This window comes from Xanthomonas sp. WHRI 8393, assembly GCF_040203315.1.
GTDB lineage: Bacteria > Pseudomonadota > Gammaproteobacteria > Xanthomonadales > Xanthomonadaceae > Xanthomonas > Xanthomonas arboricola.
Genome location: NZ_JBEGGL010000003.1, coordinates 1 through 57,671, shown reverse-complemented (window position 1 = coordinate 57,671; position 57,671 = coordinate 1). Strand labels below are relative to the sequence as shown.

Annotated in this window: 48 protein-coding genes and 1 other RNA gene (1 of these 49 running past the window's edge); 22 read left to right on the top strand and 27 right to left on the bottom strand. The window is 66.6% G+C overall.

Translation table 11 applies throughout. The features are described from left to right. Together cysI and ABQ137_RS10780 are read left to right on the top strand one after the other, a co-directional pair. Positions 1 to 1,180: the 3' portion of an assimilatory sulfite reductase (NADPH) hemoprotein subunit gene (cysI, locus tag ABQ137_RS10785; RefSeq protein ID WP_349782424.1), read on the top strand. The gene continues 542 nt to the left of window position 1, outside the view; only the last 1,180 of its 1,722 coding nucleotides appear in the window; the start codon falls outside the window, past its left edge; its stop codon occupies positions 1,178 to 1,180. Further along, positions 1,177 to 1,902 (top strand): phosphoadenylyl-sulfate reductase, encoded by a 726-nt coding sequence (locus tag ABQ137_RS10780; protein WP_065050325.1) that lies wholly within the window; start codon positions 1,177 to 1,179, stop codon positions 1,900 to 1,902. The genes cysI and ABQ137_RS10780 overlap by 4 nt, the downstream gene beginning before the upstream one ends. Before the next feature lie 128 nt (positions 1,903 to 2,030). Here ABQ137_RS10780 and ABQ137_RS10775 read toward each other — a convergent pair whose 3' ends face one another. The 3 genes from ABQ137_RS10775 to ABQ137_RS10765 all read right to left on the bottom strand — a co-directional run bounded on the left by ABQ137_RS10775 (position 2,031) and on the right by ABQ137_RS10765 (position 6,220). Continuing rightward, a complete protein-coding gene (locus tag ABQ137_RS10775; protein ID WP_349782422.1) occupies positions 2,031 to 3,587 on the bottom strand; it encodes a PepSY-associated TM helix domain-containing protein in 1,557 nt (518 codons plus the stop codon). Then, positions 3,587 to 5,590 carry a TonB-dependent receptor gene (locus ABQ137_RS10770; RefSeq protein ID WP_349782959.1) on the bottom strand — a complete coding sequence of 668 codons (2,004 nt, stop codon included), beginning with the start codon at positions 5,588 to 5,590 and terminating at the stop codon, positions 3,587 to 3,589. Before ABQ137_RS10770 ends, ABQ137_RS10775 begins: the two co-directional genes overlap by 1 nt. 195 nt (positions 5,591 to 5,785) lie before the next feature. Continuing rightward, on the bottom strand, positions 5,786 to 6,220 hold the full coding sequence (locus ABQ137_RS10765) for a DUF2946 family protein (RefSeq protein WP_349782420.1): 435 nt from the start codon (positions 6,218 to 6,220) through the stop codon (positions 5,786 to 5,788). A 302-nt stretch (positions 6,221 to 6,522) separates the two neighbouring features. On the opposite strand from ABQ137_RS10765, the gene ABQ137_RS10760 reads away from it, so the two are divergent. Further along, a complete protein-coding gene (locus ABQ137_RS10760) occupies positions 6,523 to 7,719 on the top strand; it encodes a GAF domain-containing sensor histidine kinase (protein WP_024938175.1) in 1,197 nt (398 codons plus the stop codon). A 535-nt stretch (positions 7,720 to 8,254) separates the two neighbouring features. On the opposite strand, the gene ABQ137_RS10755 is transcribed toward ABQ137_RS10760, so the two are convergent. Then, positions 8,255 to 8,536 carry a hypothetical protein gene (locus ABQ137_RS10755; protein ID WP_349782417.1) on the bottom strand — a complete coding sequence of 94 codons (282 nt, stop codon included), beginning with the start codon at positions 8,534 to 8,536 and terminating at the stop codon, positions 8,255 to 8,257. Between the two features lie 278 nt (positions 8,537 to 8,814). Then, on the bottom strand, positions 8,815 to 9,798 hold the full coding sequence (locus ABQ137_RS10750; RefSeq protein WP_047129221.1) for a LysR family transcriptional regulator: 984 nt from the start codon (positions 9,796 to 9,798) through the stop codon (positions 8,815 to 8,817). A gap of 163 nt (positions 9,799 to 9,961) precedes the next feature. Here ABQ137_RS10750 and cobA point away from each other — a divergent pair, with 163 nt between their 5' ends. The 4 genes from cobA (at position 9,962) to ABQ137_RS10730 (ending at position 13,628) form a co-directional block, all read left to right on the top strand. After that, a complete protein-coding gene (cobA, locus tag ABQ137_RS10745) occupies positions 9,962 to 11,167 on the top strand; it encodes a uroporphyrinogen-III C-methyltransferase (protein ID WP_349782415.1) in 1,206 nt (401 codons plus the stop codon). 16 nt (positions 11,168 to 11,183) lie between these two features. Beyond that, positions 11,184 to 12,143, top strand: a complete 960-nt coding sequence (gene cysK, locus ABQ137_RS10740) for a cysteine synthase A (protein ID WP_016902280.1) — start codon at positions 11,184 to 11,186, stop codon at positions 12,141 to 12,143. A 240-nt stretch (positions 12,144 to 12,383) separates the two neighbouring features. Next, complete coding sequence (locus ABQ137_RS10735; protein ID WP_184608657.1) at positions 12,384 to 12,890, top strand: methyltransferase family protein; 507 nt, start codon at positions 12,384 to 12,386, stop codon at positions 12,888 to 12,890. A gap of 198 nt (positions 12,891 to 13,088) precedes the next feature. Next, positions 13,089 to 13,628 carry an O-acetyl-ADP-ribose deacetylase gene (locus ABQ137_RS10730; RefSeq protein WP_024938170.1) on the top strand — a complete coding sequence of 180 codons (540 nt, stop codon included), beginning with the start codon at positions 13,089 to 13,091 and terminating at the stop codon, positions 13,626 to 13,628. 162 nt (positions 13,629 to 13,790) lie between these two features. Here ABQ137_RS10730 and ABQ137_RS10725 read toward each other — a convergent pair whose 3' ends face one another. The 7 genes from ABQ137_RS10725 to gap form a co-directional block, all read right to left on the bottom strand. Then, positions 13,791 to 14,795, bottom strand: coding sequence for a class I fructose-bisphosphate aldolase (locus ABQ137_RS10725; RefSeq protein WP_016902277.1), 1,005 nt, complete (start codon positions 14,793 to 14,795; stop codon positions 13,791 to 13,793). 288 nt (positions 14,796 to 15,083) lie between these two features. Next, positions 15,084 to 16,550, bottom strand: a complete 1,467-nt coding sequence (pyk, locus tag ABQ137_RS10720; RefSeq protein WP_024938169.1) for a pyruvate kinase — start codon at positions 16,548 to 16,550, stop codon at positions 15,084 to 15,086. A 343-nt stretch (positions 16,551 to 16,893) separates the two neighbouring features. Then, the gene (locus ABQ137_RS10715) at positions 16,894 to 17,541 is read right to left on the bottom strand and encodes an HAD family hydrolase (RefSeq protein WP_054592162.1); all 648 of its coding nucleotides are present in this window, start codon (positions 17,539 to 17,541) and stop codon (positions 16,894 to 16,896) included. Next, positions 17,538 to 18,713: a phosphoglycerate kinase gene (locus ABQ137_RS10710; RefSeq protein WP_184608655.1), complete on the bottom strand. Its 1,176-nt coding sequence runs from the start codon at positions 18,711 to 18,713 to the stop codon at positions 17,538 to 17,540. Before ABQ137_RS10710 ends, ABQ137_RS10715 begins: the two co-directional genes overlap by 4 nt. A 315-nt stretch (positions 18,714 to 19,028) precedes the next feature. Then, the gene (locus ABQ137_RS10705; RefSeq protein WP_184608653.1) at positions 19,029 to 20,387 is read right to left on the bottom strand and encodes a DUF3999 domain-containing protein; all 1,359 of its coding nucleotides are present in this window, start codon (positions 20,385 to 20,387) and stop codon (positions 19,029 to 19,031) included. After that, positions 20,384 to 23,146 (bottom strand): DUF2339 domain-containing protein, encoded by a 2,763-nt coding sequence (locus tag ABQ137_RS10700; protein ID WP_503021217.1) that lies wholly within the window; start codon positions 23,144 to 23,146, stop codon positions 20,384 to 20,386. The genes ABQ137_RS10705 and ABQ137_RS10700 overlap by 4 nt, the downstream gene beginning before the upstream one ends. A gap of 419 nt (positions 23,147 to 23,565) precedes the next feature. Continuing rightward, positions 23,566 to 24,567: a type I glyceraldehyde-3-phosphate dehydrogenase gene (gene gap / locus ABQ137_RS10695; protein WP_024938165.1), complete on the bottom strand. Its 1,002-nt coding sequence runs from the start codon at positions 24,565 to 24,567 to the stop codon at positions 23,566 to 23,568. A 503-nt stretch (positions 24,568 to 25,070) separates the two neighbouring features. Here gap and ABQ137_RS10690 point away from each other — a divergent pair. From ABQ137_RS10690 to ABQ137_RS10650, 9 genes are all read left to right on the top strand, one after another. Then, positions 25,071 to 25,583 carry an SgcJ/EcaC family oxidoreductase gene (locus ABQ137_RS10690; protein WP_102251397.1) on the top strand — a complete coding sequence of 171 codons (513 nt, stop codon included), beginning with the start codon at positions 25,071 to 25,073 and terminating at the stop codon, positions 25,581 to 25,583. A gap of 287 nt (positions 25,584 to 25,870) precedes the next feature. Continuing rightward, positions 25,871 to 26,494, top strand: coding sequence for an OmpW/AlkL family protein (locus ABQ137_RS10685; protein WP_046344068.1), 624 nt, complete (start codon positions 25,871 to 25,873; stop codon positions 26,492 to 26,494). A 119-nt stretch (positions 26,495 to 26,613) separates the two neighbouring features. After that, on the top strand, positions 26,614 to 27,228 hold the full coding sequence (locus ABQ137_RS10680; protein WP_024938162.1) for an OmpW/AlkL family protein: 615 nt from the start codon (positions 26,614 to 26,616) through the stop codon (positions 27,226 to 27,228). Between the two features lie 89 nt (positions 27,229 to 27,317). Continuing rightward, entirely contained in the window at positions 27,318 to 28,133 is an 816-nt protein-coding gene (locus ABQ137_RS10675; protein ID WP_349782410.1) for a S1/P1 nuclease, read from the top strand. 13 nt (positions 28,134 to 28,146) lie between these two features. Then, positions 28,147 to 28,971, top strand: a complete 825-nt coding sequence (locus ABQ137_RS10670; protein WP_349782408.1) for an MBL fold metallo-hydrolase — start codon at positions 28,147 to 28,149, stop codon at positions 28,969 to 28,971. Positions 28,972 to 29,046: 75 nt separating this feature from the next. Then, entirely contained in the window at positions 29,047 to 29,823 is a 777-nt protein-coding gene (gene modA / locus ABQ137_RS10665; protein WP_349782406.1) for a molybdate ABC transporter substrate-binding protein, read from the top strand. A 15-nt stretch (positions 29,824 to 29,838) separates the two neighbouring features. Further along, positions 29,839 to 30,525, top strand: a complete 687-nt coding sequence (gene modB, locus ABQ137_RS10660; RefSeq protein ID WP_349782957.1) for a molybdate ABC transporter permease subunit — start codon at positions 29,839 to 29,841, stop codon at positions 30,523 to 30,525. Continuing rightward, positions 30,525 to 31,139, top strand: a complete 615-nt coding sequence (modC, locus tag ABQ137_RS10655) for a molybdenum ABC transporter ATP-binding protein (protein ID WP_016902262.1) — start codon at positions 30,525 to 30,527, stop codon at positions 31,137 to 31,139. Before modB ends, modC begins: the two co-directional genes overlap by 1 nt. Before the next feature lie 46 nt (positions 31,140 to 31,185). Next, positions 31,186 to 31,743 (top strand): flavin reductase family protein, encoded by a 558-nt coding sequence (locus ABQ137_RS10650; protein ID WP_349782404.1) that lies wholly within the window; start codon positions 31,186 to 31,188, stop codon positions 31,741 to 31,743. 18 nt (positions 31,744 to 31,761) lie between these two features. Here ABQ137_RS10650 and ABQ137_RS10645 read toward each other — a convergent pair whose 3' ends face one another. The 11 genes from ABQ137_RS10645 to ABQ137_RS10595 all read right to left on the bottom strand — a co-directional run bounded on the left by ABQ137_RS10645 (position 31,762) and on the right by ABQ137_RS10595 (position 40,646). Continuing rightward, positions 31,762 to 32,355 (bottom strand): hypothetical protein, encoded by a 594-nt coding sequence (locus ABQ137_RS10645; protein WP_503021213.1) that lies wholly within the window; start codon positions 32,353 to 32,355, stop codon positions 31,762 to 31,764. Beyond that, a non-coding RNA gene (locus ABQ137_RS10640) (sX9 sRNA) lies at positions 32,344 to 32,419 on the bottom strand. The genes ABQ137_RS10645 and ABQ137_RS10640 overlap by 12 nt, the downstream gene beginning before the upstream one ends. 70 nt (positions 32,420 to 32,489) lie before the next feature. Next, positions 32,490 to 33,788: a TonB family protein gene (locus ABQ137_RS10635; protein ID WP_349782402.1), complete on the bottom strand. Its 1,299-nt coding sequence runs from the start codon at positions 33,786 to 33,788 to the stop codon at positions 32,490 to 32,492. After that, complete coding sequence (locus ABQ137_RS10630; RefSeq protein ID WP_349782400.1) at positions 33,778 to 34,146, bottom strand: BlaI/MecI/CopY family transcriptional regulator; 369 nt, start codon at positions 34,144 to 34,146, stop codon at positions 33,778 to 33,780. Before ABQ137_RS10630 ends, ABQ137_RS10635 begins: the two co-directional genes overlap by 11 nt. Positions 34,147 to 34,246: 100 nt before the next feature. Then, the gene (locus tag ABQ137_RS10625; protein ID WP_024938154.1) at positions 34,247 to 35,608 is read right to left on the bottom strand and encodes an ATP-binding protein; all 1,362 of its coding nucleotides are present in this window, start codon (positions 35,606 to 35,608) and stop codon (positions 34,247 to 34,249) included. Between the two features lie 17 nt (positions 35,609 to 35,625). After that, complete coding sequence (locus ABQ137_RS10620; RefSeq protein WP_046344078.1) at positions 35,626 to 36,327, bottom strand: response regulator transcription factor; 702 nt, start codon at positions 36,325 to 36,327, stop codon at positions 35,626 to 35,628. Between the two features lie 22 nt (positions 36,328 to 36,349). Next, positions 36,350 to 37,012, bottom strand: a complete 663-nt coding sequence (locus tag ABQ137_RS10615) for a tetratricopeptide repeat protein (protein WP_349782397.1) — start codon at positions 37,010 to 37,012, stop codon at positions 36,350 to 36,352. After that, complete coding sequence (locus ABQ137_RS10610) at positions 36,993 to 37,832, bottom strand: SDR family oxidoreductase (RefSeq protein WP_054592151.1); 840 nt, start codon at positions 37,830 to 37,832, stop codon at positions 36,993 to 36,995. Before ABQ137_RS10610 ends, ABQ137_RS10615 begins: the two co-directional genes overlap by 20 nt. After that, positions 37,832 to 38,506: an iron-containing redox enzyme family protein gene (locus ABQ137_RS10605; protein WP_054592150.1), complete on the bottom strand. Its 675-nt coding sequence runs from the start codon at positions 38,504 to 38,506 to the stop codon at positions 37,832 to 37,834. Before ABQ137_RS10605 ends, ABQ137_RS10610 begins: the two co-directional genes overlap by 1 nt. Next, entirely contained in the window at positions 38,503 to 40,002 is a 1,500-nt protein-coding gene (locus ABQ137_RS10600; protein WP_349782395.1) for an AMP-binding protein, read from the bottom strand. Before ABQ137_RS10600 ends, ABQ137_RS10605 begins: the two co-directional genes overlap by 4 nt. Beyond that, positions 39,999 to 40,646: a thermostable hemolysin gene (locus ABQ137_RS10595; RefSeq protein ID WP_349782953.1), complete on the bottom strand. Its 648-nt coding sequence runs from the start codon at positions 40,644 to 40,646 to the stop codon at positions 39,999 to 40,001. Before ABQ137_RS10595 ends, ABQ137_RS10600 begins: the two co-directional genes overlap by 4 nt. Before the next feature lie 175 nt (positions 40,647 to 40,821). Between ABQ137_RS10595 and ABQ137_RS10590 the strand changes: the two genes are divergently transcribed. From ABQ137_RS10590 to ABQ137_RS10570, 5 genes are all read left to right on the top strand, one after another. Next, entirely contained in the window at positions 40,822 to 42,780 is a 1,959-nt protein-coding gene (locus ABQ137_RS10590; protein ID WP_349782393.1) for an acetyl-CoA hydrolase/transferase C-terminal domain-containing protein, read from the top strand. 131 nt (positions 42,781 to 42,911) lie between these two features. Continuing rightward, positions 42,912 to 44,087, top strand: coding sequence for a phosphatidylinositol-specific phospholipase C1-like protein (locus ABQ137_RS10585; protein WP_503021212.1), 1,176 nt, complete (start codon positions 42,912 to 42,914; stop codon positions 44,085 to 44,087). A gap of 134 nt (positions 44,088 to 44,221) precedes the next feature. After that, a complete protein-coding gene (locus ABQ137_RS10580; protein ID WP_349782390.1) occupies positions 44,222 to 46,936 on the top strand; it encodes a TonB-dependent receptor in 2,715 nt (904 codons plus the stop codon). Positions 46,937 to 47,299: 363 nt separating this feature from the next. Next, entirely contained in the window at positions 47,300 to 48,229 is a 930-nt protein-coding gene (locus ABQ137_RS10575) for a L,D-transpeptidase family protein (RefSeq protein ID WP_349782951.1), read from the top strand. A gap of 2 nt (positions 48,230 to 48,231) precedes the next feature. After that, positions 48,232 to 48,960 (top strand): M23 family metallopeptidase, encoded by a 729-nt coding sequence (locus ABQ137_RS10570; RefSeq protein WP_184517881.1) that lies wholly within the window; start codon positions 48,232 to 48,234, stop codon positions 48,958 to 48,960. Between the two features lie 55 nt (positions 48,961 to 49,015). Here the strand turns inward: ABQ137_RS10570 and ABQ137_RS10565 are convergent, their stop codons facing one another. Continuing rightward, positions 49,016 to 49,777: an SDR family NAD(P)-dependent oxidoreductase gene (locus ABQ137_RS10565; RefSeq protein ID WP_104608888.1), complete on the bottom strand. Its 762-nt coding sequence runs from the start codon at positions 49,775 to 49,777 to the stop codon at positions 49,016 to 49,018. A 98-nt stretch (positions 49,778 to 49,875) separates the two neighbouring features. Between ABQ137_RS10565 and ABQ137_RS10560 the strand changes: the two genes are divergently transcribed. Then, positions 49,876 to 50,847 (top strand): LysR family transcriptional regulator, encoded by a 972-nt coding sequence (locus ABQ137_RS10560; RefSeq protein WP_184519111.1) that lies wholly within the window; start codon positions 49,876 to 49,878, stop codon positions 50,845 to 50,847. Positions 50,848 to 51,135: 288 nt separating this feature from the next. Here ABQ137_RS10560 and fhuE read toward each other — a convergent pair whose 3' ends face one another. From fhuE to ABQ137_RS10545, 3 genes are all read right to left on the bottom strand, one after another. Next, positions 51,136 to 53,319 carry a ferric-rhodotorulic acid/ferric-coprogen receptor FhuE gene (fhuE, locus tag ABQ137_RS10555; protein ID WP_349782387.1) on the bottom strand — a complete coding sequence of 728 codons (2,184 nt, stop codon included), beginning with the start codon at positions 53,317 to 53,319 and terminating at the stop codon, positions 51,136 to 51,138. 459 nt (positions 53,320 to 53,778) lie between these two features. Next, a complete protein-coding gene (tkt, locus tag ABQ137_RS10550; RefSeq protein ID WP_349782385.1) occupies positions 53,779 to 55,779 on the bottom strand; it encodes a transketolase in 2,001 nt (666 codons plus the stop codon). Between the two features lie 252 nt (positions 55,780 to 56,031). Then, entirely contained in the window at positions 56,032 to 57,312 is a 1,281-nt protein-coding gene (locus tag ABQ137_RS10545; protein ID WP_024938140.1) for a dicarboxylate/amino acid:cation symporter, read from the bottom strand. Positions 57,313 to 57,671 lie beyond the last annotated feature (359 nt).

The window sequence follows — 57,671 nt, the reverse complement described above, 5'->3', positions numbered from 1 at the left end:
GATCTGGCTGAACGAAGAGCGCGTGTCCGGCTCCGGCAACGAAGAAGAGCCGATCTACGGCGACCGTTATCTGCCGCGCAAGTTCAAGATCGGTTTCGCCGCGCCGCCGCTCAACGATGTGGACGTGTTCGCCAACGATCTGGGCTTCATCGCGATCCTGCACGACGGCGAGTTGCTCGGCTACAACGTCAGCATCGGCGGCGGCATGGGCGCCAGCCATGGCGATGCGGAAACCTGGCCGCGCGTGGCCAATGTCGTCGGGTTTGTCACCCGCGATCAGTTGCTGGAGGTGGCCACCGCCGTGGTCACTACCCAGCGCGACTTCGGCAACCGTGCGGTGCGCAAGCGCGCGCGCTTCAAGTACACCATCGACGATCACGGCCTGGACACCATCGTGGCCGAGATCGAACGCCGTGCCGGCTTTGCGCTGCAACCCGCCCGGCAGTTCGCGTTCGAGCACAACGGCGACCGCTACGGCTGGGTCGAGGGCGACGATGGTCTGTCGCATCTGACCCTGGCCCTGCCTGCCGGGCGCATCGCCGATACCGACACCGCAGCGCACCTGAGCGGCCTGCGCGCGATTGCGCAATTGAACGTCGGCCAGTTCCGCATGACGCCCAACCAGAACCTGGTCATCGCCGGCGTGCTGGCCAGCGAGCGCGCGCGCGTCGATGCCCTGGTCGCGCAATACGGCCTGGATGCCGGCAATCGCGCGCCCACCGCGCTGGCACGCGGCGCAATGGCCTGCGTGTCGCTGCCGACCTGCGGCCTGGCGATGGCCGAGGCCGAACGCTACCTGCCCGATTTCAGCGCGGCCCTGCAGCCGGTGCTGGAGCAACACGGGCTGGCCGACACCCCGATCGTGCTGCGCCTGTCCGGCTGCCCGAATGGCTGCTCGCGCCCGTATCTGGCCGAGATCGCGCTGGTCGGCAAGGCGCCCGGCCGCTACAACCTGATGCTGGGCGGCGACCGCCGCGGCCAGCGCCTGAACACGCTGTACCGCGAAAACATCACCGAAGCGGACATTCTCGCCGCACTGGAACCGTTGCTGGCGCGCTATGCGGCCGAACGCGATCAGGCCGGCGACGAAGGCTTCGGTGATTTCCTGCATCGCAGCGGCCTGATCGCGCTGCCGTCCTACCCCACACACCGTCGCCTCGACCTGGAATTGCTCGCATGACCGCGCTGCCCGCTGCATCGATCACTGCGTCCGCGTTGGACGACCTGGACGCGCTCAACGCGCAGCTGGAAGGCCTGCGCGCCGACGAGCGCGTGGCCTGGGCACTGCAATACGGCCCGCAGGAGGCGGCACTGTCGTCCAGTTTTGGCGCGCAGTCGGCGGTCACGCTGCACCTGCTCACCCAGCAGCGCCCGGACATTCCGGTGATCCTGATCGATACCGGTTACCTGTTTCCGGAAACCTACCGGTTTGCCGACGCGCTGGCCGACCGGCTCAAGCTCAACCTCAAGGTCTACCGCCCGCTGGTCAGCCGCGCCTGGATGGAAGCGCGCCACGGCCGCCTGTGGGAACAGGGCATGGTCGGCATCGACCAGTACAACAACCTGCGCAAGGTCGAACCGATGCGCCGCGCATTGGACGAGCTTAACGTAGGCACCTGGTTCACCGGCCTGCGCCGCAGCCAGTCCGGTGGCCGCGCACAGACGCCGATCGTGCAAAAGCGCGGTGAGCGCTACAAGGTCAGCCCGATCGCCGACTGGACCGACCGCGACGTGTGGCAATACCTGCAGGCGCACGACCTGCCGTATCACCCGCTATGGGAACAAGGCTACGTGTCCATCGGCGACTTCCACACCACACGCCGCTGGGAACCGGGCATGCGCGAGGAGGACACGCGCTTCTTCGGGTTGAAGCGCGAATGCGGCATCCACGAGGACATCTGAGCGCAGCGCAGCGCGCGCTCGTTACGAAGCGGGCCTGCACCACTACGCGTCGAGTTTGCCGGTGGGCACATCGCCAAGCGCATCCCTGACTCGGCGCGTCCGCAGCGCATTAGGTGACGCGCACGTGCTCATGGCGCGGGAACACGTGCCTGACTGCGCTGCATCCAGTAGCGGTCGAACAGCCACATCAGCAACAACGATACCCCGACCAGCGGGAAGATCAGCCCGCAGATCACCAGCAGCGCCAGCAGACCGCGCAGCGTGCGCGGATCGGCCGGCAACGGCGGCACGCCCAGGCCGCCGACCGGGCGACGCTTCCACCACATCACCGCCGCGCTCACGCACAGCAGCACGATCGCCGCGCACGCCAGCAACAGGATCACCTGATTGGCAGTGCCGTATTGCTGGCCCAGATGCACATTGATGCCCCACTCCAGCGCGCGCCCCACTGGCCCGTAATCGCGATAGCGCATGTCCAGCAGCACCGCACCGCTGTACTGATCCAGATGGATCACGCGCTGGCGCTGCAGGTCGGCCGGATAGACCGAGGCGGTGTAAACCCCGGTAGCGCCGCGCGGTGGCGAGACGCTGTAGCCCGGCACGATGCCGAGCGCATCGAACCGCGCCATCGCCGCATCCAGCCCGATTGCGCCGTGACCGGGCGCAGCGACACTGCCGGTGCCGCCGTGCGCGGCATGTTCCGACTGCACCGCATGTTCTGACGGGCTTGGCTGTTCTGCGTGTTCTGCGTGTTCTGCGTGTTCCGAATGTTCCGAGTGTTCCGCACCCGCCAGCGTCACACCCACCCGCCCGTCATGCAGACCCTCATCCACCCCCGCGGCTCCACGCCCAGGCATCGCTGATTCCGGCACACGCGCCTGCCGCAGGGACCACGCCGGATCGGTCGTCTCGGACAAGCGCTGCTGCGACATCGGCTGCTGCACCCGCACACCGGCCGGATACCCGAAGTCATGCCCGTTGACCCAGCGATTGACCTGCGCGCCCCACAGCCACGACCACGGCATCCCGGTCAGCGCCAGGAACAGCAACACCGCCCCGACGCTGGCACCGGTGACCGCATGCAGATCGCGCCAGAACAGCCGCTGCCCCGGCGTGCCGCGCACGCTGACCACCCCGCCGCGGCGCCCGCGCGGCCACCACAGATACACACCAGTCAGCACCAGCACGATCGCCCAGCCCGCCGCCATTTCGATCAAGCCGCGCGCAAACGGCCCGATCAACTCGAGGCTGTGCAGCCGGCGGATCGTCCAGGCCAGGGTGCCGTGCTCGGGCAGCGCGCCGAGCACGTGTGCGCGATACGGGTCGACATACACCACCTGCCGCACAGCGTGCGTGTCGACCAGCCCGATCTCGGCACTGGCATCGGTGTGTGCGGGCGTGGTGTAACGAAACAAGCTGCCGCCGACCCTGCGCTGCGCCGCATCGACCAGGCGTTGCGCGGACACCCGCCGCTCGCCTACCGATACGACCTTCAAGCCATGGTGCACGCTGCGGTCGATCGCATCCTGGTACAGGAACGCCGCACCGGTCAGCGCCAGCCAGACGATGAAGGGCAGCACCAGCAACCCGGCATAGAAGTGCCAGCGCCACACCGCGCGATAGAAGCGCCAGCGGCCGTCGCGGTGCGGATCGGTGACACGGCCATCGCCCATGATTGCGCGCATCAGAAGCTCCAGTCCCAGGACAGCGACAACGCACGTCCATCGCCCGGCGAATAGCCGGAACTACCGGTGTCGTACCACGCATACACGTACGCGCGATCGGTGACATTGCGCAGCTGCAGGCTGAGCGCGTTGCGTGCGTCCAGGTTCCAGCGCGCGCCCAGATTGAGCAGGGCGTAGCCACCGGTGCGCCCCAGCGTATTGCTGCGCTCCAGATAATAATCGCCTTGCGCATTGCCCCAGGCGCTCAGCTGCACGGCCGCGGTGAGCTGCCATTCCAGCCCGGCGGTGGCCAGCCAATGCGGCACGTTTTCGATCTCCTTGCCGCGCGTGGCCGGCGCACTCGGATCCGGTGTAGCAATGCTGGCCTTTTGCCGCGAGTACGACATCCAGGCCCGCCAGTGTTCGGCCGGCTGCAGGTTCAGTTGCGCATCCCAGCCGCGCCGCAGCGTGCGCCCGACATTGGCCACATCGCCGACACCGGCCACGCCATTGACGCCCAGGATGGTGGCGACTTCGCCGGAGGCGCGTTGCTCCCAATACGCCAGGCGGCCGTCCATCAGCGCCGATGGCGCGAACTTGAAACCGGCCTCCCAGCCGTCATTGACCGACGGGCCGAGATTTGCCGGCTGGCGCCGATACGCGCCATCGCCGCTGCCGATCTGGAAGCTGCGCCCCCAGTTCGCGTACACGCTGTTCTGCCCGGCCAGCCGGTAGCTGGCACTGAACTTGGGCTGCTTGATGGTGCCGTAGTCGTACGTCGGTGCGTAAATGCCGGCACGCACATCGTGCAGTTGCCCATCGACACGGTCGATGCGATAGCCCGGCACCAACTGCAGCCGCTCGACCGGGGTCAGCACCGCCTGTACGTAGGCCCCGTGCGTGCGCAGGTCGTAATCCCAATCGCGCAATTGCGCGCCGCGCACCCGGGCCACGGTGCGATAGCGCTGCGACTGATTGTCCTGCCACTGCGCATCCACGCCAGCTTCCAGATTGGCCGCCAGCGCGCCCCAATCCGGCTGCCAATTGCCGTGCAACAGCAGGCCGCGGTGGGTCTCGTCGGTATCGCGTTCCTGCTGCAGGCCGGCCGCGGAAAAGCGCACCCAGCGCCGATTGCGGTAATCGTTCTGGTAGGCCTTGGCGCTCCACTGCGCAGCGGCGCCCAGCGTGCCGTCCGCGTGCAACGCGGTCTGCCGCAGCTGGCGTTCGCTGCGATCGTCCTGCGCATACGCCGGAGAACTACGTGGCGCCGCGCGTGCGCTGGCCGCATCCAGATAGCCGGCTTCCAGTGCGTGATTGTCGTAGTAACGCGTGGTGAGCCCGGCACGGAAGCCGCCATCGGGGTCGGTATAGAACCACTTGCCGGCCACGCTGCGTTTGCGCGCGTCGGCGTGCTCGCGATAACCATCGGAATCGCGCCAGGCCAGCACATAGTTCTGGCTCCACGCGCCATGTTCGAAGCCCTTGCCCAATTGCACCTCGCGCGCACCGAAACTGCCCGCCGTCACGCTCAGGCGGCCATCGTTGCCGCCGGTACGGGTTAGCACATCCACGCTGCCGGCGATCGCATGCAGACCGTAGCGTGCATCGTTGGTGCCGCGCACGATCGCGATCGCGCTGATGTCCTGCGCAAACACCGCATCCAGATACGGCATGCCGCCGGCATTGTCGTTGCTGGGGACGCCGTCGATCAGCAGCTTCACCGCGTTGATGCGCCCCTCGCCATTGAAACCACGGAACGAGAACCGCCCCGCATCGGTGCCCATGCGGAACTGGGTGACCTGCACGCCCGGCGCACGCATCAACAGCTCCCAGCTGTAGTCCACGTGCTGATCGTGCAGCAGCTCGCCACCGATCACATCCACCGAACTCAGCACACGTGCCGTGCTCGGGCTGCGCTGGGGTTGCGCGCTCACCTGCACCTTGCCCAGGGTCAATGCCGCATCCTGCGCCTGCACAGTGCAGGCAGGCCCCCACACCAGCGCCAACGATGGCGCGTACCACAGCGTTTTCAATAATCGCAACCGCATGACCAACCCTTCGCCGTGCCGGCACGGCAACACCGCCGTGCGCCGCGGCAACACAGCGGGCACAGGCATCACTTCAGGAGAGCGGGTCGTCCATGCAACTGCATGCAGGCGCGCCGGAAGATCGGGCACGCAAGCGCTACAACGCAACGGACGCCCGCGATGGGGCCAGACTCACGCGTACAGCGGCGGCCCACGTGCCCCGAGTGCGGCCCAGCGCACCGTCGATGTTGCGCGCGCCTGCCTGTGCACCGGCGCCGGCGCCGGCCGCGCTTGCAGCAGGCACAGCACCAGCAACGCCAGCCACGGCAGCAGGCGCGCGGCCAGCACGCAGTAATCGCAGGCTTCACCATGCGCGCCTGCGTGGTCGCCGGTGTTCGGCTTGGCGGGCGATGCAGCAGCGGAGTGATGGTGCGCGGCCGTCTGCGCCGGCACGGCCTGATGGTCCGCATGCAGCGACCCTCCTGCGTCCAGCGCCGGCCCGCTCATGCACATCGGCTCGAGCGACTGCGCCTGGCTCCAACGGCTGATCAGCGGCGCCACCAGCATCAGCAGCACCGCCAGACAGGCAAGCAGATGCAGGCAAGGGTGGCGGCGGAGCGAAGGCATTGCGCGAGTGTAAGCCGCCGCATGCCGCAGGGGCGATGGTGACGGCCGGTGCGCGACCGCATGTCGCACCCGTCGGCAGCGGTCGACCTGCCGGACCGCAGCCCAGTGACGCGCGTTCTGGTCGGGCGACATTTGCCGGCCTGATCGCGAAAATCGCCGCCGCACAGGTACAACCCTGAAGGGTCGATGCATAGCCGTTGTCGAGGTCGGTAGTCACAGTTCCAGCAGTGGACGTGACAGCGCGCACATGGCAGGCCCTGGCATGCCCTATGCTTATACGTCATCCATCCACCTGCGCGCGCATGAGCACCGTCCTGTCCGACCCAGCGGCCGAGCCCCTTCCCTGTGCTGCCAAGCCGCCGAGCGAGGCATTGCGCCTTCAGGCGCTGCGCAGTTACGGCATCCTCGACACGCCGCGCGAGGCCGCCTTCGAAGACATCACCAGGCTGGCCTCGATCATCTGCCAGACGCCGATCGCGCTGATCAGCCTGGTGGATGCCGAGCGGCAGTGGTTCAAGAGCGAACGCGGCATGGGCGAGCGCGAGACGCCGCTGTTCAAGTCGATGTGCGCGCATGCGCTGCTCGACAGCGACGTGCTGGTGGTGCCGGACACCCGCGAGGACGTCCGCTTCGCGCGCAATCCGTTGGTGACCGGCGAGGCGCCGTTGCATTTCTATGCCGGCGCCGTGCTCAAGACCAGCGAAGGTCTGCCGCTGGGCACGGTTTGCGTGCTCGACCGCCAGCCGCGCCAGCTCAGTGCCGAACAGGTCGATGCGCTGCGCGCACTCGCACGCCAGACCATGGCACAGCTGGAACTGCGCCGCGCGCTGCAGGTGGCCGAAGAATCCGACCGCTACCGCAGTCGCCTGATGGCCATCGCCGGGCATGACCTGAAGACCCCGCTGCGCACCGCCGCCTACGCCATCGACAAGATGCGCCGGCATGCCAATGTCGATTCGGTGCCGACCCTGGTCACCGCGCGCGATGCGATCAATCTGGTGGCGCGCAACCTCGACGAGCTGGCCACCCTGGCGGCCGCCAGCGAGACCGCCACGCCGGATCTGCAGCCGCTGGCGCTGGAAGATGTGCTGCATTCGGTGCTGGGTGTGTGGCGGCAACCGGCGATCGACAAGTGCCTGGCCTTGCGCCACGTGCCCACCTCGCTACGCGTGCGCAGCCATCCCACGCTGCTGACCACCTTGCTCGGCAATCTGATCGGCAACGCGGTCAAGTACACCGAACGCGGACGCGTGCTGGTCGGCGTCCGGCGTCGTCCCGGCCATGCGGTGGTGGAAATCATCGACAGCGGCATCGGCCTGAACCTGGACCACCCCGAACAGGTGTTCCAGGCCTTCCGCCAAGCCGACCCGCGCAGCGACGGGCTGGGCATCGGCCTGTGGATCGTGCACCGCACCGCCGAGACCCTGGGCTGCGAAGTGGATGTGCGCCCACGCCCGGGCGGCGGCACCTGCTTTTCGGTACGCATCCCGCTGGCCTGACCACCGCTCGGTAGCGCCGGGCCAGACCGAGTCAGCGCAGCAGGTGGGCGCTGCTTGCCGGCATTGCGCAGACCGTCAACGCCATGCAGCCGATGCCACGCAAAAAAAAGGCGGACCCGGGCTCCCGACCCGGATCCGCCGCCAAGCACGCCAGGTCTCTCCCCAGGGACCCGGGTGCGCCAGTCGCTCCATTGCGCAGCCTCGCGCAACGGTGGTGCGACAGCGCTAGCAACCGCTTGGCGACACCGACAGACAAACCAGCGATGCGATGTGCCGCATCGCCAGTCCTGCGCCGTCCACCCCTAGACGTCCGAGAGTGTCGCGTGATGGTTGCTATAAGGATTTACGACAGCGCAGCGCGCAACTTGATGCGGCCAGACCACCCCGCCGCCACGGCCCTGACAGCTGTAGGGAGAATCACCGACAGCGCGCATTTTGGCGAGCGCGCGCCGCTTCCCAAGTGATTGATAGAAGAAAGCTTTTCTAGAAAGCGGACGCTGCAGCGCAGCATTCCGATGTGCGTTCGCAGGCTGTCTCAGAACCCGGAATCGGCCGCATCCTGGCGCGCGAACCAGTCCGCCGAACGCACCTCTTCCGCCGCAACCTCCAGCAGCTGGCGCAGCACCGCCAGCGGAATCTGCACCTGGGTGCCATCGGCCTGCAGTTCCACCCACAACGATTCGTCCCGGGAATCGGCCAGCACCGTCAGTACCGCATGCTCGCGGCCCTCGACGCGTGCCGACAGCTGCAAGGCCATACCGCCGTCCTGGTCGGGCGACCATAGCCGGCTGAGGGGCGGACGCAGTGGCTCGGTCATCGGTGGCAGTGCCTCACAGTGGCGAACAGGGACCGCGCGCGCAGCCAAGCGGAATCGGTACGCCGGCGCGCAGGTCGCAGTGTACGGACAGTCGTCATCGATTCCGCACACTGACCGCCAGCATGACGCAGCTGCGCGGTTGCTACGTGGACGTACTTGCGGCGTGTCCCATGCCGGTACGCGTGCAGGCGCCCCTTAGCGACCGAAGCCCTCTCGCAAACACCGCAGACGTCGTGAGCAAGCGTGCTCGATGCGCGCTGCAGTCTTCGGCAGGCAGCTCAGCTGGTAATGGTCTGGGTCAGCGATTCCCAGGTCGGCGGCAGCGGCCAGGCCGGGGCCTGGTTGCCGTCCAGCACGCGGCGCAGGTCGCGCTTGTCGATCTGCGGCGCCAGCACGTGCACAAGATCCAGGGCGTAGTCGCGCAGCACGCGGTCGCGCGGCAGCACTGCCCAGGCGATGCACTCGGCGATCGGCGCCGGTGCCGGCCAGGCGCGCAGGTCCTCGTCGCTGGCGCTGACCGCCATCTCCGCCACCAGCCCGACGCCCAGCCCGGCACGCACATAGGTCTTGATCAGGTCTGCATCCAGCGCGGTCAGCGCGATGCTCGGCTCCAGCCCGACCTGGGCGAATGCGCGCTGCAGCGACGAGCCCGGCCGCGTGGAGGATTCGTAGCTGATCAACGGGTGCTGCGACAACGCCTGCATGTCCGGCGCGGTGCGTGCCTGATCCAGCGTATGGCCGCGCGGCACGATCACCAGCCGGCGCCAGCGATACAGCGGCACCGCGATGCCGGCGCTCGGTTCGCCGCCGGCGGTGCTGACCACTGCGATATCCGCATCGCCCTGGCTGAGCAGATCCAATGCCGCACTCTCGGCGGCCTGCTGCAGGTGCACGCTGACCTGCGGGTAGGCGTGCTTGATCTGCGCCACCGCCGGCGGCAGCACGAAGCGCGCCTGGGTGTGGGTGGTGGTCAGGGTCAGCTGGCCCTGGCTCTCGCGGCGCTGGTTGGCCGCGTAGGTGCGGATGTTGTTGGCTTCCGACAGCACCGAGCGCGCGCGCTCGATCACTTCCACGCCGGCCGGCGTCACCGCATCCAGGCTGCGCCCCTTGCGCACGAACAGCAGAAAGCCCAGTTCGTCCTCCAGCTGCTTGAGCTGCTTGGACAGACCGGGCTGGGTCGCATGCACACGCGCGGCGGCGAGCGTGATGTTGAGCTCGGCATCGGCGATGGCGACCAGATAGCGAAGTTGGGTCAGCGTCATGGGCTTATATCCAAAAAAGCGCGAGGCGCCACGAAGGACTCGACTGTAGAGGAGTTCTGCGGGCCAGCTTATAACCGAACGCTATTTTCAGGGTGTATGAAGTCATTTCCGACCGCTATATGCCGGCGTTACGGTCTGGCCCTCCCCTCTCGATGCGCTGGCCGTGCCCTCTGTGTTCCCGCTTCTTGCCGACCTGCGTGGCCGTGCCGTCCTGGTGATCGGCGGCGGCGCCGAGGCCGAGCACGCCACCTCCGCGCTGCTGCAGGCCGGTGCCGTCCCCTTGGTCGGCGCGCCGGAATTGAGCCCGCAACTGCGCGACTGGGCGCAGGCCGGGCGGCTGCGTTGGCTGGTGGGACGGTTCGAGCCGGCATGGCTGGAGCTGCCCGACCAACCGGTCTGGCTCACCATCGCCGCCAGCACCGCGCCGGACCTCAACGATGCCTTGCGTACTGCGGCCAGCGCACGCCGCCTGCTTACCCACGACGCCACGCCCGCCGCGTCGGCAGCGCCACCTGCACAGCCCCCGATGCCGCGCACCGCGGTCGGCCGGCTCTCCCCCGGCAGCGTGACCCTGGTCGGTGCCGGCCCCGGCGACCCCGGCCTGCTCACCCGGCATGCCGTGCGCGCGCTACGGCAGGCCGATGTGCTGCTCTACGATCGCCTGGTCAGCCCGCAGATCCTGCAACTGGCCCGGCGCAACGCACTGCGCGTGGAAGTCGGCAAGGCCGCCCAGGGCCACAGCACGCGCCAGGAGCAGATCCACGTACTGATGCGCGAGCACGCGCGCGCCGGGCGCCGCGTGGTGCGGCTCAAGGGCGGCGACCCGTTCGTGTTCGGCCGCGGCGGCGAAGAGCTGGAATTCCTGCGCGACCACGGCATCGGCTTCCAGGTCATTCCCGGCATCACCGCCGCGATCGCCTGCGCCGCCTATGCCGGCATTCCGCTCACCCACCGCGACCATGCGCAATCGCTGCGGCTGATCACCGCGCACTGCAAGGATTCGCTGGACACGCTGGACTGGCAGGCGCTTGGCCAGGAACGCCAGACCCTGGCGTTCTATATGGGCGTGGCCGGCCTGGACGGCATCCAGCAACGCCTGCTGCAGGCCGGCCGCGCACCCACCACCCCGTTCGCGCTGGTGGAAAACGGCTCGCGCCCGCAGCAACGCGTGATCGCCGGCACCCTTGCCAGCCTGGCCGCCACCGCGCAGCAGCACGCCGTGCGCGCCCCGGCGTTGCTGATCCTGGGCGAGGTCGCCGGGCTGGCCGCCAGCCTGCACTGGTTCGGCGCAGCGCCACTGACCGCGCAGCCGCCCCCGCACTCACCCATCGCAACGCCCGACGCGCCCACACTCGCCCACGCAGCCTGATTCCGACGGAGACCCCATGGCCCTGTACGACAACATCCTCGACACCATCGGCCGCACCCCGGTGGTCAAACTCAACCGGCTCGCGCCCGAGCACGTGACCCTGTACGTCAAGGTCGAGTCGTTCAATCCGGGCGGCTCGGTCAAGGACCGCCTGGCGCTGGCGATCATCCTTGATGCCGAACAACGCGGCCTGCTCAAGCCCGGCGACACCATTGTTGAAGCCACCTCCGGCAATACCGGCGTGGCGCTGGCGATGGTGGCCGCCGCGCGCGGCTACAAGTTCGTCGCCACCATGGTGGAAACCTTCTCGATCGAGCGCCGCAAGCTGATGCGCGCCTACGGCGCCAAGGTGATCCTGACCCCGGCCGCCGAGCGCGGCAGCGGCATGGTGCGCAAGGCCAGGGAGCTGGCCGAGCAGCATGGCTGGTTCCTGGCCAGCCAGTTCGCCAATCCGGCCAATCCGGCCTATCACCGCAACACCACAGCAGCCGAAATCCTGCGCGACTTCGCCGGCCACCGGCTGGACCATTTCGTCACCGGCTGGGGCACCGGCGGCACGCTCACCGGCGTGGGCGAAGTGCTGCGCGTGGCCCGCCCGGAAGTGCGCATCACCGCCACCGAACCGGCCGGCGCCGCGCTATTGCAGGGCCAGGACTGGAAGCCGCACAAGATCCAGGGCTGGACCCCGGACTTCGTGCCGGAAGTGCTCAACCGCGAGGTCGCCCACGAAGTGCTCAGCGTGGAAGACACCGACGCGATCAGCGTGGCGCGCCGCCTGGCCGCCGAAGAAGGCATCTTCACCGGCATCTCCGGCGGTGCCACCGTCGCCACCGCCTTGCGCGTGGCCGAAAGCGCGGTGCCCGGTGCGGTCGTGCTGGCGATGCTGCCGGATACCGGCGAGCGCTATTTCTCCACGCCGCTGTTTGCCGACATCAACGAAGGCTCCGACGACGACTGGCTGGCCGGTCTGCCCTGACCGATCACACAGCGTTGGTTTGCACGCACAGGCCGCGCCCACAGCGCGGCCTGTGCGTTTGTGGTCGTCCAGTCATTGCGCAGCTGCCCGGTGTGCTCCCGCGTGCCGGCGCGAACATGCCAACGTCGCGGCACTACGCCTGCGTGGATTTTCGTTCGCGTGCGGCGGACTCCGGCGTGCGCATACTCCCCTCCGCGTCAAGGAAACGTTAGGATGGCGGCCGACACAGGGAGAACCGTCGTGAGCAACCGGCCGTATGGATACAGCGACACCCGCGTGTGGCGGGCGCCATGGCTGGTCAAGATCACCTCGCCTGCGCACTTCGCGCTTGCCCTGGGCGTGGGCGCCTGGCTGCAGAGCGCACTGCAGCTGCCATTGCCTGCACCGACGCCACTGGCCTGGATCGAGCTGGCCGGCGGCATGATCGCCTGTCTCGGCCTGGCGCTGGCAGTGAGCTGCTTCATCCTGTTCGCGCGTCGGCGCACCACCATCATGCCCAGCGGCCATCCCTCACGGCTGGTACTCGATGGCCCGTATCGCTTCACCCGCAACCCGATGTACCTGGCGCTGGTGCTCAGCTATGTGGGCCTGTGCCTGCAGCTAGGCCTGCTGTGGGCAGTCGTCTTGCTGCCGCTGCCCTGGCTGGCCCTGCAGCGGTATGTGATTCCATTCGAAGAGGCGCGTCTGCGCAACGAATTCGGCCGCCAATACAGCGCCTATTGCGCACGCGTGCGGCGCTGGCTGTAAGCCGCCAATCGTGGCGACATCGCTGCTCGGCGATTGAGCGGATTGATCGCAGCTTGCGGGTTCGCATGCTTCCGCCGCACGACCGCCACAGCCGTTCCCGGCAATCGCAGCAGATGAGATGAATGGGCGCTAGCGTGCCTGTTCCGCAACGCGCGCCCCATCACGCGTTCCTCATGCAAATCCCATAATTATCTCGCCATGAAGATCGAAGTCTGGCAAGGCGACATCACCGAACTCGACGTTGACGTCATCGTCAACGCCGCCAACGAATCACTGCTGGGCGGTGGCGGCGTGGATGGCGCCATCCACCGCGCTGCCGGCCCGCGCCTGCTGCAGGCCTGCGAGGCATTGCCGCAGGTGCGTCCAGGCGTGCGTTGCCCCACCGGCGAAATCCGCATCACCGACGGGTTCGATCTCAAGGCGCGGCACGTGTTTCATACCGTCGGCCCGGTGTGGCGCGACGGCAAGCACAACGAGCCGGAGCAACTGGCCAACTGCTACTGGCAGTCGTTGAAGCTGGCCGAGCAGATGATGCTGCATTCGATCGCATTCCCGGCCATCAGCTGCGGCATCTATGGCTATCCGCTGTACCAGGCCGCGCGCATCGCCGTGACCGAAACGCGCGACTGGCAGCGCTCGCATAAAGTGCCCAAGCACATCGTGCTGGTGGCCTACAACGAGGCCACGTTCAAGGCCTACCAGCAGGCGCTGGCTGCGCAGGAAACCGCTGCCGCCTGACGCCTGTGCGAGGCAGAGATTGGAGATGACGAGCGCCGCAGGGCGCTCGTTGCGTTTGGGGACTCATGCGGGCGCGTGGCAACCAACACAAACAAAAACGCCGGCATCGCTGCCGGCGTTTTCGCTAAGTGTGCTCCGGCCATGAAGCGGCCGGCATGCCGATCAACCCTTCCACTTGCCCAGCGCGGCCAGGCCGTTTTCCTTGGCGCGCTCATAGATGACCTGCTGCGCCTTGGCGAAGTTGCCGGTCATGTCCTTGGCCCACAGCTTCAGTGCAGCCTGCTGCATCGCGCGGCCGTACGAGAAGCTCAGCGGCCACGGCAGGTTGCCGAGCTGGTGCATCTCGTTGAGGTGCGCGGTGGACTGCTCGTCGGTCTGGCCGCCGGACAGGAACACGATGCCCGGCAGGATCGCCGGCACGGTCGACTTCAGGCACATCACGGTGGACTCGGCCACTTCCTCGACGCTGGCCTGCTCTTCGCAGCCCTTGCCGGAGATGACCATCGAGGCCTTCAGGATGGTGCCTTCGAGCACGACATTCTGCTCATACAGTGCGCCGAACAGCGAACGCAGCGTGGCTTCGGTGACCTCGTAGCAGGTCTCGATGTCGTGGTTGCCGTCCATGATCACTTCCGGCTCGACCATCGGCACCAGGCCCTGCTCCTGGCACAGCGCGGCATAACGCGCCAGCGCATGCGAGTTGGCCTCGATGCAGGTGCCGGACGGGATGTCCTCGCCGATGTTGATGACCGCACGCCACTTGGCGAAGCGTGCGCCCAGCGTGTAGTACTCCTCCAGACGCGCGCGCAGCCCGTCCAGGCCTTCGGTGACCAGCTCACCCGGCATGCCGGCCAGCGGCTGCGCACCCTTGTCGACCTTGATGCCCGGGATGATGCCGTGGGCGGTCATGTACTCGGCGAACGGCACGCCGTCCTTGGTCTTCTGACGGATGGTCTCGTCGAACAGGATCGCGCCGGAGATGTAGTCGCTCAGCTTGGGCGTGGTCAGCAGCAGTTCGCGGTAGGCGCGACGGTTTTCTTCGATGTTCTCGATGCCGACGCTGGCAAAACGCTTGGCGATCGTGCTGGTCGATTCGTCGATGGCGATGATGCCCTTGCCCGGGGCAACCATGGCCTGGGCGGTTTCGGCAAGCTGTTCGATGCTCATGTAGTTCCTGTGGCAGCTGCGGGGGAGAACGAAAGTATAGCGACGAAAGTTGCAGACATTCCTTCACGGAATGCCTGCAACCGATTACACGTGTCCGGCATGGCGGATGTGTGGCGCGGCTCGCAGCGTGATGCGCGTTGCGGGCTGCACGCTCCGCGGGCGCACCGCACCGCAGACCCTGTCCCGCACAGCACAACGGCGACCCGCAGGCCGCCGCTGTGTCTATACGCAACGATGTGGATGCAGCGCGTGTGTCGACCGACGACGCACGCGCTGCGCAGCCTGGCGTTACAGCTCGCCCAGACCGCTGGCGCGGCCGTCTTCGCCCACTTCCAGCAGACGCAGCGTGTTGGTGGCGCCGTGGGTTTCCATATGCTCGCCGCTGGTGAACACCACGCGGTCGCCAGGTCCCATGCGCTCGTTCTCCACCAGCAGGCGGATCGCCGCACGTGCGGCCTCGCGCGGGGTCAGGCCGCGGCTGTCGAAGCTGATCGGGAACACGCCACGCATCATCGCCATGTGGCGGCGCGCGCCATCGTGACGGGTGAAGGCGTAAATCGGCATGTTGGAACGGAAGCGCGACAGGTACCGCGGCGTGCCGCCGGACTCGGTCAACGCGACCACGCCAGCCAGACCGATGTGCTCGGACAGGAACATGGTCGCCATCGCGATCGCCTGGTCGGCGCGCTGCAGATTGCGTTGCGCCGCTTCGAAGTCGGTGTCGAACTCGAACTGGCGCTCGGCGCCCAGACAGATGCGCGCCATCGCTTCCACCGCACGCACCGGGTAGGCACCGGCTGCGGTCTCGGCCGAGAGCATCACCGCGTCGGTACCGTCGATGACCGCATTGGCCACGTCCAGCACTTCGGCGCGGGTCGGGATCGGGCTTTCCACCATCGACTGCAGCATCTGCGTGGCGGTGATCACCACTTTGTTCTGCGCCAGCGACTCGCGGATGATCTTCTTCTGCAGGCCCGGCAATTCGGCATCGCCGATTTCCACGCCCAGATCGCCACGCGCCACCATCACCACGTCGGAGGCTTCGACGATCTCGACCAGGTTCTCGATCGCTTCGGTGCGCTCGATCTTGGACACCAGCGCGGCATCGCAGCCGTGCTGACGCGCGATACGGCGCGCGTCATTCATGTCTTCGGCGTTGCGGCAGAACGACACCGCAATGAAGTCCACGCCGATCTTGGCGACGATGCCGATCAGCTCCTTGTCGCGCTCGGTCAGCGCGCCCAGCGACAGGCCGCCGCCCTGCTTGTTCAGGCCCTTGCGATCGGACAGCACGCCGTCGTTGAGCACGGTGGTGACGATGCGCTGCCCCTGCACTTCGGCCACCTGCAGCTGCACCAGGCCATCGTCCAGCAGCAGCACGTCGCCGGCGGCCACGTCCTGCGGCAGGCCGAGGTAGCTGACGCCGACCTGGTGCTGGTCGCCCGCGGGCGCATTGGGGTCGGCCACCAGGTCGAAACGCTCGCCGGTGGTCAGCTTGACCTTGCCTTCGGCAAAGCGTTCGACGCGGATCTTCGGGCCCGGCAGGTCGGCCAGGATGCCGACTTCGGCACCGACGCGCACGGCCGCCGCGCGCACTTCGGCCGCGCGCTTGGCCTGGCCGGACGGGTCGCCATGGCTGAAGTTGAGGCGCACCACGTTGACGCCCGCCTTGAACAAGGCTTCCAGCACACCGGGCGGATCCGTCGCCGGTCCGAGCGTGGCGAGGATCTTGGTGCGGCGTTGACGTTCTTTCATGATGGCCTCCCTGTAAAAGCCGCGAAACTTAACACACGCGTCACCTACCGAGGATGGCATTGCGGCATAGCCACCCTCGTATTCCGGCATGTCCTAAAGACAGTGCGGGACAGTACGTACGCTTTCCGCAGCGCGCTGGCGCGTCGCGGGATGTTGCTGTGGGCTGCCACCCTAACGCGGCAGCGGTGAAGGTCCTACGGGTTGCAGCAGCGGTCAGATGACGGCGAGCGGTCGTCGCAGCGCGGATGCTGCAAGACCCTCACCGCATCCGCGTGCCGCCACCCAACGACGAGCGCCGGCTGCGCTCGCCTGGCGATGCGCGCAGCTGCTCTGTTTGTCACTCCTACGACTGGATCAAGGCGCGCAACCCGGCAGGCGTGTGCGCGATCGCGCCGGCACCGGCGGCACGCAGCTCGGCTTCGTCGCCGAATCCCCACAACACGCCGATGCTGTGGATGCCGTGGTGGTTGGCGCCATCGATGTCCATCCGACGGTCGCCGATCATCACGCAACCGGTCTTGGCGATGTCCAGCCGCCGCAGCGCTTCGGCGATCAGGTCCGGCTTGAAGCGGCGTTCGCCGTCTTCGCTGGCCCCGATCACGTTCTCGAAGCAGGCCCCGAACGGCAGATGCTCGACGATGCGGCGCGCGTAACGCTCGTTCTTGGAGGTCACCACCGCCAGGCGATGGCCGGCGCGGTGCAGGTCGACGACGACCTCACCGATACCGTCGAACACGCTCAGTTCGGTCCAGCCGACCGCGTCGTAACGCCCGCGATACGCCGCCAGTGCGCGCTGCACCAGCTCCGGATCGTCGGGAAAGCAGTCGGTGAAGCTGTCGCGCAGCGGCGGGCCGATCCACGCGCGCAGGGTCTGCGGCGACGGACGCGGCTGGCCCACCGCGTCGAAGGCGTGCACGATGCTGGCGACAATGCCCGGCTCCGAATCGACCAGGGTGCCGTCCAGATCGAAGAACAGCGTGGCTGCACTCACTTGCCGCGTGCCTCGAGCGCCGCCACCGCCGGCAAGGTCTTGCCTTCCAGGAATTCCAGGAAGGCGCCGCCGCCGGTGGAGATGTAGGTGACGTCCTTGGCGATGTCGTACTTGTCCACGGCCGCCAGGGTGTCGCCGCCACCGGCGATCGAGAACGCCTTGGAGCTGGCGATCGCACGCGCCAGCGTCTCGGTGCCATGACTGAAGGGCTCGAACTCGAATACGCCGACCGGCCCGTTCCACACCACGGTGCCGGCGCTGGCGATCAGCTCGGCGTAGCGCGCGGCGGTCTGCGGGCCGATGTCCAGAATCAGGTCGTCGGCCTCCACGGCGTCGAGCGCCTTCACCGTCGCTTCGGCATCGGGCAGGAACTGCTTGGCAACGACCACATCGGTGGGCAACGGAATCTCCGCACCGCGCAGCTTCGCATCGGCGACGATCTGATTGGCGGTGGGAATCAGATCCGGCTCGCTCAGGGACTTGCCGACGCCATGCCCGGCTGCGGCAATGAAGGTGTTGGCGATGCCGCCGCCGACGATCAGCTGGTCGACCTTGTTGACCAGGTTGGACAACAGCTCCAGCTTGGTGGACACCTTGCTGCCGGCCACGATCGCCAGCAGCGGCTTGGCCGGATTATCCAGCGCCTTGGCCAGCGCATCGAGTTCGGCCATCAACAGCGGACCACCGGCAGCCACTGGCGCAAAGCGAATCACCCCATGCGTGGAGGCCTGCGCGCGATGCGCGGTGCCGAAGGCGTCCATGACGAACACATCGCACAGCGCCGCGTACTTGCGTGACAGCGCCTCGTCGTCCTTGCCCTCGCCGACATTCATGCGGCAGTTCTCCAGCAGCACCACCTGGCCCGGCGCGACGTCCACGCCGTCGACCCAGTCGCGCACCAGCGGCACGTCCACGCCCAGCAGCGCAGTCAGGCGCGCGGCCACCGGCGCCAGCGAATCTTCTTCGCTCCAGCTGCCTTCCTTGGGCCGGCCCAGGTGCGAGGTGACCATCACTGCGGCGCCCTTTTCCAGCGCCAGCTTGATGGTGGGCACCGACGCGGTGATGCGCTGCTCGGAGGTGATCTGGCCGTTGTCGATAGGCACGTTGAGATCCTGGCGGATCAGCACGCGCTTGCCGGAGAGATCGAGGTCGGTCATGCGGACGATGGACATGGGGTCAGCTCGCTAGGTCTGGGGATTGGGGAATCGGGATTGGGGAATCGAAAAAGCAGCCGGTAGACGTGGCGCCGATGACTGGGCGCTGCGCGGATGGATGGCTTGGCGCAGCCGTTGCACGCTGGCGTTGCGCCCGCGTGCAGGTCGCGGAGATTGCAGCTTGCCTGCCGCGCATGTCGCTGCCCATACGGCTGGCGATGCGGGGGATGCTCGGTCGAAGACGACGGGCAATGCGGCTGCCTTGGCGACGGGGGATGCCCATTGTCGGACCTTCGCGCCGCAGCGGCAAACCACGGTGGGGCGCGCGGGTCCTCAGGGGCTGCGGTCGGTCGCCGAATTGCGCAGCAGGCTCACTGCGAAACCACCGACCAGCAAGGCGCCGCCGACCAGCAGCGCCCATAGCAACCAGCGCTTCCAGTCGCGTGGTGTGGCGGCCGGCTGCAGCGCGGCATCGCCGGCCAGCGGCTGTGCCTGCGCGGCGATGTTGGCCTGCGCCGGTTGCCATTGCGCTCCGCGTTCGCGGCGCAGTGCCTGCAGCATCGAGGCCAGCGGCGCATCGCCACGTTGCTGCCGCGCGCTGCCGGCGACCACCGCATACGGCGGCTGCCCCTGGGCGAGGAACATCATCCGCTCCGGCTGGTAGCCCACACGCAGCGTTGGCATCGCAGTGCTGCGCCCTTGCGCGGCGAGCAACCGCCACTGACGGTCGCGCACAGGCGCTGACAGCTGTTGCGGCGGCGACGCGGCGGCGGTGCCAGTACCCAGGCGATACGCCAACCATGGCCCGGCACGTTGCAGCCACGGTGCGTCCTCGGCATCGCGGCTTGCCACGGTCCATTCGACCGCCTCGGCCTGACCGCCGCTGACATCGACCTGGGTGATCGGAAAGCGCCCAGGCAAGGCATACACCACTGCCTTGTCCTGCGCAGTGCCCGGCAATTCCAGCCACAGCGATTGCGGCGGCGCCGAGACGCCGTCCAGTTCCGCATCGACCACGCGCAAGGCCGGCAGCTCGCCGGACACCGGCACGATGCGCAGATAGCGCGCGCCCGCGTCCAACGCGATGCGGCGCTGCCGCAGACGCTGCGCCTGGTTGTCCAGCGCCATCACGGTGGTATCTGCGGCGAGCAGGTGCCAGTCGCGCAGATCGTCGCTGCCTTCCACGCGCAGCCGGGCCTGCACCGGCGTGTTGCCGTCCCAGTCCAGCCACAGCGCGCGCGGACGATCGCGCAACGCGCTGGCATCGATCAGCCAGCTGCCACCGGCGCCTGCAACGGCAGCGGTGCCGGTGGCGAAACGGCCTTCCAGCCGACGCACCGCGCCACTGGCATCGCGTTCGGCGATCAGCTGCAGATCGCCGTTGGCAGGCGCCGCACCGGCCGGCAGCGCGAACAAGGGCAGGCGTTGCCGACGCGGCGCGGCAGCCGGCGCGGCATCCACCGGCAAGAGCGCGGCCGGCATCTCCTCGCCACGCGCATCGATCACGGTGACATCGCGCAGCGCCGGGTCATGGGCGGTGCGATAGATCGCCGCATTCAAGCGCAGCTGATACATGCCGGCGTCCGCGCCGGTTACCTGCAGCGGCCACTGTTGACGATAGTCCTGGCGCACATCGGCTGCCTGCGCCAGCAGCGGCACCAACAGCAGCCATCCCCATTGCCTCGATTTCATGCCTGATCCTTGTCCACGCCATCGTCTCCGCCAGCCTGCTCTTCGGCCACCGGCTGGCGCGGCGGCGCCGGTGCCAGATAGCCCACCACGGTGCACAACAGGCCATAGGCCATGAACGAGCCGATGCCGAGCAGATTGCCCAGATGCTGGCGGTCGACCAGCACCAGCTTGGCCAGCACCAGGCCCATCAACAGCGCACCACCCAGCCACAGTCCACGCTGACCGCGCCGCGAGCCGATCACCCAGCCCAGCACGCCCAGCACGCTCCACACGATGGTCAGGCTGGTCTGCGACAGGGTCGCGCCGATCAAGCCGGCATCCCACGCCACGCCACCCCAGTGATGCACGCTGTGCAAGGTGCTGCCGGTGATCAAGGCCCAGCCCGACACGCCCAGCGCAGTCACCCGCCAGCGTTGCACGGCCAACGGCGCCTGCGCAGACCAAGCCCAACGCGCCAGCAAGGCCAGCACCGCCAGTTGCGCCAGCTCGGCCGGATTGAGCACGGGCAGCCATGGCAATGGCGCCGCGCTCACCGGGTCCAGCAGCACGATCAACCAACCGATGCCCAGCACCGCGAACACACAGCCCAGCAAGGCATTGCGTGCCCGATCGAAACCGGCACCCTGCGGCCACGCCAGCCATGGCCAGCGCAACAGCCCCACTGCCGCCACGATCAGCCAGGGCGCGGCCAGCAAGGCGCAACGCCAGCCATTTGCCAGCACGAACGTATCGGCCAGCCAGGACACGCCCAACGACACCACCAGCGGCCACAGCAGCCACCAGATGAACTGTGCGGCCACCGCGCCGGCGCCGTGCTGCCTGCGCAGGCACCACAGCGCGCGCGTGCCGGCCACGGCGAACGCCAGCCAGGCCAGCGCCCCCCAATGTGCGAACGGTTGCGTATGCGCATGGCTCTGCCACAGCGCCAACGGCGCGGCCAGCGCCAGCCCGAACATCGCCGTCCACACCAGCGCCGTTGCCGGGCGACGCCGATGCACCTCGGCTGCCAGCCACACGCTGAGTGCGACAAAGCCCAGCAGCAGATCCGGCTCGCTGCGCAGATCGCCGGCAAAGCGCAAGATCTCGTGCACACCGCACAGCGCCCACCAGCCCAGCCCCCACAGATACGCCACCAGCGCGCGGCGCGGCTGGCCTGCATCGCGCAGGAACCAGGCACTGGCCCAGCCGGCCAATGCAAGCAGCAAGGTACTCATGCAGGTGGCGTTGGCAACGGCCACCGTGTCGTGGCGCCACGCATCCACACCGAAGGCGACCCCGACCGCCGCCAGCAACTGCAACGCCACCCCGCTGAACTGCGGGATGCGACGCTGCTGCCGCAGTCCCAGCCACAGCAAGCCGGCGCCTTCGAGCGCGAAGACGCTGGCAGTAGCGCGCGCCGACAATGCCAGCGGCACCGCCAGGGTCGCAAAACCGACCGCCAGCATCGCGTGCGCCTGACCCAGCAGGCGCGTGGAGGCACGTCGCAGCAACCAGCTGGCCAGGCCCGCGTACAGCGCCGCCACCGCCAGCGCACACAGCGCCAACGGCAGGCGCTCGCCATCCAGCAGGCGCGCCTGCAACGCGAAGGCCACCAGCGGGGTGCCGAACAACAGGCTGCCGTCGATGAGCTTGCCCGCGCTGCCATCGCCACGCCGCGCGTGCAGTACCGGAATCGCCACATACATGGCGAAGAACAACAGCAGGAACGGCTCGGTCGTGGCGAATTTCGCCGGGGCGTATTGCAGCGCACCCCACAGCGTGCCGATGCCGAAGGTGAAGGCGAATCCGAGCAGGTTCAGCACCCGCCACGGACGCGTCCAGGCGATCGCCACGATGCCGGCATTGAGCACCGCGTAGTACGAAAACAGCGCGACATGATTGCCGCTGCCGGTGGACAGCCAGATCGGCGCAAGGAAGCCGGCCAGCACACCCAGCACCGCCAGCGTGCGCGAATCCTGCACCACCGCCAGCACGCACATGCCGGCAATCAGCACCACGCTGATGCCCATCGCAAGACCCGCGCCGAGCAGCCCGTACAGCTTGAACGCGGCGAATACCGTCAGCAGCAAGCCGCCGATGGCGCCGCCCTGCAACGCCAGCGCAAAGCCCGGCCGCTGCAGCCGTTGCTTCCAGCCGAAGACCAGGCCAACCAGCGCCAGCACACTGATGCAGGCCAGCCGCAGCTCGATCGGCATGCGCATCCAGCCCTGGTCGCTGGCGTACTTCAACAGCGACGCCACACCGGCCAGCAACACCAGCATGCCGACCTTGACCGGCACATTGCCCTCGGTGAACCAGCGCTTTGCTGCGCTGGCCACGCGCGCCAGCGGGCCCGGCCCGGAGGGCACGTGCGCTGGCTGCTCGGACTCGGCAGGCGCAGCGATCAGGGGCGGCGCTTGCACTGCGCTGCGCGCCGCCGACGATGCGGGAGCTTCTGCCGGCAATGCTGGCGGCACTGGCAGTGGTGCGGCCGGCGACGGTGTCGGCGCGGCTTGCAGATCTGCTGCGCGCGGCAGCTCAGGCTCACCAGACGCAGACATACCGACGTCGGACGCCGCTTGCAGCTCCCACGCGCCGGCAGGCGATGGCGCTGACCTGTGCACCGCCGCCGCGCCCACACCTGCTGCGCCGCTGGCCTGCCATTGCGCAAGCCGCTGTTCCAGCGCATCCACGCGCCGCCGCAGCCCGGCGATCCACACCAGGGCGATCACCAGCCCTACCGGCACCGCAAGCAGCAACAGCACCACCGTCACAATCATCGTTTCCAACGCACAGCCCCTGAGTCGGCATCCGGCCGACGCTAGCGCCATCATGCTACTCGGCACGCCGACGAAAGTCGCAGGCATAACAGACGTAGCGAGTGGTCGTCGGGTGGGTGAAGGCGCCGGGCGGACACGCAGCCGTTTTTGTTGGCCACTCCTGGAGTGGTTGGGCCGAGGACACCGCCTACCGGCGCGCCTGACCAAGTCGTCAGCCGGCACTCCCGCCAGCAGCAACGCCCCCGGATCGTCTGGTCATCGACCGATCGCGCGCACTACATACGCCACGTCGCGTGATCGCGCAGAGGATGCACGGCCCCACTCTATCCATTCCTGCCCGGCGGCACGCTTCAAGGCGCTACAGCACGCATAAAAAAACCCCGGACCAGCCGGGGTTCTTCGACCGAGCGGCGCGAGGTTTACTTCGCGACAACCCGCACCATTTCCAGGCACTTGTTGGAATAGCCCCACTCGTTGTCGTACCAGGACACCAGCTTGACGAAGGTCGAGTCCAGCGCGATGCCGGCGTCGGCGTCGAACACCGAGGTGCAGGTTTCGCCGCGGAAGTCGGTGGCCACGACCTTGTCTTCGGTGTAACCCAGCACGCCCTTCAAGGCGCCTTCGCTCTGCGCCTTCACTTCGGCACAGATCTCGGCGTAGGTGGCCGGCTTTTCCAGTTCGACGGTGAGGTCGACCACCGACACGTCCGAGGTCGGCACGCGGAAGCTCATGCCGGTCAGCTTCTTGTTGAGCTCGGGGATCACCACACCCACGGCCTTGGCGGCACCGGTGGAGGACGGGATGATGTTCTCCAGGATGCCGCGCCCACCGCGCCAATCCTTGTTCGACGGGCCGTCCACGGTCTTCTGCGTCGCCGTGGCCGCGTGCACGGTGGTCATCAGGCCGCGCTTGATGCCCCACTTGTCGTTGATCACCTTGGCCAACGGCGCCAGGCAGTTGGTGGTGCACGAGGCGTTGGAAACGATCGCTTCGCCCTTGTAGGTGTTGTCGTTGACGCCGAACACGAACATCGGCGTGTCGTCCTTGGACGGTGCCGACAGGATCACCTTCTTGGCGCCCGCGTCGAGATGCTTCTGCGCGGTTTCCTTGGTCAGGAACAGACCGGTGGACTCGATCACCACGTCGGCGCCGACTGCATCCCACTTGAGGTTGGCCGGGTCGCGTTCCTGGGTCAGGCGGATCTTGTTGCCGTTGACGATCAGCGTGTTGCCGTCGACCGACACATCGGCCTTGAAGCGGCCATGCACCGAGTCGTACTGCAGCATGTAGGCGAGGTAATCGGGCTCGAGCAGGTCATTGATGGCCACGATCTCGATGTCATTGGCGAAGTTCTGCACCGCAGAGCGCAGCACGTTGCGGCCGATGCGACCGAATCCGTTGATGCCAACCTTGATTGCCATGTTCACTAGCTCCTGCGGCCGCGATGGCGCGGCGGATGGAAAGGGACCGCCATTCTAGCAGCGTCGCACTCGTGCAGCCGTGCTGCGGCAAGCGCTGCGGCATGTGGCGCTAGGACGTTGTGCCTTGGTGCATGCGTGGTGGGGATTGGGGATTGGGGATTGGGGATTGGGGAATCGGGAATCGGGAATCAGAAGGTGGACACGCTGTGTGGGTACCGGCAACCGACAAGGTGATGGGTCCGGCGGTGCCGGAGCGATGAGGTATGGGCTGACGCCTGCCTGACTTGAGAGCACGTGACGATCTGAGGTGCGGCACGGACGCGGCAATCGAAACCACGCCTTATTTTTCGATATATCCAATCTAATTCAATCACTTACTTTTGACGTCGATACGCTGAAAGGCGTATCTAGGCATATGCCGAACAGCAGCATTTCGGCGCTCCGTGGATTTCGATACTGGCCCTGCCTGCTGAGGCACCCATCCATCACAACGGAGATTCCCCATGCGTCGCACCCTTCTCTCTCTGGTTCTGGCCCTTGCCGCCACCCCGGCGCTGGCTGGCGGCGTGATGCACTACACCGACAAGGCCGCGCTGCCCGCCGATGGCGAAGCGCGCGAAGTCGCTGCGCTGTTCGATACCTGGAACGCGGCGCTGGCCACCGGCAACCCGCACAAGGTGGCCGACCTGTACGCGCCGGACGGCGTGTTGCTGCCGACCGTCTCCAACGAAGTGCGCGCCTCGCGTGCGCAGATCGAAAAGTACTTCGAGATGTTCCTGACCAAGAAGCCGCAAGGCGTCGTCAACTACCGCACCGTGCGCGTGCTCGATGACGACAGCGCGGTGGATGCCGGTGTCTACACCTTCACGCTGACCGACAAGGACGGCAAGAAGAGCAAGGTGCAGGCGCGCTACACCTTCGTGTATGAAAAGCGCGACGACAAGTGGCTGATCATCAACCACCACAGCTCGGCGATGCCGGAAGTGGATGCGCCCACGCTCGCCAAGGTCAAGTAAGTGCGCCAGCGCTGCAGCCACCGTCTCGCTGCCTGCTCCACCGCGCACCCAGACGGCGGCGCTCCTCCCCCGCCGCCGCCTGCGCCAGGCACGTCGCGTTGCAGACCGGACGCGATGCGCCGGTGCGATCACCGGCATGGCGCAGATCGCTGCTGCCGCTGCCGGTCCCTGCTCGTATCTGCGCATGACCCACAGCGTCCCTGCGCGGATGGATTGATCAGGATCAAGGCATCCAGCGGGCAAACCATCAAGACTTCACCCATCCCCTGCACACAACGAGAGTTTCCATGCGCATGCGCTCTACCCTTCTGCTCGCCGGCCTGGCCGCCGGCTTCGCCAGCGTCCCCGCACTGGCTCAATCCAAAGGCGACTGGACCGTTGCCGTCGGTGCCCACCAGGTCGCTCCCAAGTCCGATAACGGCCGCCTGGTCGGCGGCACGCTGGAGGCGGACGTCGGCAAGGACATCAAGCCGACCTTCACAGCCGAATACTTCATCGCCGACAACCTGGGCATCGAAGTACTGGCTGCGCTGCCGTTCGAGCACGACATCGCGCTCCGTGGCCTGGGGCGTGTCGGCAGCACCAAGCATCTGCCGCCGGTGATCTCGCTGCAGTACCACTTCAACAGCCAGGGCAGGCTCTCGCCGTTCGTTGGCGCGGGCATCAACTACACCCGTTTCTTCAGCACCGACACGCGCGGCGCACTGGCCGGCAGCGAGCTGGAACTGGACGATTCCTGGGGCCTGGCCCTGCACGCGGGCGTGGACTACAAGCTCAGCGACCGCGGCGCGCTGCGGGTAAACCTGCGCTGGATCGACATCGACACCGAAGCGCGCCTCGACGGCAACCGCATCGGCACGGTCAACATCGATCCGCTGGTCTACGGCGTGGCCTACGTGCACCGCTTCTGAGCCCGGCAGCGTGCGCGATGCATCTCTGGCACACTTGGCGTCCAGGGACGTGAATCCACCGCCGGAGTTGCGGACAGGTTGGTCACGTCGACCGCCTGTCCGACCTATCCGGGGATTCCATGAGCATGCTGATCCGTACCGCCCTCGCCATCGCACTGGCCGCCTCGGCCGCGCCCGCCCTTGCACAATCGGCCGGTCACTGGACCACGGGCTACGGCGCCGGCTATGTCTCGCCCAAGTCCGACAGCGGCAGCTTCGGTGGCACGCGTGCCGAGATCAAGGGCGCACCGGCGCTGTCGTTCACCTACGAATACTTCCTGCGCAACAACCTCGGCATCGAGGTGCATGCCGCGGTGTCGGGCAAGCACGATCTGGAGCTCGAGGGTGTCGGCAAGGTGGGCAGCTACTGGTCGGTGCCGCCGAGCGTGCTGTTGCAGTACCACATCAATGGCTACGGCACGGTGTCGCCGTTCGTGGGTGTCGGCATCAACTACACCACGTTTGTCGGTGAAGACGTCGATGACGCCTTCGGCAATGGCGACCTGAGCTTCGATGACTCGGTGGGCGCCACCGCGCATGTCGGTGTGGACTTCATCTTCAACGATCGCAGCGGCCTGCGGGTGGATGCGCGCTGGACGAATTCGCGCAGCAACGTCGACTTCAATGGCAGCCGGCTGGGCAAGGCGCGGATCGATCCGCTGACCTATGGCGTGTCGTACCTGGTGTACTTCTGAGCATGCCGCAGACGCCACGCTGAGCCGTGGCTGTGCTTCGCCCGGGGACGGCCATCAAACCGTCCCGGACCGATGCGTACAATTGCCGGATGAAGACCTTCTCTCATCGCACCCTCCTTCTTGCCGCAACCGTGGTCGCGGCCCTCCAGCCCATCAGCGCGTTCGCCTGGGGGCCGCAAGGCCACCGCCTGGTGGCGCGCATTGCCGAGACCGAACTGAGCCCGCAGGCGCAAGCGCAGGTGGCGCAACTGCTCAAGGGCGAAACCAACCCGACATTGGCCGGTGTCGCCAGCTGGGCCGACGAGCTGCGCGAGCACGACCCGGAGCTGGGCAAGCGCTCCGGGCCCTGGCACTACGTCAATCTTGGCGAGCATGACTGCACGTATGCGCCGCCGCGCGACTGCCCGGACGGCAACTGCGTGATTGCCGCGCTCGACCGGCAGACCGCGCTGCTCGCCGACCGTAGCCAGCCGCTGGACGTGCGCCGGCAGGCCCTGAAGTTCGTGGTGCATTTTGTCGGCGACATCCATCAGCCGATGCATGCCGGCTACGCGCACGACAAGGGCGGCAATGAATTCCAGCTGCAGGTCGCCGGCAAGGGCAGCAACCTGCATGCGCTGTGGGACAGCGGTATGCTCAACGACCGCCATCTTGATGACGATGCGTATCTACAACGCCTGCTGGCGTTGCCGGCGACCGCTGCGACATCGCCGGTGCTGCCACCGCCGGCTGCGGCATGGGCGCAGGCCTCCTGCAAGATCGCGGTCACGCCCGGCGTCTATCCGAGCAAGCACGTATTGCCGGACGACTACATCGCGACCTATCGTCCGCTTGCCGAGACCCAATTGCGCGAGGCTGGCGACCGACTGGCCGCCGTGCTCAATGCGGCGCTGGCCGCGCCCTGAGATGGAGACGCCGATGCAGCCCGAGGTGCTTGCGTTCTTTCACGCCGACAGCAACACCTTCACCTATGTGGTCGCCGACGCGGCGACCGGGGCGGCAGCGGTGATCGATCCGGCGCTGGACTATGCGGCCGACACCGGCAAGGTCGGCACGCGCGCCGCGCAAGCCATTGTCGATGCCGTCGCCCACCACCGCTGGCAGGTGCAGTGGTTGCTGGAAACCCATGCGCATGCCGATCACCTGTCTGCCGCGCAGTGGCTGAAGCAGCACTGGCCACAGGCACGCATCGGCATCGGTGACGGTATCCGCGATGTGCAGCAGACGCTTGCGCCACGTTGTGCGTTACCGGACGACTTCCGTGCCGACGGCTCGCAGTTCGATCACCTGTTCGCCGATGAGGAGCGTTTCGAGCTTGGCACGCTGCAGGTACGTGTCATTGCGGTGCCCGGGCATACCAGCGACAGCATCGCGTACCTGATCGGCGATGCGCTGTTCCCCGGCGATTCGTTGTTCATGCCGGACGCCGGCACCGCGCGCTGCGATTTCCCCGGCGGCGATGCACGGCAGCTGTTCGCCTCGATCCAGCGCATGTACGCGCTGCCGGCGGACACGCGTGTGTTCGTCTGTCATGACTACGGCCCGGGCGGCCGTGAGGTGGCGTACCAGACCAGCATCGGCGAGCAGCGGCGCAGCAATATCCACGTGCGCGACGGCGTGGAGATCGATGCATTCGTGGCGCAGCGCCAGGCCCGCGATGCCACGCTGCCCGAGCCCAGGCTGATCCGGCCGGCATTGCAGACCAATCTGCAGGCCGGCCGCTGCGACGGCGTGCTTGGCTGACGCGCCAGTGTCGCCACCACGCGGCGCATGACGCGCAGCCGCTATGATCGCTGCCTGACCTTGCTGGAGCTTCCCATGCGCACGATCGGTTTTTGGCAGCGCGCGTTCTGCGTGCTGATGCTTGCCCTGCCCGTCCTGGCCACTGCGCAGACCGCGCCAGTGACGGTGTTTGCTGCAGCAAGCCTGAAGGAATCCATGGACGAGGCCGCGGCCGCTTACGAAAAGGCGACCGGCACGCCGGTGCGCGTCTCCTACGCCGCCAGCTCAGCACTGGCGCGCCAGATCGAGCAAGGCGCACCGGCAGACGTGTTCTTTTCGGCCGACCTGGAATGGATGGACTATCTGCAGCAACGCGGCCTGGTCGTGCCGGCGCAGCGCCGCAACCTGCTCGGCAATACCCTGGTGTTGATCGCCCCGGCCACCAGCAAGCTGCGCGTGGATGCGCGCCAGCCCGGCGCGATTGCCAAGGCGCTCGGCGACAGCGGTCGGTTGGCGGTTGGCCAGACCAACAGCGTGCCGGCCGGCAAGTATGCCGCCGCAGCGCTGCGCAAACTCGGTCAGTGGGATGGAGTAAGCAATCGCTTGGCCGAGTCGGAAAGCGTGCGCGCCGCATTGATGCTGGTCTCGCGCGGCGAAGCGCCGCTGGGCATCGTATACGGCTCGGATGCGCGCGCCGAACCCAAGGTCCGCGTGGTCGCCACCTTCCCCGCCGATAGCCACGCAGCCATCGTGTATCCGGTGGCTGCGTTGAAGAACAGCAGCAATGCCGGCAAGGCCGCGTTCGTGCAATGGCTGGGCAGCAAGCCGGCCAGGGCGATCTTCGTTCGCCGTGGTTTTTCGTTGCAGGATTGAGGCGCACCGTTGTCGATGTTCACCCCGCAGGAGCTGACCGCGATCGGCCTGAGTCTCAAGGTCGCCATCGTTGCGGCCATCGCCAGCCTGCCGCCGGGCATCGCCTGCGGCTGGCTGCTGGCGCGGCGGCGCTTTCCGGGCAAGGCGCTGCTGGACGCCCTGCTGCATCTGCCACTGGTGATGCCGCCGGTGGTGACCGGCTACGCGCTGCTGGTGGTGCTGGGCACGCAGGGGCCGGTCGGCAGCTGGTTGCTGGAACATCTCGGTATCCAGTTCGCGTTCCGCTGGACCGGCGCAGCGCTGGCATGCGCGGTGATGGGATTTCCGTTGATGGTGCGCGCGATCCGCCTGTCCATCGAAGCGACCGATCGCCGTCTTGAAGCAGCCGCCGCCACGCTCGGTGCGGGCCCATGGCGGGTGTTCTTCAGCATCACCTTGCCGCTGGCCTGGCCGGGCCTGGTCGCCGGCATGGTGCTGGCGTTCGCCAAGGCCTTGGGCGAATTCGGCGCGACCATCACCTTCGTGTCCAATATTCCTGGCGAAACCCAGACCTTGTCGTCGGCCATCTACGGGCTGATGCAGGTACCGGGCATGGAATCGGGCGTGTGGCGGCTGGCCGGCGTTGCGTTGGCAATCTCGCTGGCGGCGCTGATGCTGTCCGAGTGGCTGGTGCGCAGGCCGCATCCGCGCGAGGACGGCTGATGCTCGATATCGACCTGCAGCTGCAGCGCGGCAATTTCCAGCGGCATCTCCACATCCAGGACCAGGCGCGGGTGGTGGCCCTGGTCGGTCCTTCCGGTGCGGGCAAGACCACGGTGCTCAATGCCATCGCCGGGCTGGTGCAGCCACAGGCCGGGCATATCCGCATCGACGGGCGCTGCCTGTACGACGCCCGGCAAGGCATCAACCTGCCCACGCACAAGCGCAGGATCGGCTACGTGTTCCAGGATGCGCGGCTGTTCCCGCATCTGGATGTGCGCCGCAATCTGCGTTACGGCCGGCATGCGCGCGGCACGGCGCCATTCGGTTTCGACGACGTGGTGGCGCTGTTGGGGATTGGGCCGTTGCTGCAACGCCGGCCGCGCAATCTGTCCGGGGGCGAAGCGCAGCGCGTGGCGATCGGCCGCGCCTTGTTGTCGCAACCGGCGATCCTGTTGTTCGATGAGCCCTTGTCGGCACTGGATCAGGCGCGCCGCGAAGAACTGATTCCCTACCTGCAACGCGTGCGCGACGAGATCCGCCTGCCGATGCTGTATGTCAGCCACAATCCCGACGAGGTGCAGCGCATCGCCGATAGCGTGCATGTGCTGGAATGAGCGCATCGGCACTGTCGATCACCGCATTCAACCAGCTGGTGTGTCCATGAAACAGTATCGAAAACATGTATTCCCGGTGGAGCAGGCGCGCCGCTTCCTGGAACCGGGGCCGGTGGTGCTGGTCAGCTCGGCCCACAAGGGCCAGCGCGACATCATGACCATGGGCTGGCATATGGTGCTGGAGTTTTCGCCCTCGCTGATCGCGTGCTGCATCGCCCCCGGTAACCACAGTTTCGAACTGGTCCGGCGCAGCAGGCAATGCGTGATCAACCTGCCGACGGCCGAGCTGCTCGACACCGTGATCGGCATCGGCAACAGCAGCGGTGCACAGATCGACAAGTTCGACCACTTCGGGCTGACCGCCGTGCCCGGCCAACGGGTCGCAGCGCCGGCCATTGCCGAGTGCTACGCCAGTTTCGAATGCTGCCTGTACGACGGCCGGCAGATCAACCGCCACGCGCTCTTTGTCTGGGAAGTGGTGAACGCGCAAGTGGCCAAGCGGCCTGCGCTTCCCAGGACGGTGCACTACCGCGGCGATGGCCGCTTCATGCTGTCCGGCGACGAAGTCTCGCGGCGGCACCTGTTCGCACCCGACATGCTCTGATCGCCGCGATGCGCGCGCTCAACGCGCCACCTTGCCGGTACGCACGCTGACCTTGCCTTGCCGCACTTCGAAGGTGAACGCGAACGACAGCGTCACCGGTACCGGCTGCTGGCTGATGGCGCCGCTGCAATCGTCCAGCGCGGCCGGCTGCGCCACGCCTGCGGAAAACGTACACAGCGCGGCCGGAACGAACTGCCATTGCTGCACCGTGGTGCGCACCGACTGCACCAGATCGGCATTGTCCGGCAACAGACCGGCCGCACATTCGTCGCGATCGGACATGGGGTCGACGCGCTGTACCGCGCCGTCGGCGGTCAGGATCACATGCGCGCACACGGTGGTCGGCGGCAAGCTCTGCCGCGGCGAATCGGCCGGCAGCACCGGCGCATCGCTGCGCAGCGCGCGCGGCATGCGGAAGCGCTGTGCTGGCGCCAACGTGTAAGACTGGATGGAGCCGCCACCATTGCCACCCGGTTGCGCGCTCAGCATGCGCTGGTCCACCGAATCTTCGCGCTGGCTGCGCTGCTGTTCCTGCCCCCCTTGCGTTGCACATGCGCCAAGCGACAGCGCCAGGATTGCGGCGCAGGTCGGCGCAAGGACGGCCGACAACACGTGGCGAGCAGTTGTCGGGTGGGCGTGGCCAGCGCGCAGAAACCGGCGAGTATGCGCGGCACATGCCAATCCCGGACACCCGGCGCGCCCGCCAGACAGTTGTGCAGTCGTTTTGCTGGTTGCGCTGGATTGCATCACGGCCTCTCCCGCCTTGCACAGCCCGCTGAAGCACAACCGGCAAGGCGGTTGGACGCTGGCGCCTCCGAGCGCGCGGCGGCGGCATCGGCATCGGTTCCCGTTTGCTCCGGCGCATCCATTTCGAACTTCACCGGCACGCGCACCGTGGAAGCAATCGGCTTGCCATGTACATAGGCAGGTTTCAGCCGCCACTGGCGTGCTGCCTCCAGCACCGCTTGATCGAACACGCCGGCCGGCCTGCTCTGCACAATGTCGATGTGCTGCGGCACGCCGCCAGGGTCGATGTCGATCTGCAGTTCGACAAAGCCTTCGATACCGCCGTCAAACGCGGCTGTCGGATACCTCGGCGGCTGCATCGTGGCGAAATCCACCGCATTGCCGGCCGCCAGCGCCGGTTGTGCCGCTAACGCAATGCGTGCCGGCTGCAGGGCCCAGGCGGCGGTGCTGACCCCCGCCGCCAGCAGCAGGACCATTGCCACGCGCCAGCGCGCACGTCCGGCAGCGATAGGGGAACCGCGCAGCGCCGCGATCCGCTGCGTCAACGGATGCGATGCAGCCCAATGACAGGCGAGCGGCGTAAAGTCGCCTCCAAGCTGAGTCTTGAGCATGGCGGTGGCGTAACTGCGGCGCTTGCCCGGATGTTGCGCCAGCACGGCCGCATCGCAGGCCAGCTCCTGGTCCAGCCGGAACGCACTCCAGCCCAGATGCATCAGCGGGTTGAACCAGCCGATGCAGAGCATCAACGCCGCCAGCAGGTTGGCGTGCAGGTCGCCGCGGCGCAAATGCATGCGCTCGTGCGCCAGGATCAGGGCGCGCTCATCGGCGTTGTAACGCGCACTGAAATCCGCCGGCACCACGATGCGCGGACGCCAGAGTCCCAACGATGCAGGAAGACCGGCATCGCACGCGGCCGACCAGAGCCGGTCGTCGAGCCGGTGCAACGGCCCCAGGCTGCGCATGAAACGCCGTTGCCGCGTCCACAATCCGATCGCCATCACCACCGCGCCGCCCAGCCACGCTGCTGCCAGCCATGCTGCCCACGCACGACCTTCGCCATGCACGCTGGAGAGCGCCGGCATGGCGGTCAGCGCCGGAAATCCCGGCACTGTGATGCCCAGAGACGGGCCGGGCAACAAGGCCGCCACCAGCGCCAGCGGGACGCAGGACCAGATCGCATACGCCGCGCCGGCACCCGACCGCTTGCGCAGCGGGCGACGCAGGAGCAGGCAGACCAGCAGCGCAGCGGTGGTGTACAGCGTTGTGCGCGACAACAGGACCCAGGCCTCAGGGTTCATCGTCCAGCTCCTTGAGCAGTTGTTTCAGTTCCGCGATATCGGATGCGCTGAGTTTTTCGCGCTCGCTGAAGTGCGCCACCAGTGGCGCCACCCGTCCGCCGAACAGGCGCTGCAGCAATCCCTCGCTCTGTTGCTGTACCCACTGCTCGCGCGCCAGCACCGGCGAATAGAGATAGCGTCGCCCTTGTTTGACCGCGCGGATGGCGCCCTTGCCAAGCAGGCGGTTGAGCAAGGTCTTGACGGTGGGCTCGGCCCAGTCGCTGTGGCCTGCCAGCGCGGCGACCACGTCGTCGGCGCTGCGTGGCGCCGCATCCCAGAGCACCTGCATCACCACCGCTTCGGCGTCACTGATCGACATGCGATTACATCCGTAATTTTTATCGATTACACGCGTAATTAGAATCTATGTCAAAAAGTCTGCGCAGGTGCGTCGGCAGCCTCGCCCCACGGATCGCCCTTCAGCCCGTCGCGTTGCCGGCAAAGTGCACGCTGACGCGCAAGCCGCCCAGCGTAGGTGCGTCATCCAGCTGTACGCGCGCCGCATGGGCCACGGCAATGTCGTGCACGATCGACAGGCCCAGCCCGCTGCCTTCCACACCGGTGCCCAGCTCCCGATGGAAGCGGTGGAAGACGCGCACGCGCGCGCCCTCGGGGATGCCAGGGCCGGAATCTTCCACGACCAGGGTCGGTAGCGGTGCGCATTGCGTGCTGACCCGGATGCGGCCACCCACCGGTGTGTAGCGCACGGCGTTTTCCAGCAGGTTGCGCAGCAGCAGCGAGAGTGCGGTTTCCTCGGCAACCACCAGGACCGGTTGCAGGGCCAGTTCCACGGTCTGCTGTCGCTGCATTGCAACTGCCAGCACGTCTTCGGACTCGCTTCGCACCAAGGTGTCCAGGCTCACGCTGCGCCGCGGCAGCGCGGCCACCGCTTCCACCCTGCTCAAGGCCAGCAGCTGCGCGACCATGCGTTCGATGCGGAGCACGTTGGCGTCGAGTTGCTGTTGCGATTCATCGCGTTCCTGCGCGTCGGCCGCCAGGCGCAGATTGGCCGCATGCACTTTCAGCGCGGCAATCGGCGTACGCAGTTCATGCGCAGCATCGGCGATGAAGCGACGTTCGCGCTCCAGCCCGGCCTGCACACGGTCCATCAACCCGTTGACTGCGCGCACCAGCCCGTGCACCTCGCGCGGCATATGCTGCGGTTGCAGTGGCTGCAGGCGCCTGGGATCACGCTCGCCGATCTCGTCGGAGACACGCACCAGCGAGCGTGTGGCCCAGTTCACCACAGCCCAGATCAACAGCCCCATCAACGGCAGGGCCATCACCAGCGGCACCAAGGTTCCCAGCGCGATGTCTTCGGCAAGCTCCTGACGGATGTCGGCGCGTTCGGCCGACTGAAACCAGCGCCCACCCGGCGAGCGCAGCGTAAAGGTGCGCCATTGGCCATCGGCCAGTTGCACGTCCGCGTAGCCGGCACGCAACGGCGCCATCGGTTGCGCCGGCGCGCTGTCCGAGCGCAGGACCAGCGCACCGGCCGCGTTGCGCACCTGAAATGCCAGTTTGGTTTCGTAGGCATGGCCGTCCTTGAACGCCAGCGCCTCGCCCACGCCTTGCGCCTGCCCGTGCCACCCACGGATCACGATCGGCTCGCCTTGCGGCAGATCGCCCAGAGGTTGGTCCACCAGCGACAGCAGCACGCGCGCCGATTGCACCAGACGCGCATCGAACATCTCGCCAGCTTCCTGCAGGCCGGCACGATAACTGAAACCGGCTGCGGCCAGCATCAGCAACGACAGCACGCCCAGCAAGGCCAGCAACAGCGCGCGGCGGATCGAGTTCATTGCGGCGCTTGCGGCGGCAGCGCTGCGGCAGCCTGTGCGGCCTGCTCGTCCAGTGCATAACCAATGCCGCGAACGGTGCGGATCACCGCCGGCGACAGCTTGCGACGTAGCTGATGCACATGCACGTCCACCGCATTGCTGGCGACGTCTTCGTCCCATCCATAGAGATGTTGCTGGATGCGTTCGCGACCGATCGGCCGGCCACGTTGCTCCATCAGCAGCCACAACAGTGCGAACTCGCGGCGGGTCAGGTCCAGATCGCGGCCATGCCAGCGCACCGACATGCCGGCCGGATCCAGCTGCAGCGCACCAGCCTGCAGTACCGGCTGCGCACGCCCGGCCGAGCGGCGCAACAATGCCCGTGTGCGCGCCAGCAGCTCATTGGTGTCGAACGGTTTGCCCAGATAGTCGTCGGCGCCGACATCCAGGCCGAGCGCGCGGTCGGCTGCACGCTCGCGTGCACTGAGCACCAGAATCGGGGTATCCAGCGCACGTGCGCGCGCCTTGCGGATGACCTCGATGCCATCCATGCGCGGCAAACCAAGATCCATGATGACCAGATCCACGGTGGCTTCCTGCAAGGCCATCAACGCACTGACACCGTCATGCACCCAATCCACTGCATAGGCGGCACGCCGCAATGCAGTGCGGATGCCCTCGCCCAGTGAAAGATCGTCTTCGACCAGCAGGATGCGCATATAGGCCAGTCTGGAAGTCGGCTCACGGCTTGGCAAGCTGCGCCCGCACATCTGCCAGCTTGGTGGCCACTTCCTTGCGGCGACCGGCATCGGCCAGTTGACGTCCCGGGCGTGGCGGCGCAGCGGCAGCCTTCTCGAACGCCGCTGCCGCGCCCGCCCAATCCTTCTGGTCGCGCAGGAAATCGCCGACGAAGTAGTTGCTGTCCAGTCCGTCAGGGTTGATCGCCAGCCCCTGATACAGCAATGCGCGCGCCTTGGCGTCGTCGCCGAAGCCGATCGGCCAACCGGGCACCTGGTAATACAACGCGCCCAGGCTGGTGTACGCCGCGCCGTCGAGCGCGCGCGGCGCGCGCTTGATCGCTTCTTCGAAATCGCTGCGTGCGCGTTTGACCTCCGCCAGGGCGCCCAGGCCGCCTTTTTCCGAGGCCAGACTGGAGCGCACGATGCCGTCCCAGATCAAGGCATCGGCATCGTCGGGCAGGGCGTGGCGCACCTGATCGGCCTGCTGTGCGAGTGCTTCCAGTGCGACGAGCCGCTGCGGTTTCGGCATCTGGTAGCTGATCGCCGCCCAGCGGTCCTGCACTTGCGCTACCTGCGGCTGCATGCCGGCTGCGCATGCGGCGCCGGCGACCAGGCACAGCCCGAGCATGGTGAAAAGACGCGAATTACGGTAATTGCGGTTCATGGGAAAGCTCCTGCGAGGCGACGCCGCCGCCGTGCCGCGCGTGGCGGCGGATGGTGGATAGCTGTTTGCGTAACGCGCGGTCGACCAGTTCCGGCAGTAGCCCGTTGAGCCGGGCAAAGGCCTTTTCCGGCCATCCCAACTGACGTCGCCTATCGCCGCGCACGATCGACTGCAGCAGCGCTGCTGCCACGTCTGCGGCACGATCCACCGCCGTGCCCAACTCCGCATTGAGCGCGTCCACCGCGGCAGGATTGAACGCAGTGGCCGTGGCACGCGGCGACAGATACTGGAAACGCACCCGCGTATCGGCATGCTCGCGCGCCAGGGCTTCGAACAGACCACGCAGACCGAACTTGCTGGCGCTATACCCGGCAAATCCGGCGAACCCCAGGCTGCCGAAGGTGGAGCCGAGCGCCACCATCGCTGCCTCCGGCTGCCGCGCAAACGCCGGCAACAGCGCCTGCACCAGCAGCATCGGCACGGTCAGATTCAGATGCACCATGGCGCTCAGGCTGGCCGGATCCTGATCCTGCAACAGCCCGAACTGGCTCTGCGCATGCGCAAGCACCAGCACCGACGGTGCCGGACGCATCGCATGCACCTGCGCCAGCAGCAACGCACGGCCCGTCTCGCTGGCCAGGTCCGCCGCCACCGGCACCACGCGGCCGGGTGGATGCGCGGCAGCCAGCCCTTGCAAGCGCCCGTCCGTACGTCCCACGGCCATGACCGTTGCGCCCGCCTCGACCAGGCCGGCGCACAGCGCGCTGCCGATGCCGCCGCTGGCGCCGGTCAGAATGACGCACTTGCCGCGCAGATCCATCACGCCGCCTCCGCCAGACGCGAGCCGTCGCTGCGCAGGGTGCGAAACAGGTCGCCGTACAACACGTAGAAACGCTTGGCCGCATGCACCACCGCGTGCTGGTCTAGCGGGTCGTCGAGCCGGTTCATCAGCGTCTCGAAAAAGCCGGCATGCTCCAGGTCCAGATCGCCATGCGACAACAGATAACTGAAGGCATTGGGCGGCAGCGCCAGCGTTTGCGCGATGCTGTTGGCCGCGCGCGTGGCCAGTGCCACGCTGGTGCCCTCCAGTACCAGCACCATGCCGAAGAAGCCGACCGGGTTGCCGCGCTGGATGGTGTCGTAGGCGTAGCTGATCATCAGCTCGGTCGCCAGCGACGGGCCGGCGAGCACCGCCGCTTCGCGCACCTGCCCGCACGCCACCAGATCGTCCAGGATCCACTCCTGGTGGCCCATTTCTTCTTCGATGTATTCGCCGATCGCTTCGCGCAGCCATTCCAGCCGCGCCGGCAGACGCGCGCCGCAAGCCATCAGCAGCGGCACCGTGTGCCGCACGTGGTGATAGGCCTGGCCGAGGAACGCCACGTAATCGTCGCGGGCGATGTTGCCGGCCAGCGCCGCCTGGATGATCGGCACCTGGGTCATGCGCTCGCGTTCGGTCTGGGTCTGCGCCAGCAGGGATGTGTAAAACATCATGGAGAAATGCCTTGAGAGAGGACAGTGGCCGGCAATCGATAACTGCGATCGATGGCGGAGTGATAGCGCGCGAGGATCGCGTCGCGGCGGGGGCGCCCGTTGGCCGTGAGCAGGCCCTCGTGTGCGCTGAACGGTGCATCGGCACGGACAAAGCGCGCCACGCGTGCGTAATCGGGCAAACCGGCATTGACCTCGGCCAGCGCCTTGGCGATTGCCGCGTCGTCGCTGCCAGGCCGACGCGGCCACAGCACCGCCACGTTGTCGGCCTGCGCCTCGCCCCACACCACCGCCTGCGCGAGCAATGGATGCTGCAGCAATTCGCTTTCCACCCATTCGGGCGAGACGTTGCGGCCGAAGGCGGTGATGAAGACATGCTTGCGGCGCCCGGTGATGTGGACGAACCCCTCGCCATCCACATGACCCAGATCGCCAGTGCGCACCGGCCCTGGCGGCATGGCCTGCTCGCCCAGATATCCGAGTGCGAGTACGCCGTCGACCTGGATCTCGCCATCGACGATCGCGACCTGCGCATGCGCCAGCGGCTGGCCGACGCTGCCGGCACGCACGGCACCCGGCCGGTTGAGACAGACCACAGAGCCGCATTCGGTCAGGCCGTAGCCTTCGAATACCGGCAGCCCCGCCGCAGTTGCGCGCGCCAGCAGACTGGGGCCGACATGCCCGCCGCCAACGGCGATGTAACGCAGCGATGCCGGCAAGGCCACGCCCTGCTCGGCAGCGCTGACCAGGGCGAGCAACAGCTGCGGCACCAGGATGACGCTCTCGGGCTGATAGTGCTGCAGGCAGCGCAACAGCGTGGGCACATCCAGCCCGCTGGCGCCGGTGTAACCGATCTGCGCCAACGACGGCAGCGCCACCTGCGCACCGGACAACAAGGTCGCATAGAGCCCGGCCACGTTTTCCAGCAAGGTGGACAACGGCATCAGGCACAGATGCCGACGCGGCGCGATGGCAGCCGAGGCCTCTATCAGCGAGGTGGCCACCGTGAGCAAACCGTCCGCCGACAGACACACCCCCTTTGGGCGGCCGGTCGTGCCGGAGGTGTAGGTGATGCAGGCAGTGGCGTCCGGCAATGCGGGCCGCGCTGCGACCGCTTCGATCCGCCAGAACCGCAGCGCCTCGTGGTGCAGCGCCGGCAGCGGGCCGCTGCTGCCGGCCGGCGCAGCGGCGGCGGCGTCGGTCACCACGCATTGCGCGCCGCTGGAGGTCAACGCGTGCAGTACCTGGGGGCCGGAAAAGAAAGTCGGCAACGGCACGTGCACGGCATCGATCAGACGTAGCGCCAGATCCAGGATCAACCAGTCCGGGCCGTTGTCCAGCCGGCTGGCGACCCTTGTCAGCCCTGCGGTCTGCAACTGCGTTGCCAGTCGCGCGACAGCATCGGCCAGCGTCTGCGCGTCCAGGCTTCCCGCGGCGGTCAGCACCCGCGGCGCATACGCGTGCGGCTCACCGAGCAATTGGGCGAAACGTGTGCTCATGCGCCCACTCCCATCTGGTACGCCATTGGCTCGACGCCCTGACGCGCGGCCTGCGGATACAGCGCCTGCCGCTCCAGCAAAAATGCATGACCGGCGGCGACATCGCCGCACACCACCTGCGGTTGCGTGGCGTAGTAGCTGCCCCAGTCGGTGTCGTCATCGCGCAGGCGTGACTGCAAGGCAGGCGCCAGCACCACCGGCTGCAGCTGTAGCCGGTCGAAGGTATTGCGCAGGCCGCGGGTCGCGGTGAACAACACCCAGCGCACGCCTGCGTTGTGCAGCGCATGGGTCATCTGCGGGATCAGCGCGCGTGCGCTGCCGGAGCTGATCGCCGCGAAGTTGCCCACCTCGGCCAGGCCCGAGCGTGCGACCGGAGCGGCCATGCGCCCGGCCAGCGCCGACTCGGCGGGCTCGTCCAGGTACTGCTCCACGAACAACCCGCCAGCGCTGCCAAGCCGTATCCCGACTGCCGCCATCAGCGTGCCGTGGGCATCGCGGTAGACCAGCAACTGCGGCAGGAAGCTGCGCAGCTGCGCACCGTAGCGGCGCAGGTAGACCGCAGCGATGAAGCGTTCCGCCTCCTGGCGCTGCGGGTGACCAGCCTCGACCAGGCTGGCACTGGCAAATCCAGGACGGGCATACAAACGGGAAGGCGTGGAGGTGATCATGCAGCGCATGCTGGGCCGGCTCGATTAAGTGACCATGAGCCGTGTGTTACCGAGTTGTAAGTTCTGCCGTAGCAATTCGTTGCGTGGCGTCAGGCATCGCCTGACAGCTGTCGGTGCCTGCACCACAGCGCTTTCGGCTACGCTTTCGCGCATGAGTACACATGTCACTGAATTGAGCGCTGCGGTTGCGCACATCCTGCAACGCCTCGATGGCCCGCTGCGCGTCGGCGCGCCGTTGGGCATCGGCAAGCCGCACCGGTTGTTGAACGCGTTGTATGCGCAGCTCAAGCACACGCCGACCCGGCCACTGGCGCTGTACACGGCGCTGTCGCTCAATCCGCCCAAGCCCGGCGCGGGACTGGAGGCACGCTTTGCGGCGCCGTTCATCGCGCGCCATTTTGGCGAGGATTTCCCGCGTCTTGCCTATGTCGATGACATGCTGCGCGATGCGCTGCCGGCGCATGTGCAGGTGGAAGAGTTCTACATGCAGTCCGGCGGGCTGCTGCACTCCACCCAGGCGCAGGCCGACTACACGAGCCTCAACTACACCCACGCTGCTGCGGCGGTGGCGCAGCGCGCGCCGAACCTGATCGTGCAGAAGGTGGCGCGCGAACCGGGCGGCACGCGGCTGTCGTTGTCGTGCAACAACGACATCACCCAGGACACGCTGGAGGCGGTGCAGGCGCTCGGCCTGCCGCGCCCCATGCTGGTGGCGGAAGTGGACACGCAACTGCCGTGGATCGGCGGAACCGCGGCAGTGGAGGAGGCGTTCTTCGATCTGGTGATCGACCTGCCCGGTCCGTCGCCGCGCCTGTTCGGGTTGCCCAGGCAGCCGGTAACCAGCGTCGACTACGCCATCGGCCTGTATGCGAGCGCGCTGGTCCGCGATGGCGGCACCTTGCAGATCGGCATCGGCACCCTGGCCGATGCACTGAGCCATGCGCTGGTGCTGCGACATACCGACAACGCCACCTATCGGCGCGTGCTGCAGGCGCTGGACCCGCAACTGGAACAGCATCCTGCGGTGCGCGCCAGCGGTGGCCTGGCGCCGTTCGAGATCGGCCTGTACGGCTGCAGCGAAATGCTCAACGAAGGGTTCAAGCAGTTGGTGGACAGCGGCGTGATCCGCCGGAAGGTGCACGACGATCTGGCGCTGATGCAGCGCATCGCCGACGGCAGCGCCGATGCGGCCGATCACGCGCGCCTGGCCCGCGAAGGCGAGTTTCTGCATGGGGCGTTCTATCTCGGCTCGCCGGATTTCTACCAGTGGCTACGCGAGCTGGATGCGGACACGCGCGATGCCATCGGCATGCGTCGCATCAGCGAGATCAACCAGCTGTATGGCGGCAACGAAGCGCTGGAGCGCCTGCAACGCCGCGATGCGCGCTTCTTCAACTCCTGCATGATGGCCACAGCGCTCGGCGCGGCGGTGTCCGACGGGCTGGAAGATGGCCGTGTGGTTTCCGGCGTCGGCGGCCAGTACAACTTCGTGGCGATGGCACATGCCTTGCCGCACGCGCGCAGCGCGTTGATGCTGCGGGCCACGCGCGATGCCGGTGCACACGCAGCGAGTAACGTGCGCTGGAACTACGGGCACACCACCATCCCGCGCCATCTGCGCGATCTCTACATCACCGAGTACGGCATCGCCGACCTGCGCCACCAGACCGATCAGGATTGCGTGCTGGCGATGGCCGGCATCTGCGATGCACGCTTCCAGGACGCGTTGCTGGCAACCGCCAAGGCATCGCGCAAGCTGCGTGGCGACCCTGCACTGCCTGCGCGTGCGCAACGCAACACGCCGCAGGCACTGGAACAGGCGCTGGCGCCGTTCCGCCGCGATGGCAGCCTGCCCGACTACCCGCTCGGCAGCGACTTTACCGAGGTCGAACAGCACCTGCTGCGCGCCCTGAGCTGGCTCAAACGCGCCACCGCCGGCAATAGCGCAAAGCTGATGACCGTCTGGCGCGCACTGCTGTCACGCAAGAACGACGATGCATACGAAGCCGCTGGTCTGCAACGAATGGCACTGGATGCGCCACGCAGCATCGCCGACCGCGTGCAGGCGCGGCTACTGGCGTATGCCTTGCGGAAGACTAGAGTGCACTGACGCGCCGGTGTCGCGAAAAGCGATGCCATGGCGCGTTTTTCGCACTGTGACGCACGACGGCAATACGGCGGAAAGCCTTGCGTCAAATTTGGCCCGGATGATGGCGACCACCTTCTTTCCGGCCCGGCTGCATGCGCTGCTTACTCGTTGTTTCGGCTGTGAATCCAGGCGATGACCGCACAGCGAAGCCATCACGCGCAAGGCGAAGCAACACACGCAGCGCTGCATGCCTTGGCCTGCTGATGCTGGCCGGCGTGACCGCGCATGCCGCGCCTCGCCTCACCGACCTGCAATACATCGGCAGCCACAACAGCTACCACGCCGGCTTCGCCCCCAGCGAAGCGACGCTGCTGCAACGACTGAGTCCGGAGCTGTTCGCGGCACTGGATTACCGCCATCCGCCGCTGAGGCAACAACTGGACGATGGCGTCAGACAACTCGAACTGGATGTCTTTGCCGACGCCAACGGTGGTCGCTACGCACACCCAGCCAGCGTCGCGCAGATCGCCAAGGCCGGCTTGCCGCCCGCACCGCCCAGCGCACCGGCCGGAGTGATGAGCAAACCCGGCTTCAAGGTCATGCACGTGCAGGACGTGGACCAGCGCAGCACCTGCCAGCCCTTGATCGCGTGCCTGCAGGAAGTGCGTGCGTGGTCGAAGCAGCACCCCGGGCATGTGCCGATCTTCATCCTGCTGGAAACCAAGCAGGCGCCGGTGCAACTGGCGTTTCCGACCGTGCAGCCGGAGCCGTTCGATCCGGTGGCGATGGATGCATTGGATGCCGAACTGCGCTCGGTGTTTCGACCCAGCGAGTACCTCAGCCCCGATCAGGTCCGTGGCAACGCAGCCACGCTCAACGCCGCAGTGCTTGCGCATGGCTGGCCGTCGTTGAGCGAGGCACGCGGCAAGGTGGTGTTCCTGCTCGACCAACGCGCGGCCGGTGCCAGCTACCTGCCCGGGCATCCGTCGCTGCGCGGACGCGTGTGCTTCACCAATGCCGTGCCTGGCCAAGACGATGCCGCGTTCACCGAACTCAACGATGGCCCCGCCGAGACGATCACCCAATTGGTGAAAGCCGGCTACCTGGTGCGCACGCGTACCGACGCCGACCTGAAGGAAGCACTGCAACACGACACCACCCGCCGCGACCGCATGCTGGCCAGCGGCGCGCAGTTGCTCAGCACTGACTTCCCCGCACATGAGCCGGCCGGCAACGGTTACGTGGTGCGCTTCGAAGGCGATGCGGTCGCACGCTGCAATCCGCAGCTGGCGCAGGCGCACTGCAAGGGCGACGACCTCAGGCACTGAGTCGGGGTCACTGCCGTCGTCGCAATCTCCGCACCACACACAGACCTGTCGCAACGGAAGGCGTCGGCGATGCACACCCACACCCGCAGTAAGGGGCCGGGCACTCCATCTTCTCCAACCACGCGAGCCATTGCATGCAGTCCCCACGCACCACCCATCGCCTGACCTGCGCCATCGCGCTGGCACTGTCCGCGCCGGCGTTTGCCGAGACGCCGGAGCTCGGCACCACCACGCTGGATTCGGTCAACGTGCAGGCCAAGCACGCCGCCGCACCGGGATCGCTCAACGAACAGCGCCTGTCCAGCAGCGTCAACAGCGTGATGAGCAAGCAGCAGATCGATGCGATCCCCTCCGGCGGCATCGCCGATGTCGTGTCGCACATGCCGGGCCTATCCGCGTACAGCGATATGCACCTGGGCCAGGCCACCACCGGCGAAAACGCCTATGTCAGCATTCGCGGCATGGACGCCAGCTACAACGCCTACACGCTCAACGGCTTCGGCATGCCGGAAACCGATTCATCGACGCGCGCCATCTCGTTGAACATGCTGGCGCCGTTCGGCATCCAGTCGGTGCAGGTGTCCAAATCCCCAACGCCCGACATGCCCGGCGATGCGATCGGCGGCGCGATCGACATGCGCACGCCCAATGCCTTCGACTTCGGCCAGGATGTCTACGCCAAGAGCACCGCGCAGGGCCAGTTCAATGCGCTGGCCTCGGAGCTGGGCGGCAAGGACAGCGGCGGCACCTTCCAGCAGGAGCTGGCCTGGAAGTTTGGCGATGGCCATGCCTTCGGCCTCTACGCATCGGCGTATTACGGCAGGAACAACAACATGGCGCAGGCGCCGGCGCCCAACAGCAAATACGTGCCGGCCGATCCCGCCCTCGCCACTGCAACCGACCTGCGCGATGTCGGGCCTTTGATCAGCACCCGCTACAAGTACAGCCTCTACACCAGCCAGATCGAACGCTACGGCGGCAACCTCTCGCTGGATTGGCAAGGCGACAACAGCGCGCTGTACGCGCGTGCGATCTACGGCAGCTACGGTGTCACCGGGCAGCAGGACCAGTCCAGCGCGCGCCTGGAAACCTATCGCAACCAGCCCACCGCCGTGCGTGGCGGCTACTTCAACACGCACGATATCGACGAAAAACTGGCGACGCTGCAATTGGGAGGCCAGACCACGCTGGGCCGCTTGCGCTTCGACTACGGCAGCTCGGTCGGTCGCGGCACCCGCAGCCGCCCGGACTACGTGTCGGCAAGCCTGTATGGCTTTACGCCCGGCAGCTTCGCCTTCGACCTCAGCAACCCCCGCTATCCCAGCATCGCGCCAAGCACGCCTGGCTTGCAGGACTTTTTCTACAACCTGGATTCGTCGTTGCTGTGGAAGGTGCAGGGGCACGACGCCGGCAGTCACGACAACCGCGTCAACGCACACACCGATATCACCTACCAGGTCGATGGCGATGTGCTGGACAGCGTCAAGCTCGGCCTGTCTGCCGACCACTCCGACCGTGGCGCCTACGATCACCCGTTCTTCCACAAGGACGGCAACTTCGTCACCAACGGGCCGTATTTTGGCGGTCCCAATTACGCCTTCCCCACCGCAGGCGGACCGCCTCTGAGCGCGATCCCGGGCCGCGTCACCTATCACGCCTTCGACGGCCGCTACGCCGGCCCGTTCAAGCTGCTGGACCGCAACTGGATGCTTGCGCAGGCGCTGCCCTACAAGTACGTCGACGATCCCAATGGCGCAGGCGTCTATACCGCCAACGACTACAACGCCAACACCACCTCCAGCACCGAGGCGATCTATTCCGGTTATGCAATGGCCGCGCTGCATGTCGGCTCGGTGAGCGTGCTGCCCGGCGTGCGCTACGAGTTGACACGCTATGCGGCCGAATCCTGGCAATCCAGCGGCGATGGCAGCACCGGCAGCTTCGTCGGCACCGGCAGCACCTATGGGCAAGTGCTGCCGGGCATCAGCATCAACTATCGGCCGGATGATCTCACCGTGTATCGGGCTTCGTTGCGGCGCAGTTTCAGCCGTCCGGCGTTCGGCCTGATCTCCGGCGAGACGGTGTACACCATCGACGATACCCAGAAGGTGGTCGGCATCTCCAGGCCCAATCCCGATCTGCAGCCGAGCAAGGCCGACAACGCCGATCTCTCCGCCGAGTTCTACGATCACAGCGGCGGCGTGCTCAGCGCATCGACCTATTACAAGCGCATCACCGGCTTCATCTACACCTCGCAATCGGCGACCAGCAACGACAACACCCTGGGCGGGCTGGTACCGACCGGCACCACCTTCGAAAACGGCGTGCCGGTGACCATGCCGCAGAACGGCGGTACCGCCAAGCTCTATGGACTGGAGCTGGCAGCGAGCAAGCGCCTGCAGGAGTTGCCGGGCCTGTGGAGCAACGTCGGCGTCACCGCCAACCTCACCCTGCAGCACAGCGAAGCAGACAGCAAACGCAGCGATCAACCGGAAAAGACCTGGCTGCCGCGCGCACCCGAGCGCATCTACAACCTGGATCTGTTCTACGACGATACGCATCTGCGCGCCGACCTGAGCTACAACTACACGGGCCTGCAATTGCTGGGGCTGACCAGCGACCGGCTCAACTATTATTTGCAACCGGTCAAATCACTGGACTTCACTGCGACCTATCATCTGCCGCACCACGTCGATGTCGGTGTGTCGGCCAAGAACCTGCTCAATGCCGCCACGTTCTACGAAACCCAGGGCAAGTCCAGGCGCTACATGGCCTACGACCCTGGGGCCGACGGCGCCTATGTACAGACCGGACGGGTGTACATGCTGACGGTGGGCTACACCTACTGACGGCAGACCTGCAGACAGCTGCAGCGCAATGTCTGCAGCTGCAGGGACCGGGTATGCACCAATCCGTATCGATCGCCTGACTGACATGCAGGCGATCGGTTACGGCGTGGTGCACAACTCTCTCTGCCGCTCGGGTAGAAGTGGCAGGCAGCGGCATCTATGGCAGCTGTGCGGAGGCGAGATGGCAGGTATCCACTTCTGACCCGCATCGCGACTGCGTCCCCAGTCAGTCCCGGTGCAGCCATTTCACGCAGACCACGCAGGCGGCTCGGGCAAGGTGCGCGCATGCCTCTTCCGGACCTGCTCATGCCACCACGCATCTACGCTCGCGCCTGCTTGCTCGCCCTTGCTCTGGGCACCTCCCTGGCCGCACTGGCGCAAGCGCCGCAGCCTGCCGCAGCACCTGCGCCGGCACCTGCAGCAACGCCCGCTGCGACCGTCGTGCCGACCGGCCCGCGTTCGGACCTGCATGCGCAGGTGCTGCTGGATCGTGCGCATTTCTCGCCGGGACAGATCGACGGCGAGCGCGGCTCCAACCAGAAGCGTGCGGTGTCCGGATTTCAGGCAGCGCACCAGATCAAGGTCACCGGTGAGCTGGATGACGCCACCTGGCAGGCCTTGCAGGCCGACACAACGCCGGCGCTGGTGCAGTACACGCTCACCGATGCCGATGTGGCCGGGCCGTTCCAGCCGATCCCGAAAGGGCCGGCCGAACAGGCCAAGCTGACGTCGCTGGGCTACACCTCGGTGGACGAGGCGCTGGGCGAGCGTTTCCATGCCGCTCCGGAACTGCTGCGCCAGCTCAACCCGGGCGTGGATTTGAACAAGGCCGGTGGCGTGATCCAGGTGCCCAACATCGACGGTGTCCCGCCACTGGCCAAGCCGGCCAAGCTGGTGGTCGACAAGTCCGAGTCGACGCTGCGCCTGTTCGATGCCGACGGCAAGGTGTATGCGCAGTTCCCGGTGTCCTCCGGCAGCAAGCACGACCCGCTGCCGATCGGCCGCTGGAAGGTGTTGGGCGTGGCGCGCGACCCGGTGTTCAAGTACAACCCCAAGCTGTTCTGGGACGCGAAGAAGGGCGATCAGAAGGCCACCCTGCCCTCCGGCCCGAACAATCCGGTCGGACGCGTGTGGATCGATCTGTCCAAGCCGCATTACGGGCTGCACGGCACGCCGGAACCCGGCCATGTCGGCAAGACCGAATCGCATGGCTGCGTGCGCCTGACCAACTGGGACGTGGTCAATCTGGCCAGCGTGGTTGGCCCGTCCATGCCGGTAGTGATGCAGGAGTAAGCATGAAACTGCTGATGATGCTGGTGGTCGGTGTCTTGCTCGGTGCAGCCGGCTATTGGTGGTTGGAACGCGAGGCGCCACAGGCGGCGCTGGCACCGGCGTCCGCAGCTGCACCCGCGGTGACAGCGCAGTCTGATGCGTCAGAGGCGGCAATGGCAGCGCCTTCTGCCGCTCCAGCGGTTGCCGATCCAGCCGTTGCCGCATCGTCGCCAACCACCGAGATGATGACCGCCGCAAATACGCCAGCCGCGCCTGCGTCTGCACCCTCTCCTGAGTCTGCGAGTTCAGGCAGCGGCCTGCTGATTCCGGTGCAGGGCATCGGCAGCGGCCAGCTGCAGGACACCTTTACCGACGCACGCAGCGAAGGCCGCGTGCACGATGCCATCGACATTCTTGCGCCGACCGGCACACCGGTCATTGCAGTTGCAGACGGCACGGTCGAGAAACTGTTCAACAGCGAGCGTGGTGGCCTGACCGTGTACCAGTTCGATCCGAACGGCACGTACTGCTACTACTACGCACACCTGGAACGGTATGCCGATGGTCTGGCAGAAAAGCAGGCAATCAAGCGCGGCCAGGTCATCGGCTACGTCGGCAGTACCGGCAATGCCGATCCTGCCGCACCGCACCTGCACTTCGAGATCCACCGCCTGGGGCCGGAAAAACAATGGTGGAAGGGAGAGGTCTTGAATCCCTACCCCGTATTGCATGGCGACCAGACCCTGCAGTGATGCACCAGGCGGTAATGCAGACACAGGCCTGCACGTGATGCGCAGGCCTGTGCATTCAGATCAACATGCCGCCCGATACCTCGATGCGTTGCGCGTTGATCCACCCAGTTCCCGGCGCGAGTAATGCAGCGACCACCGGCCCGATATCGTCCGGTAGCCCTGGGCGTCCCAGCGCCGTGACCGACGACACCATCGCATTGACCTGTGCGTTATCGCGCACGCTGCCGCCGTTGAAGTCTGTCTCGATCGCACCCGGCGCCAGCGTATTGGCACGAATGCCACGCGCGCCCAGTTCCTTGGCCAGATAGCGGGTGAACACCTCCACCCCGCCTTTCATCATCGCGTAAGCCGAGGCACCGGGCAGTGCGAAACGTGCCAGGCCGCTGGACACATTGAGGATGCGTCCACCGTCAGCGATCAGCGGCAATAACGCCTGGGTCAGGAAATACGGCCCTTTGAGATGGATGTTGACCAGGGCGTCGAACTGCGCCGGCGTGGTGTCGGCGATGGCCGCGTGCAGCCCGGTACCCGCATTGTTGACCAGCGCATCGAACTGCGTGCGATCCCAACCGGCCAGCACCTGCTTCAATTGCTCAGCGAATGCCGCGAACGACTCCGCGTCGGCAACATCCAGCGGCAGTGCCTGCGCACGGCGACCGAGCGTGTGGATTTCGGCGACCACCGCAGCGGCCTCATCTGCCTGGCTGCGATACGTCAGCACGATATCGCTGCCGTCCGCAGCGAGCGCAAGCGCGGCATTGCGGCCCAGGCCGCGGCTGCCGCCGGTGATCAGGGTGATCGGTGAGGTGGTCGACATGGATGGACTCCGGTACGTGTTGGGAAGCGATTGGGGCGATCACAGAGTTGGTCGGTGACCGCTGGCGGGGGTGACATTGCCTGGCCGTGCCAAGACTATTGCGCTTGCCGCGCCACATAAATCGGTCCAACCTGATTGCACCGTTCAAGAACGTCGACCAATCGATGGATACCCTGGAGTCGCTACGCGCCTTCCTGCGCGTCGCCGAGCTCGGCAGTTTCACCCGCGCCGCCGAAACGCTGGGCCTGCCCAAAGCCAGCGTTTCTACAGCCGTGCAGCGGCTCGAAGCCTCGCTTGGGACGCAGCTTTTGCATCGCACGACGCGCCGCGTGCAACTCACCGGCGATGGTACCGCGTTCTACCAGCGCAGCCGCGATCTGCTCGACGACATGGACGAATTGCAGAGCATGTTTCAGCGCGAGCGCAGCCAGCTGCGCGGGCGCCTGCGGGTGGACATGTCCTCCGGCATCGCACGCAATTTCGTGATTCCCGCATTGCCCACGTTCCTGGCGCAGCACCCGCAGCTGGAGGTGGAAATCAGCGGCACCGACCGCCGCGTCGATGTGGTGCGCGAAGGCTTCGATTGCGTGTTGCGCGTGGGCACGCTCGAAGACACCAACCTGGTCGCACGACCGCTCGGCGTGTTTCGCATCATCAACTGCGCCAGTGCCGACTACCTCGCACGACGGGGCACGCCGCAGCGCCTGGACGATCTGGTTCACCACGACCTGGTGCATTACGTGCCGACGCTGGGCCAGCGATCGTCCGGCTTCGAGTACCGCGATGGACCGGCCTACCAGCTACTGCCGATGCGCGGCCCGGTGACGGTCAACAACGGCGATGCCTATCTCGCCGCGGCATTGGCGGGCCTGGGCATCATCCAGGCGCCGGCCAGCCCGTTGCGCCCACACCTGGACAGCGGCGCCTTGATCGAGCTGCTGGCCGCCATCGCGCCAGAACCGATGCCGGTCACCTTGCTCTACGCGCAGCGTCGCCATCTGCCGCAACGCGTAGGTGCGTTCATGGACTGGGTTACGGAGGTGATGGCACCGTATCTGGAACCGCTGTAGCCCTGACCGTCGATGCGATTACCGGCGCGTCTTCGCGTGTACGTTTGCGTAGGCAGGAAGTGTTTCTGTAGCGCGCCGACATTGGCGGAAGGCATCAGTCGCTTGCGCATCACTTCGATAGCACCTACGCAAACCGATACCAGCAGGTAGCGCAGGCAGTGCGGCATGCGCCGCAGATCCACGATCACTCCGCTGGCGCCAGACACAAAAACAGGCACCTTCTGCAAGGTGCCTGCATCGTTGCAACACCAGGCCAGGCGCTGACATCGCGCCCGGCCCGGTCTGCGATCAGAACGTGTAGTTGAAGGTCAGCATGCCGTTGCGCGAGGCGCCCCATGCGCCATAGCCACCGTTGAACTGAGAGTAGTAGCGCTTGTCGAGCAGGTTGTCGACATTGAGCTGAACCGAGAACTGCGGCGACAACCGGTAGCGCGCAAACGCGCTGACCAGTGCATAAGCACTCTGCTGAAAGGCGCCGTAGACCGGGTCCACATAGTACGAGCGGTTCTGCCAGTTGACGCCACCACCCACGGTCAGATCGCTCCACGCACCTTGCGGGGTGTAGCTGTTGAACAGCTTGAGGGTGGTGCGCGGCAGATGCGTATTGATCGAGGTGCCGCTGTCATCGCGCGCGGTGTAGTGCGAGGCGCCGAAGGTGGTGTTCCAGCTCTCGGTCACCCGCCCGGACACCTCGAAATCGAAGCCTTCGCTGACCACGCCGTTGGCGGCTTCATACGCCGACTCGCTGCTACCGGGGACGAAGCCGCCGGTGGCCACGCCCAGGTTGTCCTGCTCGATGCGGAACACCGCAAGCGAGGCGTTGAGCCTGTCGTCGAACCACGCTGCCTTGACGCCGGCTTCGTAGCCCTTGCCGGTCAACGGATCCAGGTAGCCGCCAGTGGCATCGCGCAGGGTCTGCGGGTTGAAGATTTCGGTGTAGCTGACGTACGTCGACCACACGTCGTTGATGTCGTAGACCAGACCGGCGTACGGGGTGACTTCGGTCTGGCTGTCGGAGAACGGCGCCAGTCCCTGCGTGGCATCGAAGTTGCCGCCGTCGATCTGCCAGTCGGTGTAGCGCGCACCCACCAGCAACTTCAGCGAATCGGCCAGCGAGAAGCGTGCAGCCACGTAGGCCGCCTTCTGCTTGATGGTGCCGGTGCTCTGCACCGTGCGCGGGCTCCAGTTGGGTTCCGGGTAGGCACCGGTCCAGCCGAGGTAGCTGTCCAGCGGCGCCGGGAAATCGAAGGTGCCGTTGTTGACGTACTCGCGGCGGTTGTAGCTGGCGCCGGCAACCAGCTGATGCTCGCGGCCGAACAGCTGGAACGGACCTTCCGCGTAGACGTCGGCACCATCGGCCTTGCGCTCGGTCAGGTAGTTGCCCGAATACGGCACCACGCCGCCACCGGTGGCGCGGTCGAACCCGAAGATCGTATAGAACGGATAGAACAGGTGATTGGCCGCTTCGGTCTTCTCATGGCTCAAATTGGCCTTGAGGGTCCAGCCGTTGTCGAAGCTCTGCTGCAGGCTGGCGAAGGTGCGCTGCAGGCGCGTGTCCCAGAACGTCCAGTCGGCCGCCGGGTTGAACGAACGGTCATAGTTGGTGCGGGTGCCATCGCTGTAGAACAGCGGGAAGCCGCCCCAGGTGACATCGTTCGATTCCTTCTTCTGGTACTCGTAACCCACGCTCAGCAAGGTGCTGTCGGTGAGGTCGGCATCGATGATCGCCGAGCCGATCTTCTTGCGCAGGCCGTAGCGGTCCATGTCCGACTCGCCGTCCTGGTACACGCCGATCACGCGCGCACGCACGGTACCTTCGGGGCTGAGCGGCACGGTGACATCGGCCACGCTGCGGGTCTTGTTGAAATCGCCACCGCCCACCGATACGGTGCCGGTGAAGTCGCGGCTGAGCGCATGCTTGCGCACCAGGTTGATCGAGGCCGACGGGTTGCCCGAGCCGGTCAGCAGGCCGGTGGCGCCACGCACCACTTCGACGCGGTCGTACAGCGCCACGTCCAGCGCCGAATCGCCGTAGCTCCAGGCCTGCTCCATGTACGCCGGGATGCCGTCGAACTGGTAGTTGTCGATGTAGAAGCCACGTGCATAGAACTCCAGCCGCTCGCTGTCGCTCTGCGCCACCGAGATGCCGGTGACGTTATTGAGCACATCGGTGATGCTCTGCAGGTTCTGGTCGTCCATGCGGTCGCGGGTGATCACGCTGACCGACTGCGGGATCTCCCGCAGCGACAGGTTCATGCGCGTGCCGGCGGTGGTCTTTTCCACCGTATAGCCCTTGGCCTGCTCGCCCTGCACGATGAGCCGGTCCAGGGTGGTGACCTCAGCATCGCCGGCCGGCGTTTCAGCCAGCGCCTGGCCTGCCGACAACGTGCACAGCGCGGCGAACACCGCATGCGACAGCGCGCGCGGACGCTGCGCAATGGGAAGAAGACGCATTACGGTAGGACGATTCATCACAGCTCCAGCACAGACAGTCGAGGGCACCGGTCGCGGCAAGGCTGCCCGACGGCGAGACAAGGGGGAGGACGTGCCACGCGACCGTGGCAACGCGCCATTTTAATGGGAATGATTTACATTTTAAACAGGTAATTCACGCCGCCTACATCGCAATGGCGGGGAGCGAACGCCACAGCGGCCTCCGGCCGCGACCCGGCGGGCAAACGCCTGCGCACCGGCCACCCGGGCGACGCGCGCTGATGAAGTCGCCTGCATGCCATCAGGCACGTCGGCTTGCCCGGCCTTCCGGACAAGTCCGGCCAGGTGATCCTCACGCAACACGCCAGGCACCTTCCCACCCCCGCAATAACCGCGGTTTCCCCGACCGAGGCGATACGTACATGCAAGGTCGCCACGTGCAGCGCAAACAAAAACGCCGGCTTTCGCCGGCGTTTCATTGGAAGCCACTCGGCGCTTTTACAGCGCCTTTGCCGCCTGCACCACATGCTCGGCGGTGATCTTGAAGTACGCGTACAGTTGGTCGGCCGGTGCCGAGGCACCGAAGGTGTCGATACCGACCACATCACCATCCAGGCCCACGTACTTGCGCCAGAAGCCGGTCACGCCTGCTTCCACCGCAACGCGCTTGCGCACCGCATTCGGCAGCACCGACTCGCGATAGGCCGCATCCTGGCGATCGAACACATCGGTCGACGGCATCGACACCACGCGCGTCTTCAGCCCGGCCGCGTCCAGGGTCTGCTTGGCTTCCACCGCCAGCCCGACTTCCGAACCGGTGGCGATCAGGATCACGTCGGGCGTGCCGCCTTCGGCATCGGCCAGCACATAACCGCCGCGCTCGATCAGCTTGAGCTGCGCGTCACTGCGCGGCTGGTGCTGCAGGTTCTGGCGACTGAACACCAGGCAGCTCGGGCCGTCCTTGCGGGTGATGGCGGCCTTCCAGCTCACCGCCGATTCCACCGCATCGCCCGGGCGCCACACATCGTTGTTGGGGATGTAACGCAGCGAGGCCAAGTGTTCCACAGGCTGATGGGTCGGGCCGTCCTCACCCAGGCCGATCGAGTCGTGCGTGTACACGTGGATGGCATGGGCCGGATTCAACGCGCTCATGCGCACGCCGTTGCGCGCGTAATCGCTGAACACCAGGAAGGTGGCGTCGAACGGAATGAAGCCACCATGCAGCGCCAGGCCGTTGGCGATGGCAGTCATGCCGAACTCGCGCACGCCGTAATAGACGTAGTTGGCATCCGGATCATCGGTGGCCACCGACTTGCTGGCCTTCCACAAGGTCAGGTTGGAATGCGCCAGGTCGGCCGAACCGCCGATCAATTCCGGCAACAACGGCGCGAACGCTTCGATCGCTAGCTGCGAGGCCTTGCGCGAGGCGATGGTCTGGCCGTCCTGCTGCGCCTTGGCGATGTAGGCATCGGCCTGGGCGATGAAGTCGGCCGGCAGCGAGCCGTGCGAGCGGCGGGTCAGCTCGGCAGCTTCGGCCGCGTACTGCTTGCCGTACTTGTCGAACAGCTGCTCCCACTCGGCCTGACGCAGGGTGCCGGTGCCACCTGCGCGCCAGCCGGCGTAGATCTCTTCGGGAATCTCGAACGGGCCGTACGGCCACTCCAGCGCCTTGCGGGCGCCCTCGAGTTCTTCCTTGCCCAGCGGTGCGCCGTGCGAGGATTCCTTGCCGGCCTTGGTGGGCGCCCCGAAGCCGATCTTGGTGCGGCAGCAGATCAGGGTCGGCTTGTCGCTGTTTTCCAGCGCCGCTTCAATCGCCGCCTTGATCTTGTCGGCATCATGCCCGTCGACATCGCGGATCACGTGCCAGCCATAGGCCTCGAAACGCGCCGGGGTGTTGTCGCTGAACCAGCCGGCGGTGTTGCCGTCGATGGAGATCTGGTTGTTGTCCCAGAACGCCACCAGCTTGCCCAGGCCCCAAGTCCCGGCCAGCGAAGCGGCTTCGTGCGAGATGCCTTCCATCAGGCAGCCATCGCCCATGAACACCCAGGTGCGGTGGTCGACGATTTCCAGCTCAGGCCGGTTGTAGCGCTGCGCCAGCAACTTCTCGGCCAGCGCGAAGCCCACGGCGTTGGCAAAGCCCTGCCCGAGCGGGCCGGTGGTGGTCTCCACGCCGGGGGTTTCGCTGCGCTCGGGGTGACCGGCGGTCTTGCTGTGCAGCTGACGGAACTGCTTGAGCTGCTCGATCGGCAGGTCGTAGCCAGACAGGTGCAGCAGCGCGTACTGCAGCATCGAGCCGTGGCCGTTGGACAGCACGAAACGGTCGCGGTTGAACCACTGCGGGTTGTTCGGGTTGTGCCGGAAGAAATCGTTCCACAGCACTTCGGCGATATCGGCCATGCCCATCGGCATGCCGGGATGGCCGGATTTGGCGGCTTCGACCGCATCGGCGGCGAGAAAACGGATGGCGTTGGCCAGCTGGCGGCGGGTGGGCTGGGTCATGGGCGTCTATGGAAGCGGAGGGGAACACCGCTGGAAGCGGAGACGCTTATTCTCCCACAGAGCGCGTTAGGGGGCTGGGATTGGGGATTGGGGATTGGGGAGTCGGGAATCGGGAATCGGGTGCAGTGCTGCAGGTTGACGCCGCTCTCGCCAAGGCTACCGCTGCGGTACAGCGGACCTCACATCACCCGTACCGATCGCTACAGCCCGCTCTTCCCCATTCCCCATTCCCCATTCCCGATTCCCGACTCCCTATTCCTCGCCCTTGGCAACCAAGGTCGTCAGCGCCAGATCGCCAGTCACGTTCAGCGCCGTCCGGCACATGTCCAGGAAATGATTGACGCCCAGGATCATGCCGATGCCGACCGGGTTGACCCCGACCATCGCGCAGATCAGCGCCACTACCGGCAGCGAGCCGGACGGCACGCCGGCGGTGCCGATGCCACCCAGGATGCAGACCAGCATCACCATGAACTGCTGGCCGATGCTCAGGTCCACGTTGAAGAACTGCGCCAGGAAGATCACCGTCACCCCTTCGAACAAGGCGGTGCCGTTCTGGTTGGCGGTGGCGCCCACGGTCAGCACGAAACGCGACACCCGCGGCGGCAGGCCCATCTCGTCGGCCACGCGCAGGGCAGTCGGCAGGGTCGCGTTACTGGAGGCGGTGGAGAACGCCATCATCGTGGCCTCCTGGGTCTGCCTGAAGAAGCCGATCGGCGAACGCCCGGCAAACTTCACCGCCAGCCCGTAACTGACCACCATGTGCAGGCCCAGCGCCAGCACCACCACGCCTACATAAGCGCCCAGACGGATCAGCAGATCAAAGCCGAACAGCGCGGCCAGATTGAACATGAAACAGGCCACCGCATACGGCGCCAGGCGGATCACCAAGCCGATCAGGGTCATCGAGATTTCGAAGATGCCCTCGATGGCGCGCTTGAGCGTGGCCACTTTTTCATCGGCGGTCAGCACCATGCCCACGCCGAACATCACCGCAAAGAACATCAGCGACAGGATCGCGCCGTTGCTGGACGCTGCCGCGATGACGTTACTGGGCACGATCGACAACAGCATGTCCATGCCCTGCGGCTGGGTGCCGGAGCTGGAGATGATCTCGCGGGTGCGCTCGGCGTTCTGCTGGATCAACTGGTTGGCCAGCTGCGGGTCCACGCCGGCACCAGGCTTGAGCACATTCACCAGCACCAGCCCCAGCAACACCGCCACGCCGGACAGCACGACGGTGTAGCCCAGGGTGCGCCAGCCCACGCGCCCAAGCGCACGGATGTCGCCCATTTCGGAAATGCCCATCACCAATGCCGAAAACAGCAGCGGCACGATCAGCATGAAGATCAGATTGAGGAAGATCTGCGAGAACGGCGTGGTGACGTATTTGGTGACCACGCGCACCCAGTCGGCATCGCTGCCGGCCAGGTAGTAGACGGCCAGACCCAGCAGCAGACCGACAGCGAAGCCAATGCCCATCTTCCAATGCAGGGGCAGGCCCGGGCGGCGTGCGGCGGGGGATGCAGTCATCTGGTCTGGCCTTGATCTGGACACAAGCCCCGGAGCTTAACAAACGCCATCGACGCGGCCACCTACCCAGCCTGTCGCGGTACGCCTGCCCGAGGGTAGGTGTAGCTCCCACGTCAGCCGATACGGGCGCTGGAGCGTTCAACACATCTGGCGCGCTCATTGTGGGGCGGGCACAGCCGATATTTGGAACTGCCTGTACCGAGGCGCGATGCCCAAACGCCTTTGGGACGCCGTGGAATCCGGCCATGAGCTCTTGCTTGCAACCATGCACACCGACCATCCCGACGGGTCCTTGCCCGCTCACCGTCGCGGGACCTTACGCGGCATGGATGCCGCGTAAGAGCCTACAAGGACGTACT

Coding starts and splice junctions, on each gene's coding strand:
- ABQ137_RS10780 (WP_065050325.1), top strand. CDS start 1,177: ATGACCGCGCTGCCCGCTGCATCGATCACTGCGTCCGCGTTGGACGAC.
- ABQ137_RS10775 (WP_349782422.1), bottom strand. CDS start 3,587: ATGCGCGCAATCATGGGCGATGGCCGTGTCACCGATCCGCACCGCGAC.
- ABQ137_RS10765 (WP_349782420.1), bottom strand. CDS start 6,220: ATGCCTTCGCTCCGCCGCCACCCTTGCCTGCATCTGCTTGCCTGTCTG.
- ABQ137_RS10760 (WP_024938175.1), top strand. CDS start 6,523: ATGAGCACCGTCCTGTCCGACCCAGCGGCCGAGCCCCTTCCCTGTGCT.
- ABQ137_RS10755 (WP_349782417.1), bottom strand. CDS start 8,536: ATGACCGAGCCACTGCGTCCGCCCCTCAGCCGGCTATGGTCGCCCGAC.
- ABQ137_RS10750 (WP_047129221.1), bottom strand. CDS start 9,798: ATGACGCTGACCCAACTTCGCTATCTGGTCGCCATCGCCGATGCCGAG.
- cysK (WP_016902280.1), top strand. CDS start 11,184: ATGGCCCTGTACGACAACATCCTCGACACCATCGGCCGCACCCCGGTG.
- ABQ137_RS10730 (WP_024938170.1), top strand. CDS start 13,089: ATGAAGATCGAAGTCTGGCAAGGCGACATCACCGAACTCGACGTTGAC.
- ABQ137_RS10725 (WP_016902277.1), bottom strand. CDS start 14,795: ATGAGCATCGAACAGCTTGCCGAAACCGCCCAGGCCATGGTTGCCCCG.
- pyk (WP_024938169.1), bottom strand. CDS start 16,550: ATGAAAGAACGTCAACGCCGCACCAAGATCCTCGCCACGCTCGGACCG.
- ABQ137_RS10710 (WP_184608655.1), bottom strand. CDS start 18,713: ATGTCCATCGTCCGCATGACCGACCTCGATCTCTCCGGCAAGCGCGTG.
- ABQ137_RS10705 (WP_184608653.1), bottom strand. CDS start 20,387: ATGAAATCGAGGCAATGGGGATGGCTGCTGTTGGTGCCGCTGCTGGCG.
- ABQ137_RS10700 (WP_503021217.1), bottom strand. CDS start 23,146: ATGATTGTGACGGTGGTGCTGTTGCTGCTTGCGGTGCCGGTAGGGCTG.
- gap (WP_024938165.1), bottom strand. CDS start 24,567: ATGGCAATCAAGGTTGGCATCAACGGATTCGGTCGCATCGGCCGCAAC.
- ABQ137_RS10690 (WP_102251397.1), top strand. CDS start 25,071: ATGCGTCGCACCCTTCTCTCTCTGGTTCTGGCCCTTGCCGCCACCCCG.
- ABQ137_RS10685 (WP_046344068.1), top strand. CDS start 25,871: ATGCGCATGCGCTCTACCCTTCTGCTCGCCGGCCTGGCCGCCGGCTTC.
- ABQ137_RS10680 (WP_024938162.1), top strand. CDS start 26,614: ATGAGCATGCTGATCCGTACCGCCCTCGCCATCGCACTGGCCGCCTCG.
- ABQ137_RS10675 (WP_349782410.1), top strand. CDS start 27,318: ATGAAGACCTTCTCTCATCGCACCCTCCTTCTTGCCGCAACCGTGGTC.
- ABQ137_RS10670 (WP_349782408.1), top strand. CDS start 28,147: ATGCAGCCCGAGGTGCTTGCGTTCTTTCACGCCGACAGCAACACCTTC.
- modA (WP_349782406.1), top strand. CDS start 29,047: ATGCGCACGATCGGTTTTTGGCAGCGCGCGTTCTGCGTGCTGATGCTT.
- modB (WP_349782957.1), top strand. CDS start 29,839: ATGTTCACCCCGCAGGAGCTGACCGCGATCGGCCTGAGTCTCAAGGTC.
- modC (WP_016902262.1), top strand. CDS start 30,525: ATGCTCGATATCGACCTGCAGCTGCAGCGCGGCAATTTCCAGCGGCAT.
- ABQ137_RS10650 (WP_349782404.1), top strand. CDS start 31,186: ATGAAACAGTATCGAAAACATGTATTCCCGGTGGAGCAGGCGCGCCGC.
- ABQ137_RS10635 (WP_349782402.1), bottom strand. CDS start 33,788: ATGAACCCTGAGGCCTGGGTCCTGTTGTCGCGCACAACGCTGTACACC.
- ABQ137_RS10630 (WP_349782400.1), bottom strand. CDS start 34,146: ATGTCGATCAGTGACGCCGAAGCGGTGGTGATGCAGGTGCTCTGGGAT.
- ABQ137_RS10620 (WP_046344078.1), bottom strand. CDS start 36,327: ATGCGCATCCTGCTGGTCGAAGACGATCTTTCACTGGGCGAGGGCATC.
- ABQ137_RS10615 (WP_349782397.1), bottom strand. CDS start 37,012: ATGAACCGCAATTACCGTAATTCGCGTCTTTTCACCATGCTCGGGCTG.
- ABQ137_RS10610 (WP_054592151.1), bottom strand. CDS start 37,832: ATGGATCTGCGCGGCAAGTGCGTCATTCTGACCGGCGCCAGCGGCGGC.
- ABQ137_RS10605 (WP_054592150.1), bottom strand. CDS start 38,506: ATGATGTTTTACACATCCCTGCTGGCGCAGACCCAGACCGAACGCGAG.
- ABQ137_RS10600 (WP_349782395.1), bottom strand. CDS start 40,002: ATGAGCACACGTTTCGCCCAATTGCTCGGTGAGCCGCACGCGTATGCG.
- ABQ137_RS10590 (WP_349782393.1), top strand. CDS start 40,822: ATGAGTACACATGTCACTGAATTGAGCGCTGCGGTTGCGCACATCCTG.
- ABQ137_RS10585 (WP_503021212.1), top strand. CDS start 42,912: ATGCGCTGCTTACTCGTTGTTTCGGCTGTGAATCCAGGCGATGACCGC.
- ABQ137_RS10580 (WP_349782390.1), top strand. CDS start 44,222: ATGCAGTCCCCACGCACCACCCATCGCCTGACCTGCGCCATCGCGCTG.
- ABQ137_RS10570 (WP_184517881.1), top strand. CDS start 48,232: ATGAAACTGCTGATGATGCTGGTGGTCGGTGTCTTGCTCGGTGCAGCC.
- ABQ137_RS10565 (WP_104608888.1), bottom strand. CDS start 49,777: ATGTCGACCACCTCACCGATCACCCTGATCACCGGCGGCAGCCGCGGC.
- fhuE (WP_349782387.1), bottom strand. CDS start 53,319: ATGAATCGTCCTACCGTAATGCGTCTTCTTCCCATTGCGCAGCGTCCG.
- tkt (WP_349782385.1), bottom strand. CDS start 55,779: ATGACCCAGCCCACCCGCCGCCAGCTGGCCAACGCCATCCGTTTTCTC.
- ABQ137_RS10545 (WP_024938140.1), bottom strand. CDS start 57,312: ATGACTGCATCCCCCGCCGCACGCCGCCCGGGCCTGCCCCTGCATTGG.